Source organism: Nostoc sp. (assembly GCF_036917655.1).
Taxonomy (GTDB): domain Bacteria; phylum Cyanobacteriota; class Cyanobacteriia; order Cyanobacteriales; family Nostocaceae; genus Nostoc.
The window spans coordinates 1-57,671 of record NZ_JBALCY010000002.1 but is presented as its reverse complement, the minus strand read 5'-3'; the positions used below and the strand labels follow the sequence as shown (position 1 = coordinate 57,671).

52 protein-coding genes and 1 pseudogene (1 of these 53 running past the window's edge) are annotated in these 57,671 nt (G+C 41.2%); 43 read left to right on the top strand and 10 right to left on the bottom strand.

Annotated elements, in window-relative coordinates; genetic code table 11:
• The 27 genes from V7K30_RS00950 to V7K30_RS00820 form a co-directional block, all read left to right on the top strand.
• Positions 1-3,026, top strand: partial view of an amino acid adenylation domain-containing protein gene (locus V7K30_RS00950; RefSeq protein ID WP_334996231.1) — the final stretch only. It extends 5,803 nt beyond the left edge of the window; only the last 3,026 of its 8,829 coding nucleotides appear in the window; its start codon lies beyond the left edge, outside the window; its stop codon occupies positions 3,024-3,026.
• Between the two features lie 219 nt (positions 3,027-3,245).
• On the top strand, positions 3,246-3,941 hold the full coding sequence (locus V7K30_RS00945) for a hypothetical protein (protein WP_334867601.1): 696 nt from the start codon (positions 3,246-3,248) through the stop codon (positions 3,939-3,941).
• Between the two features lie 180 nt (positions 3,942-4,121).
• Positions 4,122-4,703 carry an adenylyl-sulfate kinase gene (gene cysC / locus V7K30_RS00940; RefSeq protein ID WP_334996229.1) on the top strand — a complete coding sequence of 194 codons (582 nt, stop codon included), beginning with the start codon at positions 4,122-4,124 and terminating at the stop codon, positions 4,701-4,703.
• Positions 4,704-4,721: 18 nt separating this feature from the next.
• Positions 4,722-6,887, top strand: coding sequence for a Rieske 2Fe-2S domain-containing protein (locus V7K30_RS00935; RefSeq protein ID WP_334996227.1), 2,166 nt, complete (start codon positions 4,722-4,724; stop codon positions 6,885-6,887).
• Between the two features lie 264 nt (positions 6,888-7,151).
• A complete protein-coding gene (fni, locus tag V7K30_RS00930; protein ID WP_334996225.1) occupies positions 7,152-8,207 on the top strand; it encodes a type 2 isopentenyl-diphosphate Delta-isomerase in 1,056 nt (351 codons plus the stop codon).
• A gap of 18 nt (positions 8,208-8,225) precedes the next feature.
• Positions 8,226-9,131, top strand: coding sequence for a DMT family transporter (locus V7K30_RS00925; RefSeq protein ID WP_334996223.1), 906 nt, complete (start codon positions 8,226-8,228; stop codon positions 9,129-9,131).
• 51 nt (positions 9,132-9,182) lie between these two features.
• Complete coding sequence (locus V7K30_RS00920) at positions 9,183-9,791, top strand: LysR family transcriptional regulator (protein WP_334996222.1); 609 nt, start codon at positions 9,183-9,185, stop codon at positions 9,789-9,791.
• On the top strand, positions 9,784-10,491 hold the full coding sequence (locus V7K30_RS00915; RefSeq protein ID WP_334996220.1) for a cupin domain-containing protein: 708 nt from the start codon (positions 9,784-9,786) through the stop codon (positions 10,489-10,491). Before V7K30_RS00920 ends, V7K30_RS00915 begins: the two co-directional genes overlap by 8 nt.
• 13 nt (positions 10,492-10,504) lie before the next feature.
• The gene (locus V7K30_RS00910) at positions 10,505-11,299 is read left to right on the top strand and encodes an SDR family oxidoreductase (protein ID WP_334996218.1); all 795 of its coding nucleotides are present in this window, start codon (positions 10,505-10,507) and stop codon (positions 11,297-11,299) included.
• Positions 11,300-11,356: 57 nt separating this feature from the next.
• Positions 11,357-16,258: an amino acid adenylation domain-containing protein gene (locus V7K30_RS00905; RefSeq protein ID WP_334996216.1), complete on the top strand. Its 4,902-nt coding sequence runs from the start codon at positions 11,357-11,359 to the stop codon at positions 16,256-16,258.
• A gap of 295 nt (positions 16,259-16,553) precedes the next feature.
• Positions 16,554-17,330 carry an SDR family NAD(P)-dependent oxidoreductase gene (locus V7K30_RS00900; RefSeq protein WP_334996214.1) on the top strand — a complete coding sequence of 259 codons (777 nt, stop codon included), beginning with the start codon at positions 16,554-16,556 and terminating at the stop codon, positions 17,328-17,330.
• A gap of 32 nt (positions 17,331-17,362) precedes the next feature.
• Positions 17,363-19,150 (top strand): ABC transporter substrate-binding protein, encoded by a 1,788-nt coding sequence (locus tag V7K30_RS00895; RefSeq protein ID WP_334996212.1) that lies wholly within the window; start codon positions 17,363-17,365, stop codon positions 19,148-19,150.
• A 13-nt stretch (positions 19,151-19,163) separates the two neighbouring features.
• On the top strand, positions 19,164-20,129 hold the full coding sequence (locus tag V7K30_RS00890) for an isopenicillin N synthase family dioxygenase (protein ID WP_334996210.1): 966 nt from the start codon (positions 19,164-19,166) through the stop codon (positions 20,127-20,129).
• Between the two features lie 39 nt (positions 20,130-20,168).
• Positions 20,169-21,164, top strand: a complete 996-nt coding sequence (locus tag V7K30_RS00885; RefSeq protein WP_334996208.1) for an isopenicillin N synthase family dioxygenase — start codon at positions 20,169-20,171, stop codon at positions 21,162-21,164.
• Positions 21,165-21,221: 57 nt separating this feature from the next.
• A complete protein-coding gene (locus V7K30_RS00880) occupies positions 21,222-22,373 on the top strand; it encodes a hypothetical protein (RefSeq protein ID WP_334996206.1) in 1,152 nt (383 codons plus the stop codon).
• A 34-nt stretch (positions 22,374-22,407) separates the two neighbouring features.
• A complete protein-coding gene (locus V7K30_RS00875) occupies positions 22,408-24,015 on the top strand; it encodes an MBOAT family O-acyltransferase (protein WP_334996204.1) in 1,608 nt (535 codons plus the stop codon).
• Positions 24,016-24,053: 38 nt separating this feature from the next.
• Complete coding sequence (locus V7K30_RS00870) at positions 24,054-24,770, top strand: class I SAM-dependent methyltransferase (protein WP_334996202.1); 717 nt, start codon at positions 24,054-24,056, stop codon at positions 24,768-24,770.
• Between the two features lie 54 nt (positions 24,771-24,824).
• Positions 24,825-26,663, top strand: coding sequence for a carbamoyltransferase family protein (locus V7K30_RS00865; RefSeq protein ID WP_334996201.1), 1,839 nt, complete (start codon positions 24,825-24,827; stop codon positions 26,661-26,663).
• A 5-nt stretch (positions 26,664-26,668) separates the two neighbouring features.
• Positions 26,669-27,076, top strand: coding sequence for an SxtJ family membrane protein (locus tag V7K30_RS00860; RefSeq protein ID WP_334996200.1), 408 nt, complete (start codon positions 26,669-26,671; stop codon positions 27,074-27,076).
• Positions 27,076-27,240: a DUF5989 family protein gene (locus tag V7K30_RS00855; protein ID WP_096564133.1), complete on the top strand. Its 165-nt coding sequence runs from the start codon at positions 27,076-27,078 to the stop codon at positions 27,238-27,240. The genes V7K30_RS00860 and V7K30_RS00855 overlap by 1 nt, the downstream gene beginning before the upstream one ends.
• A gap of 10 nt (positions 27,241-27,250) precedes the next feature.
• The gene (locus tag V7K30_RS00850; protein WP_334996199.1) at positions 27,251-28,540 is read left to right on the top strand and encodes an SGNH/GDSL hydrolase family protein; all 1,290 of its coding nucleotides are present in this window, start codon (positions 27,251-27,253) and stop codon (positions 28,538-28,540) included.
• Between the two features lie 13 nt (positions 28,541-28,553).
• A complete protein-coding gene (locus V7K30_RS00845; protein ID WP_334996198.1) occupies positions 28,554-29,642 on the top strand; it encodes an SGNH/GDSL hydrolase family protein in 1,089 nt (362 codons plus the stop codon).
• Between the two features lie 17 nt (positions 29,643-29,659).
• Positions 29,660-30,625 (top strand): hypothetical protein, encoded by a 966-nt coding sequence (locus V7K30_RS00840; protein WP_334996197.1) that lies wholly within the window; start codon positions 29,660-29,662, stop codon positions 30,623-30,625.
• A gap of 98 nt (positions 30,626-30,723) precedes the next feature.
• On the top strand, positions 30,724-31,629 hold the full coding sequence (locus V7K30_RS00835) for a hypothetical protein (RefSeq protein WP_334996196.1): 906 nt from the start codon (positions 30,724-30,726) through the stop codon (positions 31,627-31,629).
• 102 nt (positions 31,630-31,731) lie between these two features.
• The gene (locus tag V7K30_RS00830; RefSeq protein WP_334996195.1) at positions 31,732-32,415 is read left to right on the top strand and encodes a radical SAM protein; all 684 of its coding nucleotides are present in this window, start codon (positions 31,732-31,734) and stop codon (positions 32,413-32,415) included.
• Between the two features lie 81 nt (positions 32,416-32,496).
• Positions 32,497-33,504 (top strand): isopenicillin N synthase family dioxygenase, encoded by a 1,008-nt coding sequence (locus V7K30_RS00825; RefSeq protein WP_334996194.1) that lies wholly within the window; start codon positions 32,497-32,499, stop codon positions 33,502-33,504.
• Positions 33,505-33,574: 70 nt separating this feature from the next.
• Positions 33,575-34,528, top strand: coding sequence for an isopenicillin N synthase family dioxygenase (locus V7K30_RS00820; RefSeq protein WP_334996193.1), 954 nt, complete (start codon positions 33,575-33,577; stop codon positions 34,526-34,528).
• 64 nt (positions 34,529-34,592) lie between these two features.
• On the opposite strand, the gene V7K30_RS00815 is transcribed toward V7K30_RS00820, so the two are convergent.
• Complete coding sequence (locus V7K30_RS00815; RefSeq protein ID WP_334996192.1) at positions 34,593-35,426, bottom strand: aldo/keto reductase; 834 nt, start codon at positions 35,424-35,426, stop codon at positions 34,593-34,595.
• Positions 35,427-35,858: 432 nt separating this feature from the next.
• Here V7K30_RS00815 and V7K30_RS00810 point away from each other — a divergent pair, with 432 nt between their 5' ends.
• From V7K30_RS00810 to V7K30_RS00800, 3 genes are all read left to right on the top strand, one after another.
• Positions 35,859-37,133 (top strand): glycosyltransferase family 4 protein, encoded by a 1,275-nt coding sequence (locus V7K30_RS00810; protein ID WP_334996191.1) that lies wholly within the window; start codon positions 35,859-35,861, stop codon positions 37,131-37,133.
• A 2-nt stretch (positions 37,134-37,135) separates the two neighbouring features.
• Entirely contained in the window at positions 37,136-38,506 is a 1,371-nt protein-coding gene (locus tag V7K30_RS00805; RefSeq protein WP_334996190.1) for an MFS transporter, read from the top strand.
• 194 nt (positions 38,507-38,700) lie between these two features.
• Complete coding sequence (locus V7K30_RS00800; protein WP_334996189.1) at positions 38,701-40,599, top strand: ABC transporter ATP-binding protein/permease; 1,899 nt, start codon at positions 38,701-38,703, stop codon at positions 40,597-40,599.
• Positions 40,600-40,998: 399 nt separating this feature from the next.
• Here V7K30_RS00800 and V7K30_RS00790 read toward each other — a convergent pair.
• Positions 40,999-41,715 (bottom strand): annotated as a pseudogene (locus V7K30_RS00790) (glutathione S-transferase family protein); the annotation flags it as partial.
• A gap of 169 nt (positions 41,716-41,884) precedes the next feature.
• Here V7K30_RS00790 and V7K30_RS00785 point away from each other — a divergent pair.
• The 3 genes from V7K30_RS00785 to V7K30_RS00775 all read left to right on the top strand — a co-directional run bounded on the left by V7K30_RS00785 (position 41,885) and on the right by V7K30_RS00775 (position 42,827).
• Positions 41,885-42,082 (top strand): hypothetical protein, encoded by a 198-nt coding sequence (locus V7K30_RS00785; protein ID WP_334996187.1) that lies wholly within the window; start codon positions 41,885-41,887, stop codon positions 42,080-42,082.
• A gap of 191 nt (positions 42,083-42,273) precedes the next feature.
• Positions 42,274-42,534 carry a hypothetical protein gene (locus tag V7K30_RS00780; RefSeq protein WP_334996185.1) on the top strand — a complete coding sequence of 87 codons (261 nt, stop codon included), beginning with the start codon at positions 42,274-42,276 and terminating at the stop codon, positions 42,532-42,534.
• Positions 42,535-42,623: 89 nt separating this feature from the next.
• Positions 42,624-42,827 (top strand): hypothetical protein, encoded by a 204-nt coding sequence (locus V7K30_RS00775; RefSeq protein WP_334996183.1) that lies wholly within the window; start codon positions 42,624-42,626, stop codon positions 42,825-42,827.
• 107 nt (positions 42,828-42,934) lie between these two features.
• On the opposite strand, the gene V7K30_RS00770 is transcribed toward V7K30_RS00775, so the two are convergent.
• On the bottom strand, positions 42,935-43,069 hold the full coding sequence (locus tag V7K30_RS00770) for a hypothetical protein (protein ID WP_334996181.1): 135 nt from the start codon (positions 43,067-43,069) through the stop codon (positions 42,935-42,937).
• Positions 43,070-43,188: 119 nt separating this feature from the next.
• On the opposite strand from V7K30_RS00770, the gene V7K30_RS00765 reads away from it, so the two are divergent.
• Positions 43,189-43,353, top strand: coding sequence for a hypothetical protein (locus tag V7K30_RS00765; RefSeq protein ID WP_334996179.1), 165 nt, complete (start codon positions 43,189-43,191; stop codon positions 43,351-43,353).
• Between the two features lie 289 nt (positions 43,354-43,642).
• Positions 43,643-44,305, top strand: a complete 663-nt coding sequence (locus tag V7K30_RS00760; protein ID WP_334996177.1) for a Nif11-like leader peptide family natural product precursor — start codon at positions 43,643-43,645, stop codon at positions 44,303-44,305.
• Positions 44,306-44,970: 665 nt separating this feature from the next.
• Here V7K30_RS00760 and V7K30_RS00755 read toward each other — a convergent pair.
• The 3 genes from V7K30_RS00755 to V7K30_RS00745 all read right to left on the bottom strand — a co-directional run bounded on the left by V7K30_RS00755 (position 44,971) and on the right by V7K30_RS00745 (position 47,188).
• Complete coding sequence (locus tag V7K30_RS00755; protein ID WP_334996175.1) at positions 44,971-46,557, bottom strand: glucose-6-phosphate isomerase; 1,587 nt, start codon at positions 46,555-46,557, stop codon at positions 44,971-44,973.
• 113 nt (positions 46,558-46,670) lie between these two features.
• Positions 46,671-46,928: a cytotoxic translational repressor of toxin-antitoxin stability system gene (locus V7K30_RS00750; RefSeq protein ID WP_334996173.1), complete on the bottom strand. Its 258-nt coding sequence runs from the start codon at positions 46,926-46,928 to the stop codon at positions 46,671-46,673.
• 62 nt (positions 46,929-46,990) lie between these two features.
• Positions 46,991-47,188 (bottom strand): hypothetical protein, encoded by a 198-nt coding sequence (locus V7K30_RS00745; RefSeq protein WP_334996171.1) that lies wholly within the window; start codon positions 47,186-47,188, stop codon positions 46,991-46,993.
• Between the two features lie 227 nt (positions 47,189-47,415).
• Here V7K30_RS00745 and V7K30_RS00740 point away from each other — a divergent pair, with 227 nt between their 5' ends.
• The 4 genes from V7K30_RS00740 to V7K30_RS00725 all read left to right on the top strand — a co-directional run bounded on the left by V7K30_RS00740 (position 47,416) and on the right by V7K30_RS00725 (position 50,843).
• Positions 47,416-48,549, top strand: coding sequence for a branched-chain amino acid ABC transporter permease (locus tag V7K30_RS00740; protein ID WP_334996169.1), 1,134 nt, complete (start codon positions 47,416-47,418; stop codon positions 48,547-48,549).
• Complete coding sequence (locus V7K30_RS00735; protein ID WP_334996167.1) at positions 48,539-49,321, top strand: ABC transporter ATP-binding protein; 783 nt, start codon at positions 48,539-48,541, stop codon at positions 49,319-49,321. Before V7K30_RS00740 ends, V7K30_RS00735 begins: the two co-directional genes overlap by 11 nt.
• Before the next feature lie 184 nt (positions 49,322-49,505).
• Positions 49,506-50,084, top strand: coding sequence for a Uma2 family endonuclease (locus V7K30_RS00730; RefSeq protein ID WP_334996165.1), 579 nt, complete (start codon positions 49,506-49,508; stop codon positions 50,082-50,084).
• Between the two features lie 195 nt (positions 50,085-50,279).
• Positions 50,280-50,843, top strand: a complete 564-nt coding sequence (locus V7K30_RS00725; protein WP_334996163.1) for a YfbM family protein — start codon at positions 50,280-50,282, stop codon at positions 50,841-50,843.
• Positions 50,844-50,938: 95 nt separating this feature from the next.
• Here V7K30_RS00725 and V7K30_RS00720 read toward each other — a convergent pair whose 3' ends face one another.
• Positions 50,939-51,529 carry a Uma2 family endonuclease gene (locus V7K30_RS00720; protein ID WP_334996161.1) on the bottom strand — a complete coding sequence of 197 codons (591 nt, stop codon included), beginning with the start codon at positions 51,527-51,529 and terminating at the stop codon, positions 50,939-50,941.
• Between the two features lie 287 nt (positions 51,530-51,816).
• Between V7K30_RS00720 and V7K30_RS00715 the strand changes: the two genes are divergently transcribed.
• Positions 51,817-52,509: a Uma2 family endonuclease gene (locus V7K30_RS00715; RefSeq protein WP_334996159.1), complete on the top strand. Its 693-nt coding sequence runs from the start codon at positions 51,817-51,819 to the stop codon at positions 52,507-52,509.
• A 14-nt stretch (positions 52,510-52,523) separates the two neighbouring features.
• Here the strand turns inward: V7K30_RS00715 and V7K30_RS00710 are convergent, their stop codons facing one another.
• The 3 genes from V7K30_RS00710 to glpX all read right to left on the bottom strand — a co-directional run bounded on the left by V7K30_RS00710 (position 52,524) and on the right by glpX (position 55,742).
• Positions 52,524-53,084, bottom strand: coding sequence for a DUF2087 domain-containing protein (locus V7K30_RS00710; RefSeq protein ID WP_334996157.1), 561 nt, complete (start codon positions 53,082-53,084; stop codon positions 52,524-52,526).
• 100 nt (positions 53,085-53,184) lie between these two features.
• A complete protein-coding gene (locus V7K30_RS00705; RefSeq protein ID WP_334996155.1) occupies positions 53,185-54,471 on the bottom strand; it encodes a glutamyl-tRNA reductase in 1,287 nt (428 codons plus the stop codon).
• Positions 54,472-54,704: 233 nt separating this feature from the next.
• A complete protein-coding gene (gene glpX, locus V7K30_RS00700; RefSeq protein ID WP_334996153.1) occupies positions 54,705-55,742 on the bottom strand; it encodes a class II fructose-bisphosphatase in 1,038 nt (345 codons plus the stop codon).
• Between the two features lie 354 nt (positions 55,743-56,096).
• On the opposite strand from glpX, the gene V7K30_RS00695 reads away from it, so the two are divergent.
• The 3 genes from V7K30_RS00695 (at position 56,097) to V7K30_RS00685 (ending at position 57,632) form a co-directional block, all read left to right on the top strand.
• Entirely contained in the window at positions 56,097-56,669 is a 573-nt protein-coding gene (locus V7K30_RS00695; RefSeq protein WP_334996151.1) for a DUF981 family protein, read from the top strand.
• A gap of 170 nt (positions 56,670-56,839) precedes the next feature.
• A complete protein-coding gene (grxC, locus tag V7K30_RS00690) occupies positions 56,840-57,154 on the top strand; it encodes a glutaredoxin 3 (protein ID WP_099102680.1) in 315 nt (104 codons plus the stop codon).
• 271 nt (positions 57,155-57,425) lie between these two features.
• Positions 57,426-57,632, top strand: coding sequence for a hypothetical protein (locus V7K30_RS00685; RefSeq protein WP_334996149.1), 207 nt, complete (start codon positions 57,426-57,428; stop codon positions 57,630-57,632).
• Positions 57,633-57,671 lie beyond the last annotated feature (39 nt).

Genomic DNA, 57,671 nt, shown 5'->3' with positions numbered 1-57,671 from the left:
CGCCACAGATGATTATCGCAATGCTGGCAATTCTCAAAGCAGGTGGTGCTTACCTTCCTTTAGACTCTAGCTATCCTGAAGAGCGCTTGGCTTATATGCTGAATGATTCTCAGGTATCAATACTACTGACTCAAGAACAGTTAAAAGTGCAGATACCGGAAACTAGCGCTAAAGTTGTATTTTTAGATACTTGCTGGCAAGAGCTAATTAGCAAATATAGTCAGGAAAACCTCACCAATGAGGCATCAAGTCAAAATCTAGCTTATGTAATCTATACCTCTGGCTCTACAGGAAAACCGAAAGGTATAACTGTTACTCATCAAGCTGTGAATCGGTTAGTTTGTAACACTAACTACGTAGAGTTAACAGATCATCACCGAATTGCTCAAGCCTCTAATGCAGCTTTTGACGCTGCTACCTTTGAAATTTGGGGAGCTTTGCTGCATGGAGCTAGGCTAGTAAGTATTACTAAAGAAGTCTTGCTATCGCCGCCACTACTAGCTACACAACTGCAAGAGCAGCAGATTGACTTTTTGTTTGTCACAACAGCGTTATTCAACCAGTTGGTAAGTCAAGTACCGGGAATCTTTAAAAATCTCCAAACTGTTCTATTTGGTGGAGAAGCGGTAGAACCAAACTGGGTGAGAACATTACTACAAAATCAACCTCCAAAGCGACTGCTTCACGTTTATGGGCCAACAGAAAATACTACTTTCTCTTCCTGGTATTTAGTGCAGGAAGTTCCAGAAGGCGCAACAAACTTGCCAATTGGGCAACCAATTGGTAATACACAAATCTATATTCTGGATCGTCATCTCCAACCTGTACCGATTGGTGTTCCTGGCGAACTATGTATTGGTGGTGATGGTTTAGCCAGAGGTTATCTTAACCGCCCAGATTTAACTGAGGCCAAGTTTATTCCAAATCCGTTTGAGGAGGCACAATTAACTTCTAACAAAAAGTTGTACAAAACAGGAGACTTAGCACGTTACCTACCTGACGGAAATATTGAGTTTATTGGTCGCATTGATAACCAAGTGAAAATCCGTGGCTTCCGCATCGAACTTGCAGAAATTGAGGTTGTTTTAACTCAACATTCTCAGGTAGGAGATGCCATTGTGATTGCTAGGGAAGACAAGCCTGGTGTTAAGAGTTTGGCGGCTTACGTTGTTTCAGAAGGAAAACAGCCCACTAGTACCGAGTTGCGCCTGTTCCTCAAGCAAAAGCTTCCCGACTATATGATACCTGCATCCTTCACAGTTCTAGAGGCTTTTCCCATTACGTCCAATGGTAAAGTAGACCGCCGTGCTTTACCAGTACCAGAGTTCGAGTTTAATGACTCAATCGGCTTTGTCTCCCCCCGCACTCATACTGAAAAAATCTTGCTAAAAATTTGGCAGGATGTTTTATTATTAAAACAAGTTTGTATTCATGACAACTTTTTTGAATTGGGCGGGGATTCCATTATTGGAATCCAAATTGTCGCCAGAGCTAATCAAGCTGGATTAAAACTAACTCCAAAACAGCTATTTCAGCATCAAACCATCGCTGAGTTAGCTGCTGTAGCCGTGAAAACTACCTCCAATGAGGCAGAACAGGGCTTAGTTAAGGGCATTGTTCCCCTAACACCGATTCAGCATTGGTTCTTTGAGCGGAATTTACCCGAACCCGATCACTTTAATCAATCTTTCCTGCTAGAAGTTCCGCCAAATATCCAAGCGGAATTACTAGAGCAGGCATTACAAAAGCTGGTGTACCATCATGACGCTTTACGGCTGCGGTTTGTGCAGCAAGAAGCGCAATGGCAACAGTACAACAGTGATGTGTGCGATGCAGTATCGTTGGTGATAGCTGATTTATCCAACCTGACTCAAGTAGAACAATCAAAAGCAATTGAGTTAAAGGCAGATGAAATACAGCGATCGCTAAATATAGCAGATGGGCCGCTACTACGGGTCGTTCTATTTAACTTAGGCAAATCTTCCCCTGGACGCTTGCTCATCGTCATCCATCACTTAGCTGTCGATGGGATTTCCTGGCGGATTTTGCTGGAAGATTTATCTGGAGCATACAAACAATTAGATAGTGGGAACAACATCCAACTTCCTGCAAAAACAACTTCCTTCAAAGATTGGGCAATTCGATTACAGGATTATGCAGGTACTCAAGAACTGCACTCAGAGCTAGACTACTGGCTGCACTCAAGGTCGTTCGCAGTTGCTCCTTTACCGTTGGATTCTCCTGCTATTGCGTCAGAAAACACTGTCGGTTCAAGTCAGATTGTCTCTATATCCCTGAATGCAGAACAGACTCGCACTCTGTTGCAGGATGTCCCAGTCGCCTATAACACCCAAATTAACGATGTACTCTTGACTGCATTAGTGCAAAGTTTTGCTGGATGGACAGGCTATGACTCTCTACTAATTGAATTAGAAGGTCACGGGCGGGAGGACTTGTTTGAGGATGTAGACTTGTCCCGCACAGTAGGCTGGTTTACCAGTTTATTCCCCGTTTGCTTAAAACTTGGAGGTCTTCACCATCCTGGCGAGGCTCTCAAGTCGGTCAAAGAGCAACTGCGACGCATCCCCAACCGAGGTATTGGCTATGGCATCCTGCGGTATCTGAGCATGGATGCAACCATAAACAAGCAACTTGAGCTACTCCCTCAAGCTCAGGTGAGTTTTAATTACTTGGGTCAATTCGACCAAACGCACCTAGCACCCCTTGGTTGGAAATATGCTCAAGAGTCTAGCGGTTCTATTCACAGCCTCAAAGGACAGCGCCACCATTTGTTGAATGTGAATGGATTAGTCATTGAAGGCAGATTGCAACTGGAGTGGAAATATAGCGCAGCTTTCCATTACCAAGCTACTGTAGAAAACTTGGCTAAAAACTATCTGAAAGTCTTAGAAGCTATTATCGACCACTGTATATCAAAAGAAGCAGGAGGCTATACTCCTTCAGATTTCCCTGAAGTTGGTTTAAGCCAAGAAGCGTTGGACGAACTGCTAGCAGAAATTGAATGAAGTCGTTCACAAGTCATCTCTATCAAGATAAAACTTGCCCTCACTTTGTCCATTGTTTTAAGTTTTCCACACCAAACTTATTTATTGTTTATGACAATCTCGAAAGCGACACTCACAACCACGCGTAATCCAGGGATTTTGGTTAATAAATTTGCTTCCAAAATCTCTTGCATTTCTTATCAGAGTATGCGTCGGTCTAGCAGAGTATTGAGAGAGTTTATGCTTTATTATTTTCCAATTTATAATCTCTCAATGAATGACTTTTTTCGCTTTTATCCCATCTTAGGTTTTATTGAAGCTCTGGTTTATCAAACCGATGATGAAGTTGAAAAAATTCAAGGTGAAGGCTATGCGACACTCCAACATTCTCCTTGGCAATCCAAACAAGAAATTATCTTGGCTGTTTTAGAAGAGTACGATATCAAACATTCTAAAGTTGAATTTTATATGGAGAAACTGGGAGAGTACTTTGAATTAGAAACCCAGATTTTAGCCAGTTCTCATGTTACTCACGAAATGATTAAAAAAGCGGCTGAATTACGCTCTTCTGACTATCGAGTATTGCATTGTACTTTACTCAAAATGTTAGGTCTAAATTACCAACAAGAAGAGTTAAATGAAGAATTGAAATTGATGTGGCCTCTCGAAGTTGTCAATGACATTGAAGACGATTTGATGTTTTACTCAGACGATGTAGCCGCTAAACATTATAATACATACAGAATGTTTGTAAAAGTTTACGGAGAGAAAGCTCCTTATTATATAAAAAAAGAGTTAGAATTTTATGAAAGTCTGTTTTATAAACAGTTAAGAAGATTTTCAGAAATTAAACGAGAATCTTTCAGCAAACCTTGGAATGCTTATCGTCTAGACCATCCAGTACCAGTTATTCCCGAACCGATTTTAGAAGATTAATATTTTAAGTATTGCTAATAACCAATTGTTAGTTATTAATTGACATCTGCCATTGGTTATTAGCAGCTTATTAACTAAGCGAAACTAAATACATAAAAGGAATCAAGTTATGTATTCAAATAGCAATTCGCAAATCCTGGCAACCTACAGTACATTGTTTAGTAAAAGCGTAAGGGTAGGATGGTGGAAGAACAGCGTGGTGTAACAATATGGTTAACTGGTTTGAGTGGTGCTGGCAAAACCACCATCTGCCAATTTTTGGAGACAGAACTGCGATCGCAAGGTTATAAAATTGAGGTACTAGACGGTGATGTAGTTCGCCAAAACTTAAGTCAGGGGTTAACTTTCAGCAAACAGGATCGAGACGAAAATATTCGGCGAATTGGTTTTGTAGCTCACCTGCTAACTAGAAATAATGTTATTGTACTGGTTTCAGTCATATCGCCATATCGGGCAATCCGACAAGAAGTTAAAGAGCGTATTGGAGATTTTATTGAAGTATACGTCAATGCACCATTAGAAGTTTGTGAACAGCGAGATGTCAAAGGTTTATATAAAAAAGCTAGAGCTGGTGAAATCAAAAATTTCACTGGAATTGATGATTTATATGAAGTACCTCTGAAACCTGATGTTGAATGTAAAACTAATGAAGAAACTATTGCCCAAAGCGCAAATAAAATTTTAAATAAGCTAAAAAAGTTAGGATACACCAATTATCTATCGATGCCACAATTTCAAAATAATTACTCGCAGATATCATGAAAAGTAGGAAAAATTGAAATGACTTTAATAAAAGAAAAGGAACTATGTAAACTTTTTGTTGAAGTAGGAGGACAGCAATACTTCCTTGCTGCTACAGGTACTAACTTTGCTAAAAAGGATGAAGTAGCATGGAATAATTTTGTCAGGATTTTATTGTCAGCAAAGGGCGACCATGCTGTTGAAACAGCTTATAAATATCTTGTACATGCAGTTTTTGAATATAATAAACGTAATAATACAGAAGTCAATATCAAAACTGTTTATAATTATTTTGCCGCTAAAATTATTCGTTCAATCTTTGTTGAACCATCGGAACTAGAGAAGAACTGGTATTTCATTTGTCGCGCGGCAGAAATTCCCCAGGCTGGAGATTTTGTTACTGTTCAAATTTTTCAGGAACCTTTGGTAGCTGTGCGCCAAGCAGACGGAACGGTTCGCGTTTTTCTCAATGTCTGCACTCATCGCCAAGCACCAGTGTTTCAAGGTCACGGTTGTGTTGTAGGCGTAGATAAACCGACTCTTTGCCCTTATCATGGATGGGCTTATAGCATAGGTGGTGATTGCAAGAATGCACCAGGGGCAAATAGAGGCGAGTTTGGTGCTGATTTTAACCTGGAAAATTACAGTTTGCAGCAGTTTGAGGTCAAGATTGATGAGAATCAAGGGGTTTTTGCCAAGCTCTCAGAAAATAATCAACATCAGCTAGAATCACAACTTGAAAACCAGCAAAATATCGGGGTAGAAATTACCAATCTACTTAATTCTGTGAGTCCAGGCTATGCAGAGGGGGAAACCGCCACACTTCCAGAACAAATCCGCCTTTGGTTGAGAATTGGTTATTTAGAAGAAAATATAAAACAACTCATTGTAGAGATTACCTCAGAAGGAAGAAGCGATAGTTGCCAATTAATATTGCAATCATTGATTGCGGAACTCAAACACGTTATCCTGACTGTTGATAGTGATGGGTCAACCCCAGAACTGGATGAAGTGCTGCAACGAGTTTACAGCAGTGACGAGCAAGGGCAGTTGATTGAAAAGTCTATTGAGTATCCTAAAATTGATACTGATGGCATAAAATATTCCGAATCATCTGAAAGAAGACAAGCATTGCCAATCTGGATTTATGGCGATGCAGCATTGTTTGCTCTCGAAGTTGAGCATTTAATTAAACCAACCTGGCAATTTGTTTGCCATATCAATGAAGTTCCGCAACCGGGTAACTTCACTTGGCTGGATATTGTCGGTGAACGAGCCTACGTCATTCGCACTGCTAGCGGTGAATTGTTCGCTGGCAAACTTCAGGATGTTACACAACGAGGGAATTATCCGAAATTTGGTTTACCAAACTACGGTTTAGAACCTATTGATATTGACAGTTTTTATGGATTTATTTTCATTCGCTTTACTTGGGAAGGTTCAAGATTAGCTGATACTTGGTATTTACCTGGATTATTGGAACCATACCAACTTGAAGATATGCAACCCATTGGTGGAGTCGGTCGGTATGACATTAGTGTGGAGGTAGATTACAAACTGCTGTGGGAAAATTTCTTAGAAGATTACCACTTTCCCATGATGCACAAAGGTTTAACCCGTCGGTTTGGAGTTTCGAGTGATTGTGAAGGCATCAACGGCATGATTATTCCCATGCGCGATCCGGCTTCACCCAGCTTAACCCCAATGGAGCGACAATATTATGATTGCGCCAAAGCGATCGCTCGACATTCTTGGGAGCGTGAACAAGAATTACAAGATTTTGCTGCTGAAAACGATTCTTTGCCCGAAACGCTGTGTTACTCAGCTTTCTGCTCAATGTCAGCGCAAGAAGAAATCCCAATGCCTTTTTCTTTGAGCGTATTTCCCGAACACGTCCAAACTTTTTCGTTAGTTCCCGCAGGGCCAAGAGAGTGCCGTTTTCACGTTCGCAGTTACGGACATACCCTCAACCCAGATGACACCAACAGTAAAACCATTGAAGAAGCGCGAAGAGTGAATATCCTGCTTCTTTTGGAATCGTTACACGAAGATATTCGCGTTAACTACATCTGTCAAGATAGCGTTTCATCGCGGCTGTTCGACAAAATCGGAGTCTTTAGTATTGCCGAGTTTGATGTTGCTAAATTTCAGGAGGCTATTTACACAAAACTACCAATAACCCGTCGTCAACGAAAACCATTATGACCAAAAACTAAAAGGATACAAGCCCGAATGGCACTAAGATAAGCCCAAAGCCTTGTGTTGCCTCGTTCCCAGCCTCCAGGCTGGGAATGTATTCCAAGAGGCTCTGCCTCTCGTCAAGAAAGAGGAGGCAGCCCTCCCAGGATGGGTTCCCAGCCTTCAGGCTAGGAACCAGTCAGGGCAAGGGTTATATCTTAACTTAGTGCCATTCGATACAAGCCCCATTATTTATGGGAATCATTAATTTTGAATTCGGAGCAAAGCGACGTGACTACCACTGTCCCATCAGTCAATACTGTAACTGAAATTGAGACTCGTAAAGCTGACCATCTACGTGTTTGTTTAGAAGAAGATGTCCAGTTTCAGGACGTAACTACTGGATTTGAGCGCTATCGCTTTACTCATGATTGTCTACCTGAAATCAACCGCAGTGATATCAATCTGCAAACAACCTTTTTAGGCAAAAATCTCGGCGCTCCCCTGCTGATTTCTTCTATGACAGGGGGAACTAAATTAGCGCAGCTAGTCAATACTCGTTTAGCAATTGTTGCTCAACGCTACCGATTAGCAATGGGAGTAGGTTCGCAACGCATTATCATTGAACAACCTCGTTTAGCTCCTACCTTTGCTGTGCGCTCTTTTGCTCCTGACATTCTGTTGTTAGCGAACTTAGGAGCTGTGCAACTAAATTATGGATGTGGGCTTGATGATTGCTTGCGTCTTGTAAATTCCCTGGAAGCGGATGCACTAATTTTGCATCTTAACCCCCTGCAAGAATGCGTGCAATCAAAAGGAGATACAAATTTTCGGGGGCTGTTAACTAAAATTGCCCAACTTTGTCAGCAACTACCCGTTCCGGTTGTTGTCAAAGAAGTAGGAAATGGAATTTCTGGAGCGATCGCCCAAAAGTTAATCGATGCGGGAGTTGCAGCCATTGATGTCGCTGGAGCAGGTGGAACTTCCTGGGCAAAAGTAGAAAGCCAACGCGCCGCACACAACAAGCAGCGCCGTTTGGGACAAACTTTTGCTGATTGGGGTTTACCAACCGCAGAGTGTCTTAACTCCATCCGAGTCATCGCGCCGACAATTCCCTTGATTGCTTCTGGTGGGTTACTTAACGGATTGGATGTCGCCAAAGCGATCGCTTTAGGAGCCGATATAGGAGGTTTAGCCCGACCTTTTTTAGAAGCAGCCGTCAAATCAGAAGCTGCCGTTGATGAGTTAGTCGAAGTTCTGATTGCTGAACTCGAAACAGCTTTATTTTGTACTGGCAATGCCACCTTAGCAGAACTAAGAAGTTCTGGGGCATTGCAACGGATCTAAATGAGTAGCAAACATAACATGAAACTAGATGACTGCAATCAACCCACGCCAAACGCCCTCCACATTCGGGGCATAATTGCGATCGCGATCGTCAGTCTAATATGGGCGACAACCTTCCCACTGACTAAAGATGCAGTCACTAGCTTTTCGCCATCTGTACTTACCGCCAGCCGTTTCACCGTTGCAGCCGCGATATTTACCCCGTGCTTACGCTCATTAAACACTCAGATATTACGCGATGGCACAGTTTTAGGACTTCTCCTCTTTGCTTGTTTTGCCTTCCAAGCGATCGGGCTAGAAACTGCCAATGCTAACCGGGGAGGCTTCATTTTCAGCCTTAATGCGATCATCATACCTCTCTTGGCAGCGTTATTCGGTCAGCCCTTGCTGATTAAAACTATACTCGCTGCTGGAGTTGCTCTTACAGGCATCGGTATTATGTGCTGGGAAAATGGCTCTTTAGGCATAGGTGATTTGTTGTTGTTTGCTGAAACCTTCATTTACGGAGTTTATATGTTGGTACTTCAGGAAACTGCACAACGCCACTCAACCCTATCCCTGACTGCCATCCAACTGTGGATTGTAGCAGTGTTAAGTGCAGTCTGGGCAGCGCCAGAGATGGTTGGGCAATTTGAGACTTTAAGGAATAACTATGTTATTATCCTCTACCTCGGTCTGGTAGGGACTGCTGGTACTATCTGGTTAGAAACAATAGGCCAGCAATGGATTTCAGCAACTGAAGCTGCGCTATTGTGTACCATCGATCCGGTACTCACATCCGTTTTTTCTTTTTGGCTACTCGGTGAAAAGTTTGGAGTACGCGGTTTTATTGGCACAGTTCTGGTACTAATTGCATTGATTTTGAGTCAAATTAAGTCTGAGTATATAGATAAAAAATTAATATTTGGCACAGAAGATATTTAAAAATTAGTAATTTTAACTTTCTTTTTTATCCTATCCAACTTTGTTAAAACTATGCTAACGTTTTCGATTGAATTTAGACCTCCTATTCCTCCTGCAAAAAATTTGATTATAGGCACATTAGGGCCTAGTGGTACTAGTAGTGACTATGCTTCTAGCTATATAGTCAAACAATTAGAGTCAGAAGAAGTGACTGGAAAAATTCAGTTATTTGATGGCTTTCCAGATGTCAAAGAAGCTTTGCTGCAAGACAAGATTGATCTAGCTCTAGTTCCTCATGCTTACCAAATGATTAATGAGTTTTATATGGAGCCAAGTTTTGATTTAGGTTTCATTTTTATCTATCCAACTCCAGTTTATGGATTGGCTAAGAAAAAAAATACAGAGGTAGTTTTTAAAGGAGCGAGACTTGTTACTCATCCCGCACCCTTACCTTTGTTATCGAGACTCTTACCAGACTCCCAAGACCTATCAGAAATTCAGGTTGATTTGTCTCCTTCTACTAGCGATGCAGCAATTCAAGTTCAACAGGGTTTAGCTACTCTGGCTATTACTAATAAAAATGCTGTTGACGCTTATGATTTGGAGTTTATTTCTACTTATGGGAAAATTCCTATGAGCTGGTCAATTTTTTATAAAAAATTAGCAGAAAGTCATGTCTAGATTTTTTCCAACTCCCAAAACTACAAAAATTAATTCAGATGTAGAATTAATAGCTTATGAATGCCAAGATACGCTCGTTCAATTAGTATATCTTGCTCCTGGAGCTACTTTTGCACTACACGAACATCTAGAAAGTCAGATGGGGATGATAATTTCTGGTCGTTTAGAAATGAACGTCAACGGAACCAAAGAAATTATTGAACCAATGCAACAAGCTTACATTGCCAATGCTTATGTTCCTCACGGTTCTGTAAATATTTTTCCAGAAACAGCAATAGTATTCGATGTAAAACGAATCATAACTTCCTTACCATCAGAAAAAACTGACGAAGTGTTTCTCAAGGTATCGCCTAAAAAAGATGAAATTACTGGTTTCTCATGCCAATCTATTGTTGCTTCTTGGTTTGAGATTGTGATTATCGAAATTCCGCCAAGAGGAATTATCCCAATGCAACAATCTGCTAGCGAACAAATGGGAATAATCCTGAATGGTCAGTTGATGATGTCTGTGGAAGATGAACACCAGGAACTAGAATATGGTAGTATTTATTATGCTCCATCTGATGTCTTTTATGGAGGATATAATTCCTCTGATGAAGCAGTTTCTTTGGTTGAAATTTTGATTCCACCTCGCTCTCATTTATCTTACCAAAAAGCTTCTTTTAATGAAATAACTGCGCGATCGCTCACTGCTTCCTAAAGGAATATTCATCATGGATTTAGGATTAACACAGAAAGTAGCTTTAGTGACAGGAGCAAGTGCTGGCATTGGTTATAGCGTTGCTCAAAAGCTGGCAGCAGAAGGTTGTCAGTTAATAATTTGTGGGAGAAATTCTGAGCGTTTAGAACAAGCTTATCAAGGTTTGGTTAGTTCCCAAGCAAAAGTTATCCCCATTCTTGCTGATGTTCAAAACCCAAGTGATTCTCAAAAATTAGTACAAGAAGCTCTCACCCAATTTGGCAAAATTGATATCTTGGTCAATAATTCTCAGGGGGCTACATTTTCTAATGAAGCAGTAGAAAATCTATCTGATGAAGATTGGTTAACTGTCTTTGAAGGCAAGTTAATGGGCTATATTCGCATGACGAATCTGGTACTACCGACAATGAAAAATCAGCAATGGGGGCGCATTATCAATATTGTTGGCACATCAGGAAAAGAACCTTCTAGTCGTCTTGTTAAATCGGGAGTAGGCAATGCTGCATTAATCAACTTTACTAAAACTGTTGCCACAGAAGTTGCTAAGTGGAATGTTTTAGTTAACTGCGTCAATCCTGGTCTGATTGATACTCCAAGGCATAGAGAATATTTAGAAGTATTCGCCCAAAAGGAAGACCGAAATATTGAGGCGATTATAGAAGGAATAGATAACACCATTCCTATCGGTCGTCGTGGTCTTTCTAGTGAAGTTGCCAATTTAGTGGCTTTTTTAAGTTCAGAATGCGCTAGTTATATAACAGGTGTAACTATTTCAGTAGATGGCGGTTTGTCTACGGCAGCTTTTTAAGTAATTTAGCGAAATTGCATTTTTCTGTCTGTGGTTAATTTTAAAAAAAATATAACAATGATAGCTATACAAAATCAAAATAAAGCTAAAGATATTGAAGCCATCTACCCCCTTTCGCCAATGCAGCAGGGGATGTTATTTCATACGCTCTATCAGCCAGAATCAAGAATATACTTTGAGCAGTTTCGCTTTACTCTTTATGGCGATTTAAACAAGAATGCGTTTGAGCAAGCTTGGCAACAAGTGGTTCAAAGACACTCGGCTTTACGCACACTCTTTGTTTGGAAGAACCGCAAACAGCCAGTCCAAGTAGTACGTAAACAAGTTAATTTACCTTGGCTTAACAAAGACTTGCGTTTGCTCTCATTTGAGGAACAGCAAACACAAATTATTTCTTTCTTAAACACAGATAAAGAGCAAAGCTTTGAACTTGACAAAGCTCCCTTGATGCGGTTTATTTTATTTCGGTTAGCAGATGAGACTTATCATTTTATTTGGAGCTTTCATCATATATTGCTTGATGGTTGGAGCTGGCCGATTATCTTCAAAGAAATCTTTGCTTTTTACGATTCTATAAATAACAATCAACAATTATATTTAACTCCAACTCGCCCTTACCGAGACTACATTAATTGGTTGCAGCAGCAAGACTTATCTAGTGCTGAGGAATTTTGGCGGCGAACTCTTGAGGGTTTTACTGTTTCTACCCCTTTGGTTGTGGAACAAGCAGTAGGGCAGATTGCTCACCAGCAAACTAGTTATATTCGACACCAACATCTATCAGCCGAAGCAACTGCTACCTTAAAATCTTTTGCTCAACAACATCACCTCACCGTTTCTACCTTAGTTCAGGCAGCTTGGGCGTTGTTACTGAGTCGCTACAGTGGTGAGTCTGATGTGGTGTTTGGGGCTACAGTGTCCGGTCGTCCTCATAACTTATCTGGTGTAGAGTCGATAGTGGGGTTGTTTATTAATACCCTACCTGTACGGATAAAAATCCCTGAAACAGCTAATTTATTGCCTTGGCTAGTGCAATTGCAACAAGAGCATATAGAACGAGAGCAGTATTCATACACCTCACTGGTAGATATTCAAGGTGTGAGTGAGATTCCGAGGAATCAACCTTTGTTTGAAAGCATTGTTGTGTTTGAAAATTACCCTGTCAACGCAACACTGCAAGCGCTTCCAGGAAATTTGAGAATAGGCGATCGCCAAGCCCTCGGAGAAACAAATTATCCTTTAACGGTGGTGGCTATTCCCGGTGATGAACTGGTAATCAAAATCAACTACGATCGCGATGCCTTTGATGCAGATACCATTGACCGAATGATTGGTCATTTGCTCATGCTGTTACAGGGTATTACTACTAATTCTCATCGCAGTGTAGGCGAACTTCCGCTACTTACACAAGCAGAACAAGATTTACAGTTAGTCGAATGGAATGCTACTCAAGCCGCTAATCCCATCCATGATTGCATCCATCAATTATTTGAGCAGCACGTTGAAAAAACACCCGAATCTGTGGCGGTGGTGTATGACAATCAACAATTGACCTACCGACAGTTAAATCAACGTGCCAATAAATTAGCTCATCATCTGCAAAGCTTGGGTATCAAACCAGATGCACCTGTGGGGATTTGTCTGGAACGTTCTTTAGAAGCAGCAGTTGCTATATTAGCAACCCTGAAAGCTGGCGGTGCTTGCGTTCCCCTTGACCCCACTTATCCCCCGGAGCGTTTAGCATTTATGCTAGCGGATACTGGTGCAAGCATTGTCTTAACTCAAGCTAGTTTAAAGCCATTACTGGAGAAGGATTTCCACCACCATCTAATTTTGGTGGATGAGAGATGGGATGCGATCGCCAAAGAATCTGATATCAATCTTCAGACAGATACAGAAGCAGATAATTTAGCGTATGTAATTTATACTTCTGGGTCTACAGGAACTCCTAAAGGTACGCTTGTCCCTCATAGATCGCTCACCAATTTAATCGAACATCATCAAGCAAAGATGGCTACAGGCGTGGGTGTGCTTCAGTTTGCTTCCCTTAGTTTTGATGTCAGCTATCACGAAATTTTTGCTGCATGGGGTTTGGGTGGCACACTATATATGATTGGCGAAAGCGATCGCAAGGATTTAGATAAATTAATTCAGTTACTTGCTCAAGAACCAATTGCCAAGGTTTTCCTTCCTGTTACCCTCTGGCAACAATTAGCAGAAATATACGGAGACGAAGAACATTTATTTCAGAACATTAGAGAAGCGATCGCCTGTGGCGAACAACTCCAGATTACTCAACCAATGATTAAGCTGTTTCAACGTTTGGAGAATTGTAGACTCTATAATTTCTATGGGCCCACAGAAGCCGATTTAGTTACAGCTTATACCTTTAGTAACCAGCCAGAAGAATGGCCAATTTATCCACCAATTGGGAAGTCTGCCGTCAACGTGCAAGTTTATCTATTAGACCGCAATCTCCAGCCCGTGCCAATTGGTGTTCCTGGGGAACTCTACGTTAGTGGTGATGGTTTGGCTCGTGGCTACCTCAACCGCCCAGATTTGACAGAGCAAAAATTTGTCCCAAATCCGTTTTACAATTCAAAATTCAAAATTCAAAATTCAAAATTATATAAGACTGGAGATTTGGCACGTTACCTCAGTGATGGCAACATTGAATTTTTAGGACGCATCGACGATTTAGTAAAAGTTCGGGGCTTTCGGGTTGAACTTGGTGAAGTTGAAGCGGTTTTGAGCAAACATCCCCAAATCAACCAAGCAGTGGCTAAAGTGTTTGGGCAAAGTGCTAGGGAAAAATATTTAGTCGCTTACTTCGTACTAATTCAAGGACAAACTGTTACCGTCGAACAGTTGCGTACTTTTCTCCAAGACCAGTTGCCAGACTACATGATTCCATCGGCTTTTGTACAGATGGAATCGTTTCCCCTGACTTCCAACGGTAAAGTCAACCGTCGCATTTTACCAGAACCGACGACCAGCAGACCAGAATTAGCTCAAACTTTTGTTGCACCGCGCACACCAACCGAAGAAATTTTGGCAGGTATCTGGAGGGATGTTTTAGGGTTAGAACAAGTTGGAATTTACGACAACTTCTTTAATTTGGGAGGACATTCATTACTTGCTACTCAGGTTATCTCTTTGACACGTAAAGCATTTAAGGTAGAATTGCCTCTGCGAAGTTTATTTGAATCTCCAGCGATCGCAACATTAGCTAGAACAGTTGAGACAGCAACTAAGCAAGAACTTGCGCCAGATATTATACCATTTAAAGTCGGGCGATCGCCGGATGTAGTACTGCCAATCTCCTTAACTCAGCTAGAGTTTTGGTTTTTCGAGCAATTCTATCCCGGCAATCCTGTTTACAACCTGCCGCTAGTTTATCGCGTGACAGGTTCGCTGGATGTGAAAGCGTTAGAGCAGAGTTTAAGAGAAATTGTACGACGACATGAAACCTTCCGAAGTACCTTTAAGGTGGAAAACGGACAAGTAGTTTATACAATTTCCCCTGAACCTGTATTTGACTTCGCAGTAGTAGACTCACAAAACATCCCTGAAACAGAAGCGAAACGACAAGCTGAGAAGGAGATTAAACAGCCTTTTGATTTGGCGCGGGGGCCGTTATTACGGAGTAAACTTTGGCGTTTGAGTGAAACTGAGCATTTGCTTGTAGTCACAACGCACCATATTGTCGCCGATGGTTGGTCTTTTAGCGTGTTGACTCAAGAAATGGCAACCCTTTACGAAGCTTTTTCTCAGAGTAAGCGATTCTCCCTGAACGAGTTACCCATCCAATATGCAGACTTTGCACATTGGCAAAGACAATTATTGCAGGGACAAACCTTAGAATCACAGATGCAATTCTGGAAACAACATTTAGGTGTTAATCCTCCAGTCTTAAAACTACCAACCGATTATCCACGCCCAGCCGTGCGAACCTTCACAGGTGCGCGTCATCCGTTGGTGATTTCTTCAGACTTAACCAAAGCACTCAAAACCTTGAGTCAGCAGGAAGGCGTAACCTTATTTATGACCTTGTTAGCAGCACTCAAAACATTACTTTTCTGCTACACAGGACAACCAGACATTATTGTGAGTACAACAGTTGCCAATCGTACCCGTCCCGAAACAGAAGGACTGATTGGTTTCTTTGTCCATTTACTGCCATTCTGCACCAACTTAGAAGGCAATCCCAGCTTCCGGGAACTATTGCGGCGGGTGCGAGAAGTGGCTTTAGGAGTGTATGCACATCAGGAAATGCCTTTCATCAAACTACTAGAAGAACTGCAACCAGTTCGAGACTCTAGTTACACACTGTTAGCTCAGGTGATGTTTGTTTTCCAAAACACTCCAGAAGATGATTTAAAACTAGCAAATTTGACTTTAAAGGAGGAATTTATTGCCACAGATACCAAAGACACAGCCGAATTTGATTTAAATCTCACACTCCAAGAAACAACAGAGGGAATTGAAGGCGCTTTAGTCTACAGAACCGATTTGTTTACACCTGCTAGCATCGCCAGAATGGTAACAGTCTTTCAAAATTTACTTGAATATCTAGTTACTAATCCTGAGCAACGTCTTAGTGAACTTCCCTTTTTAAATGAAGGGGAAAATTTACCAATTCAAAATAACAAATTACCAATAGCGAATAACTTTCAGAATGAATTTACTGAACCCAGTAACTCTATTGAAGAAACCATATTAGCTATTTGGCAAGAAGTTTTAGGGTTAGAACATATCAGTACACAAGATAACTTCTTTGACCTTGGAGGACATTCTGCACTAGTTCTACAACTTACATGCAAATTACAGAAAGCTTGGCAAATAGAGCTACCCTTAGTTTCCCTATTTGAAAAATCTACCATTGTCCAGCAGGCAGAAACTATCCAAAATTTAATAAAACGAACCGCCCAGACACAGAGAAAAGGAGTAACTACATAACCCAATACTGCTCGGTTAAGAAAATTTGTAGGTTGGGTTGAACGAAGTGAAACCCAACAAAACCCTGGAAATGTTGGGTTTCGTTCCTCAACCCAACCTACTAAATTTAAGCTTTTTGAGCTTAACCGAGCAGTATTGCTACATAACTCAACAGAATATTGATAATTAATCCTCTCTCAATCTCTTTCCTCAGTGTCGCGCCAGTTGCTATAACGGGGGGAACCCCCGCAACGCACTGGCTTCTCTGCGCCTCTGTGGTTCGTTTTATTCCATTTCAACACTCCAACAAAAAACCGTGAAACCCTCCCTTTTTGACCTAACAGGAAAAGTCGCCATTATCACCGGATCTGCACGAGGTATCGGCAAATCCATAGCTCAAGGATTAGCAGCTGTAGGCACAAAGGTTGTAGTTGCTGATATTAAAGGAACCGAAGGAGAAAAAACCGCACAAATAATTCAGGAGGCTGGAGGCGAAGCGATCGCAATTCCTACCGATGTCAGAAATCGCCAAGATTGTTTACACCTAATTGAGCAAACCGTAGCCTACTATCACAGGCTTGACATTATGGTGTGTAATGCCGGCATTGACATCATCAAATCGGCGGCTGACTTAGAAGAATTAGAGTGGGATAACATCATTAACGTCAATCTCAAAGGATACTTTCACTGCGCTCAACTGGCGGCTCGACAAATGATCGAACAAGGGACAGGCGGCTCAATTATTATGAACTCTTCTATCGGCGGTGTAGTGGGAATCAGTGGTTCGGCGGCTTATACAGCATCGAAAGGAGGGGTAAATTTACTGGTGCGATCGCTTGCACTGGAATGGGCAAATCACCAGATTCGCGTCAATGCTTTTGCTCCTGGCTATATAGACAACATTATGGAAGGTACTGAAACATTTCGGCGATCGCCACAGGAAGATCGGCAACATCTGAGTGCTGTGATTCCCATGCAGCGACGCGGAAAACCAGAGGAACTCATCGGCCCAGTGATATTTCTCGCGTCTGAGGCAGCTTCTTATGTGACGGGGGCAATTTTGATGGTAGATGGGGGATACAGCGCCATGTAGGGTAGGTAAAAGAAGTTTCTGAGAGTACAACTATGCGAAGATTGATCGCACTTACTACTATTTGCCGTCGGCGATTGCCAGCTATCATCGGATTTATCCTGGCAATTGTCCTAGTTAGTTGCGTCCAAACTAACTTGCTTCGCAAAACAGTAACCGGATCTCAAATCATCGTTAGTAGTTCTGCCGAACCCAACACCTTTAATCCTCAGTTGATGGAACAGGGAGTAGGAATTTTGACTTTCCTCTACGAAGGACTAATTCGTGAAAATGATCGAGGAGAAATTAAACCAGCGTTAGCGCGATCGTGGGAGATTTCTGAAGACCAAAAGCGAATTATTTTTAAATTAAGGAAAGGACTGAAATGGTCAGATGGTAAACCACTAACTGCTGATGATGTGGTGTTTACTTATAAAGATATTTATACGAATCCTGCCATTCCTTCCTATGCCAAAGATTTTTTACAAATAGGTAAAACACGCAGTTTTCCTACAGTGGAAAAATTGGATAACTTGAGTGTTAAATTTACTCTTCCAGAACCTTTTGCGCCCTTTATTCGCACGACAAAACTAGAAATTTTACCTGCTCACATTCTGCGATCCAGCATCACCACAAAAGACTCCGCAGGTAGACCGCTATTTCTCTCAATTTGGGGTACAGATACTCCACCGAACCAAATTATTAGCAACGGTGCTTACAAATTAGAATCTTACATTCCAAGTGAGCGGATAACCTTTCGCAAAAATCCCTATTACTGGCGTAAAGATCCTCAAAGTCATCTTCAACCCTATATCGATCGTATTGTTATAAATACGGTGAGTAATAGTGATACAGCGTTAATTCAATTTCGTTCTGGAGGACTTGATTTTATTGACGTAAATCCTAACTATTTTTCATTATTGAAACGAGAAGAAAAAAGGGGGAAATTCACAATTTATAACGGTGGTTCTCAAACAGGAACCACAGCGATGATGTTTAATTTAAATACAGGGCTTAGAAATGGTCAGCCTTTAGTTAATCCGATTAAATCTCGCTGGTTCAATACAGTAGCATTCCGCCAAGCCGTTGCTTATAGCATCAATCGGCCGCGGATGGTCAACAACCTATTTGCAGGGGTAGGAGCGTTGCAAAATTCGTCCATCGCAGTGCAAAGTCCTTACTATCTCTCTCAGCAAGCAGGTTTACCAGTCTACAACTATAACCAAGAGAACGCAAAAACATTACTTCTCAAGGCAGGATTTCGATACAACAATCAAGGTGAGTTATTCGATAGCGATGGGAATCGAGTCCGGTTTACGCTCACCGCTAATGTTGGTAATAAGGTGTTGCAGAACATGGCTCCTTTAATTCAAGACGATTTGAGCCAGATAGGAATTCAGGTAGATTTGAATTTGATTGCAGTGGGATTGGTTGTAGACAAGTTAACAAATCGTCTAGATTGGGATTGCCAGATTATGGATGGTTTTCCGATGACAATAGAACCCAACGAAGCAGTAAATATTTGGTCTACTAAAGGAAACTGGCATTTTTTTAATCGCCAACCCCAAGCCGGACAAATACCAATTACTGGACAGCAGGTAGCAGATTGGGAACAAAAGATAGCCGATCTCTACATTCAAGGTGCAGCAGCAAATGAAGTACGCCGACAACAAATTTATGCAGAAACTCAAAGGCTGAATCAGGAATATTTACCGTTTATTTATCTAGTGAACTCCTTATCGATGGTATCTGTACGAAATCGTATTCACGGCATAAAACACTCTGCTTTACAAGGAACATTTTGGAATGTTTATGAATTGAAAACCAATCCTGTTAATAATTAATACCAGTTTTCTTATGAAAATTAGCGAACCGCCAAGCCGCCAAGAGCGCCAAGTTTCCACACCGATTCCGGTCATTGATTTCCATCCATTTATAGTCGGTGATATTGTTGCCAAACAAGCAGTTGCCGATCGCATTTCGTGCGCTATTCAAGAAATTGGATGTTTTTACCTGGAAAATTGTGTACCTCAGACCTTAGTTGATCAAGTGTTTGCTCAAGCGCAGAGTTTTTTCGCATTACCACAAGAGGAGAAAAATCAAGTAAAACTTGCTCCCGGAACGAGTCGAGGCTATGTTGCTCGTGGTAAAGAGCGGGTATTACTAGAAGCATTCAATTTTGGTTTAGACGTTACAATCAATGAAGCGGGTGTAACTCCCCAAGGATTTGGTGAACCTAATCGATGGCCTGAAAACCAAAAAGAGTTTCGCCAACTGCTACTAGAATTTTTTACAACTTGTCGTGATGCGTCCTTTAGTATTTTACAAGCGATGGCGATCGCTTTAAAATTACCAGAGTCTTACTTTACCGATTTCCATATTGAGCGCAACTTCAACACCTCCATAAATCACTATCCATCTCTACAACAAACTCCCTCCCCCGGAGAGATGCGGTTTGCTGAACATACAGATTACGGCAGTATTACCTTAATATTTCAAGATGAGATCGCAGGGCTAGAAGTTTGCAACGATGCTGAAGAATGGATTGCAGCCCCCTTCCTCCCTGGTAAAGTTCTGGTCATCCTTGCAGATTTAATGCAACGCTGGACAAACGATAAGTTTCCCGCCACCAAACATCGAGTTCCCCTCCCCTCCAAATTTCCTAGTAATCCCAGGTACTCGATTATCTATTTTGAGTCTCCAGATTACGATGCCGAAATTACTTGCTTAGAGTCAAACGCAACACCCAACTATCCACCAATTCGCACCCATGAATATATCAATCAAATTGCGACAGGAAGCTATGCATCTGAAAAAAAATAGATTTTTCTATTTTTACTTATAACCCTACTCATTTTAACGATGAATTCAACTAAAGAACTTTCAAAAGAATCTATTATTTCAATACCGATTCCAGTCATTGACTTCGAGATATTCTTAGCAGGTGACACGATTTCTAAAGAATTAATTGCTCATCAAATCGCTAGTGCTTTACAGGAAATAGGATGTTTCTACCTAAAAAATCACGATGTTTCCACAACTTTAATAGCTCAAGCATTTGCTCAAGCTAAGAGTTTTTTTGCACTACCGTTAGAAGATAAACGACAGATAGCTTTAACAGAAAAGTGTCACCGAGGATATATTCCTATGGGGATGTCAAGCATACTCAGCGAACAATTTTACTTTGGTAGAGAAATGAACCCAGAGGAATTGAATAAACTAGATCATCCTTTTCACCAAGCGAACCAATGGCTACAAAATCAGCCAGAGTTTCGGGAAACGATGTTGCAATTTTTCGCAGCTTGCCACACAAGTATGCTGAAAGTTATTGAAGCTCTAGCCATTGCTTTGAAACTGCCAGAATCCTATTTTGTCGATTTACATTCTGAACAAAATCATGCTATGGGATTACATCACTATCCTGGTGCATCTGAACCTCCCCAAACCCAAAATATTCGCCTGGGAGAACATACAGATGGCAATACTATCACATACGTATTTCAGCATGAGGTAGAAGGGTTAGAAATTTATACTAAAACTGGAGAGCGAGTTCCAGTTCCTCCAATTCCTAATACAGTTGTCGTGATGGCAGGAGAAATTTTGCAACGATGGACTAACGATAAAGTGTATGCCACAAAACACCAAGTTGCCATCCCATCTGCATCTCAACAAATCCAACCAAGATACTCCTTTGCATTTTTTGCATCTCCTAATAATGATGCTGAAATTGTCTGTCCTGAAAGTTTTTTAAGGACAAATGAAACTGCAAAATATCCACCCATTTTGACAAGCGAGTTTTACACTCAAAGAAATAACAATAATACATCAATTCTAATTTCATCAAAAAATCAGACTTAATTTTCTCTGCGCTCTGCCTGAGTAAAAAATAAAGACTTTACCTCAAAATAACCGATAATGAATGTAAATACTTGGGAAAAAACCATACCAAAACCAATAATTATGTTTTTTTATAGCATAATTTTTATCCTTGCCTTGATTTCCAGTGCTGGTTTACTAAATACGGTTTCACCTGCTTCTAATATTCCTGAAAATCTTGGTGACATTACTACTAAATTTGAATATTTTGCTAAACACAAAGATGACTATGATGCTATTTTTTTAGGGCCAAGTACCACATACCAAGGAGTTATCCCTAAAATATTTGATGAAACAATGGCAGAAAACGGTAACAGTATCAAGTCTTTCAACTTTGGAATCATGGCGGCCAATGTCGCTGAAATTGATTTCTATTTGCAAAAGATTTTAGCTTTAAAACCAGCCAACTTAAAATGGATATTTTTAGACTGCTTAGTAGACTTTTTCATGGAGGAAGCACCGACTTCGACTAAAAATGTTTACTGGCATACTCCTCTAAAAACAATAGAGAATTTTCAATTAATCATTGAATCAACATCTACTTTGAAAGATAAATTCAGTGGTTTTTATGCAAACTCAGTAAGTTTTTTGTATCGATGGCTAGGAATTGGTTATTTTTCTAATTTGTGGCAGCAAAAATCTGAAGTATTACCAAAAGGAATCTCTGCTGAAAAATTAATACAGGAAGCTGGATATTATGCAATGGATTGGTTGGAAAATAGTGAAAAATGGAGAGGAATTTTTATGTCAAATTATTTAGATAATTATCAACAGCAACTAAAACAATCAAAATCAGGAGCTTTTCTTAGAGGTAAATATACATATCCTCTTAATTCCTATGCAATTAAAATACTTACAAATATAGACAATAGAATTAAGAGCCAAGAAGAAATAAGTAAAAATAAAGTTGAACCAATTTTCTTTATTACTCCAGTATTAAATACTGATTTTGATAATTCTGCTATCACAAAAGCTTATAAAGAAGGGTATATCTCTAATCTATTTGCTTTCAATAATCCTAATACTTTCACTAATTTATATGAAGTTGATCGCCGCTCTGATGGTAGGCATTTAAATCACCAAGGCGCTCAAGAATTTACCCGCGCTTTAGCTGTAGAATTTTCTGAGCATCTTAAGTTATCTCAAAAGGAAATATATCATCAATCGCCTATATCTATAAGTCAGAAGTGATTTGGTAGAAGTTAATTTATCCATTAGAATAAACATGGTTTTTACAGAATTTCGTTTCCTATTTTTCTTTATTATTATTTTCTGCGTCTACTGGGCTTTACAGAAACACAATCATCGTAAAACCTGGTTGCTAGTCTGTAGTTATATTTTTTATGGTGCTTGGGATTGGCGCTTTCTTTCTTTGCTTTTGCTCTCGACAGTCGTTGATTACTTTGTTGGTTTGATGCTATCTAGACCACAGGTTAATTATTCACCGACAGTCGCTCATGGGGGAAACCCCCATCGCCCTTGGCGTCTCCCCTTGGGAGAAGACCGCGCTGCCTCAACAGTAGGACAAGAAATTCAAACAAGCGAAGCAGTACAGAAAGAAGAAACTAACAACGGATGGATAAACTTATTTTCTTGGGATGCGCTGTTAAGTAAACCACTCAATCAGCAGCAGCGCCAAGCATGGTTGGTACTCAGTTTAGTTGTAAATCTAGGATTATTAGGATTTTTTAAGTACTATAACTTCTTCGCTGACTCTGCCTCAAACTTATTAACTTTTCTAGGTCTACCTGTTAGCATTACAACCCTAGAAATTATTCTGCCAGCAGGCATTAGTTTTTACACTTTTCAAACTCTGAGTTATTCAATTGATGCGTATCTGAGTAAACTCAAACCTATTAGAAATTTTTGGGATTTTGCTCTATTTGTAACTTTTTTCCCTCAACTGGTTGCAGGCCCAATTGTCCGCGCATCTACTTTTTTGCCTCAACTGCTAACCCCAAAAAGTTTAAACAAGGTTGATTTTCGAGGATGTTTAACGCTTTTTTTGGTGGGGTATTTTAAGAAAGCTTGTATTTCGGATAATCTTTCTCCTTTGGTAGACCAGTATTTCACGCATCCAGAGATTTATACCGCCTTAAGTTGTTGGATTGCTGTTATTGCTTTCGTTATCCAAATATACTGCGACTTTTCTGGCTATTCAGATATGGCGATCGCCTGTGCAGGTTTACTTGGATACAAGCTACCTCTCAACTTTAATTTCCCCTACCTTTCCAGTAATATTACTGAGTTGTGGCAACGTTGGCACATTACCCTCTTCACGTGGCTACGAGACTATATTTATAGCCCTTTAATGAAAATGCGACCAAGAGAACAACGCACAGAAATCTTTAGGTCTAGAAATCTTCTCATTTTGATGCTTACGTCTGGATTCTGGCATGGTGCTGCTTGGCATTTTGTAGTTTGGGGGGGATTGAATGGAATCGCTTTAATTGTTCACAAGCAATGGTCATCCTGGCTTGCTCCCTATAAGCGATTCTTGCCACTAAGAAATATCGTCGGTCTTCCTATGACATTTTACTGGTTTTGTGCCTCTGCAATCTTCTTTCGGAGCAATGATATTGCCAGTGCTATGCAAGTAGAGAAAAGCTTTCTATTCTTTAATTCTCTTGGCTCTCAAAACATAAACATCGAAATTGGATGGATTTTTATACCTTTAATTATTATGCACTGGGCAGCCTATAAGGGTTGGTTTGCGGACTGGTGGCAAAAAATTCCTAAATGGAGTTTTGCTGTTTTCTATGGGGTGTTAGTTTCAACAATACTTCGGTTTGCAGCAATCAATCCTCAACCCTTTGTCTACTTTCAATTTTAGTATCTCTTAGCAAGAAACCTTTTTTGAAATTAAAAACTATGAGCAAGAATACCATTTTACATCCAATAAAATCTTTCTTTGACTATGTTTCATTTAATTTGCAATATGAATTGATGCTTTTATCGTTTCGGGGTAAAAACAGAAAAGAAGTTTTTAATGATATATATTATCGGAATAGGTGGGGCGATCGCGACTCTATTTCTGGCAGAGGATCTAATCTTCAACAAACTTCGGTCATCATTAAAGAAATACCAGTTTTGTTGGAAAAGCTTAATGTCAAAAGAATGCTCGATGCTCCTTGTGGAGATTTTTATTGGCTAAAAGAAGCAGAATTAAATCTAGATAGATACATTGGCTCTGATATTGTTGCCGAATTAGTTACCAAAAATCAACGTCTTTATGGCAATGAGTCCAGAGGATTTATCAATCTTGACTTAGCAGCAGATGCACTCCCTCAAGTCGATTTGATTTTTTGTAGAGATTGTCTAGTACATCTTTCATTTAAAGATGCTCTTGCTGTAATTAAAAACTTTAAAAAAAGCAATTCTAAATATCTTTTAACTACAACTTATCCGGGGATACTTGAAAATAAAGATATTGTTACAGGTGATTGGCGAGCAATCGATTTAAAATTACCTCCGTACAACTTTCCCGATATGCTCGAAATTATTGATGAAAAAACGACTGAAAGAAAAGACTATCCACAAAAAAGTTTGGGTCTATGGAAATTGAACGATATAGGGAATAGGGAATAGGGAATGGGGAATAGGGAATAGGGAACAAATAAAAATGGGGGTTTTATATAAAAAATGCGTATTTTAGGAATTTCAGCTTATTACCACGATAGTGCCGCCGCCTTAGTTGTGGATGGTGATATTGTTGCTGCCGCTCAAGAAGAGCGTTTTTCCCGCAAAAAACATGATGCGAGATTTCCTAAAGGTGCGATCGCTTATTGTCTCAAACAAGCAGGGATTGGATTATCAGAAGTAGACCAAATCGTTTTCTACGATAAGCCATTGGTCAAATTTGAGCGACTACTAGAAACTTATCTCGCCTACGCGCCCAAGGGATTAGGTTCCTTTATTGCAGCAATGCCAGTTTGGTTAAAAGAAAAACTTTACCTTAAAACGCTGTTAAAAAAGGAACTGGCAACCCTCGGAGATTGCAAAAAAGCACAATTGCCCCAACTTTTATTTACTGAACATCACCAAGCGCACGCCGCTTCTGCTTTTTTCCCCAGCCCCTTTGAACGGGCGGCGGTGCTGTGCCTCGATGGAGTCGGAGAATGGGCAACTACCTCGGTTTGGTTAGGAGAAGACCATCAACTCACTCCCCAATGGGAAATTGATTTTCCCCATTCTTTAGGGTTGCTTTATTCTGCCTTCACCTACTACACGGGCTTCAAGGTCAACTCTGGGGAATACAAACTCATGGGTTTAGCGCCCTATGGTGAACCCAAATATGTAGACCATATCCTCAACCATCTTTTGGATCTCAAAGAAGATGGGACATTTCGGTTGAATATGGACTACTTCAACTACACCACGGGGTTGACCATGACTACCCCAAAATTTCATCAATTGTTTGGTGGTTCACCACGCCAAAGCGAGGGAAAACTCACCCAGCGAGAAATGGATATAGCTTGTTCTATCCAATACGTTACCGAGGAAGTCGTTTTGCGTTTGGCAAGAACAGTTAAAAAGGAACTGGACACAGACTATCTTTGTTTAGCCGGTGGAGTCGCCCTGAATTGCGTCGCCAATGGACGCATTTTGCGAGAAACAGATTTTCGGGATATTTGGATTCAACCCGCCGCCGGAGACGCAGGGGGAGCAGTTGGGGCAGCATTAGCTATTTGGCATCAATATCATGAAAAGCCGCGCATTCCTCACGATGGGGATGCCATGCGGGGCGGCTATCTAGGCCCTTGCTTTGGGAAAACAGAGATTCAAGAATATCTCCAGTCTGTGAATGCGCCCTACCAATACTTAGAAGATGACAAACTCATGCCCGAACTTGCCGAAATTTTGGAGCAAGGGAATGTTGTGGGTTGGTTCTCTGGCAGGATGGAGTTTGGCCCGCGAGCTTTGGGAGGTCGTTCGATCGTTGGCGATCCTCGTAATCCCAAGATGCAATCGGTGATGAACCTGAAAATTAAATACCGCGAATCCTTCCGTCCCTTTGCCCCTTCTGTCTTAGCAGAACAGGTTTCTAACTACTTTGAGCTTGACCGTCCCAGCCCTTATATGCTTTTGGTTGCACCAATCAAAGCCGAGTTGCGGATTCCCATGACAACAGAACAGGAGGAGTTGTTTGGCATAGATAAGTTAAACGTGAAGCGATCGCAAATTCCCGCCATCACTCATGTAGATTATTCGGCGCGGATTCAAACGGTTCATCAACAAACCAATCCTCGGTACTATGAACTGCTGCGACATTTTCAGGCAAAAACGGGCTGTGCAGTTTTGGTAAACACATCATTTAATGTGCGGGGTGAACCAATTGTGTGTACCCCAGAAGATGCCTATCGCTGTTTTATGAGAACGGAGATGGATTACTTGGTATTGGAGAATTTTCTCCTCGCTAAATCGAACCAACCCCAGGTACAGAAAGATGAATCTTGGAAAACAGAATTTGAATTAGATTAATGCTGATGAACGAAATACAACAACTCGATCGGAAAGGACTACGGGATTTTGGACTGCTTGGTGGTGCGATCGCTGCTGGCTTATTCGGTAGTCTACTACCCTTGATACACCATGAGTCTTTACCCATTTTACCTTGGGTAATTGCTAGCATTCTTTGGGTTTGGGCGCTGATTGCCCCCGCCACACTCAATGGTGTCTACCAAATTTGGATGAGGATTGGCCTAGTTTTAGGTTGGATTAATACACGGATAATTCTCAGTGTTATTTTCTATATCTTAATCACGCCAATTGGTCTAATAATGCGGGGCGTGTTCCATCATGATGCTATGGCCAGAAAGCTAGATGGTGACGTAAAAACTTATCGCATTATCAATCAAGTAAAACCTATAAACAAAATGGAGAAACCGTTCTAATGTTTGAAACAACACAAGACTTGCTGAAAGATTTATGGGGATTACTGAAAGAACGCCGCAAATTCTTTCTACTACCACTTATCGTCACACTATTGCTCTTAGGTATCTTAATTGTGTTTGCACAGTCATCCGTGCTTGCACCCTTTATTTACACACTATTTTGAGGAATGTCAGGTGGTAACATCGTCATTATCATTCAAGCGGTGGGTAGCAGTGACGCTGACCCTAGCTTTATTGCTAGGTGGTATTGTCTTGGGGCTGGCGATCGTGGAAATTGGCTTACGCATTGCTGGCGTTGAATACAAGACATTCTATACCTTTGATCGACAGAGAGGTTGGGCAGGACGACCTTATGCGGCTGGGTGGGTGCATGACGAAGGAGAAGCCTATATCCAATACAACAGTGAGGGCTTTCACGATCGAGAACATTCCCAAGTTAAACCACAGAATACCATCCGTATAGCCTTGCTCGGAGATTCTTTTACAGAAGCACGCCAAGTACCACAAACACAAGGAATCGCCGCCGTTATTGAACGTGAACTGAAAAATTGTCCCACCCTAGCAAGTCGTGACGTAGAAGTGATGAACTTTGGAGTAAATGGTTATGGAACCGATCAAGAACTGATCGCTTTGCAAGAAAAAGTCTGGAAATATTCACCTGATTTCGTACTCCTGAATTTTTATCCTGGCAACGATGTGATCAACAACTCTCGCACTCTCACCGAGAAAATGGTGAGTCAGACTGCTATGGATAATAGCGCCCTCATGAAACCCTATTTTGTTGAGCGAGATGGTGATTGGGTAGTTGATGATTCGTTTATGAATATGGATATTTATCGCTCACAAAAGTCATCGTGGCATCAGGTTTATCTGCAAGTTCAAGACCGTTTACGGATTTTACAGCTTTTAAAACAAGCCAAATATGCTTTACCACTTCCTCATCAAGATAATAAAAAACAAGACCTCCAGTTGGGAACCAAATCTGCAACACTGTCACCCTATACTGACCCTGAATGGCAGAATTTATTAAAGCAAACAGAACAGCTTGTCTATAACACCACAACTGATCCGGAATGGCAACAAGCATGGCAACAAACAGAAGAACTAATTCGCTTAATCCATAATAAAACAATTGCCAAAAAAGCAAATTTTGCTGTGGTGATGCTAACAACTCCGCTCCAAGTTAATCCTGATGCTATCGTGCGTCATAATCAGGAAATATCAGGAGTTACAGATTGGTTTTATCCAGAAAAGCGGATCACAGCATTAGGAGAAAGGGAAGGTTTTACCACCATCAATTTAGGACAATCTTTTCAGGCTTATGCCGAGCAGAATAATGTTTGCTTACATGGGTTTGATAATACTTTTCGCTGCGACGGACATTGGAATGCTTTGGGACATCAGTTAGCAGGGGAAATTGTTGCTAAAACACTCTGTCAACAATTTGTAATTCGTAATTCGTAATTAATAAGACTTTATGCAAAAAATAAAGCCTTGGCTACAAAATTTATTGCTCATGCTGGCTGGAGTTATAGTTGGGCTGTTAATCGTCGAAACTTTTGCCATTACTACCGGAGTTGCTGCCCCGCAGAAGTCCAAGGCGCAAATTTTTTATCAGTTTATTCAACCTGATGCCCAATTAGGCTACAAGCCAAAATCAAATCTGAAGGATTTTAAAACTGTTTGGCAAGAAGCAAAAGTTACAGAAGTTGCTAATACAGATAGTTATGGATTTCGCAATATAGGGAGAGATTACACAAAATCTAACTTGTATTTTATTGGAGATTCCTTTACATGGGGTCAATGGATCAGTGAGGAAAAAATATTTCCCAGACTTGTAGAATCAGAATTGCAGCAACCAGTAATTAATTTAGGTGTTCCGGGTTATTCTTTTGCCCAATATGAAACATTATTTAATGAATGGATCGCCAAATATAAACCTCACAATGTCATCTTATCCATAGTTGCTAATGATTTAACTAATTATTCTTCAGATATTGGTCAAAAGATATATAATACACTGAAAGAAAGAAGTTTTTCACCTTGGTATGAAAAAACCTTTTTGTACCAGCTTGTCTGGAAAAATAACAAAAAAAACTTGCCAATAAGAACTGGAACTTCTATCTCTAAAGAAGCCAAAAATGGTTTAACTTTATTTAATTTATCGCTGGCAGCACCTGAATCAGGAGTAGGTGTAGATAGCGATTATTTGATATCTGATGGGGTTGTCAAAGTAGAAGCGGCATTATCACGAATCATTCGTTTGACTAAAGATAATCAAGTTAAGCTGTTTGTTTTTCTTGTACCTTCAAAAGAATCAACTTATATCAAAGATTACGTCCAGTTATTTCCTGAGAATGTAGATTTGCTCAAAAATGAAGAGATTGGCTATCAGCGTTTATGTGACGTTGCTAAATCACAAGATGTAACTTGTGTCAATCTAACTGATGATTTTAGAAAAAATAGCACACCAGAAAAGCTTTACTTTGATATCGATGGTCATTGGAATCCTGCGGGACATCAATTAGCTGCCAAGGTAATTTTAGATACTTTAAATAATTCGTAATTCGTAATCAAATGACAATGAGCCAAACAACCGCCGAGGAAATATCTAACCAGATGCCACCGTTGGAAATGGAACTTCAAGACGCTTCTGTACGTATGCCCTATCCTCCACCAACCCCATACCCGATGATGGGGGCTGCTTCGTTAGGAGATATGCCATCTTTTGCGATGGATGGCGAAAATCTTGGCGGGTATTCTCAGTACGGTATAGCTGCCATTTCTGGAGGAGAAAATCGCCTGGATGTCTTTAGCATTGGCAAAGATAGCGCTATGTACCACAAAAAGTGGAATGGCTCACTCTGGAGTGATTGGGAAAGGCTGGGGGGCTACTGTATTTCTGCACCAGCTGCCGTTGCCAGAGGAGAGAACCGGATTGATACCTTTGTGATTGGAGGCGATCGCTCCGTCTACTACAAATACTGGGATGGCTCAACCTGGAGTGATTGGCTAAATCTTGGCGGCTACTCTCAATATGGTGTCGCGGCTGCTTCTGGAACTGAAAATCGCCTGGATCTTTTTATCGTCAACTGGGATGGAGCTATATACCAAAAGTCTTGGGATCGCTCAATCTGGGGTGATTGGGAAAGACTGGGGGGCTACTGTATTTCAACACCAGCTGCGGTTTCTTGGGGATTAAACCGGATTGACACCTTTGCTTTGGGTAGCGATCGCGCCATCTATCAAAAGTATTGGGATGGTTCAAGCTGGAGTGGTTGGGAAAAACTCGGTGGCTATTCCCAGTATGGTGTTGCGGCTGCTTCTGGAATGGAAAATCGCCTAGATATTTACATCATTGCTCGTAACGGTGCAGTGTACCAGAAATACTGGGATGGCTCAAACTGGGTCGGTTGGAATAATCTGGGTGGCTACTCTATTGCTGCACCAGCTGCGGTTGCTTCGGCTCCAAACCGTGTTGATACTTTTGTGTTGGGTAGCGATCGCGCAGTTTACCACAAGTGGTATAGCGTAGGTGGAAAATTCTAATTCAAAAACGTTTTAGTTAACGAACCGCCAAGGACGCATACTCCTACGGAGAAGCAAGCTACGCGCAGCGTCTCGTAGAGAAGGAAGAAAAGAGTCCAATGACAACAAGCATAAATAAAGCAGAAATTTCTCACGATCAACCTACTGGGGGTATGCCATTTCCAGCAATGAGTCCCGCCTCAACAACAGATATGCCAATATTTTCCACTGATGGGGAATATTTAGACGGATACTGTCAGTATGGTGTAACAGCCACTTCTTGGTCAGAAAATCGCTTAGATATCTTGCTCACCGCGAGTATTGGCCCTCTATGGCATAAGTGGTGGGATGGCTCAACTTGGAGCGATTGGCAAAGACTTGGAGGATACTGCATTTCCTCGCCAGCTGCGGTTTCTTGGGGAAAGAACCGCATTGACACCTTCGTTTTGGGTAGCGATCGCGCTACATATCGCACATGGTGGGATGGTTCAAAGTGGAGTACTTGGGAAAACCTTGGCGGGTACTCCCACTATGGTGTTGCCGCCGCTTCCGTTGGTGATAATCGGCTGGATATTTTTGCCGTCGGTATTGATGGCGCGATGTGCTACAAGCGTTGGAATGGTTCAGCCTGGGATGAGTGGAACAATCTCGGAGGTTACTGTCTTGCTGCACCGGCTGCGGTTTCTCGCGGCACAGACTGCATTGATACTTTTGTTTTAGGGGGGGATGGTGCGATTTATCATAAGGCGTGGGATGGCTCAACTTGGAGTGATTGGAAAAACCTGGGAGGGTATTGCCAGTATGGTGTCGCCGCCACTTCTGTTGCTGAAAATCGGCTAGATATTTTTACTGTTGGCTGTGATGGTGCGATGTACCGTAAGGCATGGGATGGTTCAGTCTGGAGCGATTGGCAGCATCTCGGTGGTTACTCTGCTTCCGCACCGGCTGCGGTTTCTCGGAGTCCAAACTGTATTGACACCTTTGTTGTGGGTGGCGATCGCGCTGTATACCACAAATGTTACTAGCCTTCTCAATAGGCAGCATGAATCATACTCAAAAACTCATTTACTCCGCGCCCAAATCAACGATCATCTTGAGTAATTGTTGATATTTTAAGAGTTAAAAAAATGTATATTTATCAAGTCGAAATTTCCAATTTTTGTAATCTTACTTGCTCTTACTGTCCTCATCCATCTCAAAGTAGAGCAAAAGGAAATATGTCATTTTCTACATTTGTAGATGTCGTTGAATTAGCAATTGAATGTGGACAAAAAAATTTATATCTCAATAATTTTGGAGAACCCCTACTTCACCCTGAACTATTAGAGTTTATCTCCTATGCTAAAGCTAAGGGAATTGAGTGCAATTTTATCACAAACGGGATACTCTTTGATGAGGCAATAGCATGGCGCTTGTCTGAATTAGGTATGCGTGACATTTATTTATCGGAACATCTTGTCGGGCAGAAAGAGCGTATTCAAGAAATGCTGAAGGAAAATTCTATTCCTTTGTCTATCGTCTATACCTATAATCCTCATCAGCAGGAAAAGCATGACTGGGCGGGACAAGTCGCTACTAAAACTAGATCAACTCGAACTTTGACTAGTTCTATACAAGAGTATAAGCCCTGTATTTTTGAAACAAAAAAGCGAGTTGTAGTTTTGTGGGATGGAAGTATCAATACTTGTTGTATAGATGTTAATGGAACAGGTATTGTTGGTTCTGTTAAAGATTACCTTGGCAGAACGAATGAGTATGAGTTTAACTCAATTCCGCTATGTAGCACTTGTGATTTAATGCGTGAAGAATAATTATTAATTTTGCTAAAAAAGCTTTTCTACTCGGAGAGAAATGCTATCAATTTTCCAGAAAACATCACCAAATTTTTAACTATGACTTCAATTAATGAATTGACAAAGCAAGCAACTGTTACATCGCAGATACCAATTATTGATTTTCACCCCTTTCTTGTGGGTGACAGCAATACCAAAGAAGTAGTTGCCAAGCAAATTGCTTGTGCTATTCAAGAAATGGGCTGCTTCTATTTAAAAAATGGTATCTCTCAAATTTTAATTGATCAAGCCTTTGCTCAAGCCGAGAGATTTTTTACACTGCCATTAGCAGAAAAAGAGAAAGTAGCCTCAGCAGTGACTGGGCGTAGTCGGGGTTACATACCCTTTGAGAAAATGTTCATTGGCGATCAACCAGGGCAATTACACGAGTCCTTTAGTTTTGCTAATGAATTTGACCCAAACAAATCCGGGGCTGACGATTATACAGAGTCCTTGGATGTCCCTAATCAATGGCCAGAAAATCCGCCAGAATTTCGTCAAATTTTGCAACAATTCTTTCAAGCTAGCCAGGAATGTGCTTTGAATGTGTTGGAAGCATTTGCGATCGCATTGCAACTACCAAATTCCTACTTTACCGATTTACATTCTCAGCAAAACCACGCCGGAGTTTTCAATTACTATCCCAATATCTCCCAGGCTCCCAAAACAGGACAAACTCGCTTTTTTGAACACACTGATTTAGGCAGCATCACCTTGCTATTTCAGGATCAAGGCGGAGGACTAGAAGTATACACACCTCCAGGAGAGTGGATCACCACCTCTTCAGTTCCTAATACAGTTTTGGTAATGGCCGCAGATATGATGTCACGATGGACAAACGATAAATTTTGCGCCACACCTCACCGAGTTTCCGTACCGACTAATTTTCAGAAAGTAAAAGAAAGGTACTCATTTAGCTTTTTTGTGATTCCTAATTATGATGTGGAAGTCACTTGTTTAGAAAGTTGCTTAAAGGCAGATGAATCTCCCAAATATCCCCCAACTTTTGTAGGCGATCATCTCTTGAATAGAACCAAAGATCGAGCCACAAAATACGGACGTAGTTGAGTATAACTCTGCATACCTTTGCGCTTCCCTCTGCGCCCCTTTGCGTTTATAATCCACCGACTTTTGACTTATGAACTCAATTCAAGAACTCGAACAACAAACTACCACTTTCACGCAGATTCCCATCCTTGATTTACATCAGTTTACTGCTGACCAACTCTTACAAGCTATTCAAGAAGTTGGCTGCTTTTATCTGAAAAATTGTGTACCTCAAAATGCAATTGACCAAGCCTTTACCAATGCTAATGGCTTCTTTGCGCTACCAGAGGCAGAAAAAAGACAACTAGCTTGGAAAGACGGCGCAGCTCTTGGATACTTTTACACTAAATATAACGGTGACTTTCGGGAAGCATTCGTCTTCGGCGAAGCTGTTTTAACAGAACAGATCGAAACAGATTCCCCTGTGGCGCATCAGGTTCATCATCACCTGGGACAGCATCCCGCTTTTCGTGATGCTGTTCAGCAATTATTCACAGCTTGTCATGACGCTGGTAATCGTATTCTCAAAGCGATCGCCATTGCCCTAAACTTACCAGAATCATACTTTAGCGATCGCCATCCTCAACAAGCCGACTATGGGCTTTTACATCGCTACTATGAAGTATCTGAACCTCCCCAACCCGGAGAAGCCCGCTTCGAGGAACATACAGATTGGGGCAGTCTATCCTTACTTTTTCAGGATGAAAATGGCGGACTAGAGGTTTGCACCAATGCCGGAGAATGGATTGCTGCGCCCCCACTCCCTAACACAGCGATAGTTTTTATTGCAGATGTCATGCAGCGATGGACAAACGATAAATTCCCTGCTACCAAACATCGGGTACTGATGCCAGCCGATGCCCGTAGTCTTCCAGAAAGATACTCTTTAGCTTTCTTTCTCTCTCCTGGTGATGATACAGAAATCGCCTGTATTGAAAATTGCTTAGATACAGACGAATCTCCTAAATACCCGCCGATCCTGACAAAGGAATATTACAAACATAAAACTGAAGATTTAGCAAAAAGATTTAATAATCCTCAATGAAAAGGAACAGGCAAAAGTAAATCACCTGTTCTCCCCAGAAACTTCTTAATTACGAATTATTCCGTTACCAATTCTCAAGCAGGGCAATAGGTGCAGATGGTGGGGGAAAAGCAACGTCCAAAGCACTCAGTTCTTCTTTTGTTAACTGCAAATCAAGGGCAGCGCGATTCTGTTCAACGTGGGTGATACTGCTGGCTTTGGGAAATACTATCACCTCTTGATGCAACAACCAAGCGATCGCCACTTCTGCAACTGTTACCCCGCGCTGTTGGGCAATTGATTGCAATTTGGGATGTTTGAGTAGTTCGCCTTGTAGCAAAGGTGAATGCGCCATTATCGGGATTCCTCTTTGCTGACACCAAGATAATAGCTTCCATTCACTATTGCGATGCTGTAAATTATAGGGGATTTGATTTGTAGCAATGGCTTCACCTCCAGGTAAAGCACTGGCTTCTTCCATGTCCTCAACATCAAAATTACCAACGCCATAATCTCGAATCTTGCCAGATTGTTTCAGCTTCTCAAATGCTGCCAACGTTTCTGATAACGTTACAGGCCCCCGCCAATGCAGCAAATAAAGGTCGAGATAATCCGTCTGCAACCGTCGTAAACTATTCTCACAAGCTGCGATCGCCCCTTGCCCAGTTGCATTGCGAGGCGCAACCTTACTAACGAGAAAGACTGATGAACGACAATTAGCGATCGCTTCGCCAATTAACGTTTCCGCCCTACCCTCACCGTAAATCTCTGCCGTATCAATCAACGTCATCCCTAAATCGATTCCGCGACGCAAAGCAACAATCTCACTTTCATGCTGGGCGATCGCTTCACCCAATCCCGCAGTTCCCATTCCCAATACTGGCATCAATCGACCGGATGGTAAACAAATAGTTTTCATCAGCAATTTCTTAACTTAAAACTTCCAAACTAGCTCCACTTATTTTCAAATATTTTTGCACAATAAAACACAATTATTTAACTTGTAAGTAAGTCGGCGTGAAAATTTCAATGTATGTCATTGCGAATGTAACGAAGTGGAATGAAGCAATCGCAAAGGTCTTGTGGTTTTTATATTCTGTTACATGATTAGGTTTATTTGTACCGAATTACTTATATTAACTAGACAAAAAACCTTGCTCTCTTTTTTGCGCCTTTTCTGATAAAAATCTTAATTTCAAACACCCAACTTATAGCGTTTCCTAAATGAGGTACGTCATACCCCCCTCCTCGCTTGCGGGGAGGGGGTTGGGGGTGGGGTTCTTGTATCTCACTCAACTGAGAACCGCTATATTATATTTAGCTTTTACCTAAAAGAAACATCTAATTCATTATGAAAATTGCCTTCTTCGATTATCCTGTCACCCTAGCCGAACCCCCTAAAAATGGAGGAATTCGCTTAGTATCTTATGCCTTGGCGCGACGTTTAGCTCGTGCTGGTCATGAAGTTTTATTCTATGGCTCAAAAGGTCACTATCAAGAATTTGAATATCACGAAGATGGCATTACCTATCGCCGCATTCCCGAATCATGGCTCGATAAAATATTAGAACCATTAAACTTTCTTGATAGCTGGAATATATCCCACCCTCAACGACCTTTCTATGCGTCTAAATTATTTTATTGTGAATTTTACCGACGAGTTGCCAAGGATATTCAAGCACAACAATGTGATGTGATTCACATGAACATTGTTTTTCAATTCGTTCCCCTTATGCGTGCCTATAACCCACAAGCGAAAATTGTCTTACATATACATAGTGATTTTCTCCCATTGTTCGATCCAGCAATGGTTGAACAGCACCTTAAGTCCGTCAATTTAGTAATTGGATGCAGCGATTATCTAAAAAATCAGGTTCGTAAATACTTGCCTCATCTTAACAGCCAAACTTTATATAATGGTGCAGATACTCGTCACTTCGCTGTCCCTAATCATCACAATCAAGAAGCCAAGAAAAAAGATATTAAACAAATTCTTTTTGTGGGTAGAATTTCACCAGAGAAGGGTATACACGTTTTAATTGATGCCTTTAATAAAGTAGTGTCTCGTTATCCCCAAGTACAGCTAAAACTTGTCGGTTCAGAAACCGCATTAGTCCCGTGGTACACACTTGATAGAGAAGACCCGCAAATTCAGAATATTCTTCCTTATTACCAAGGTAGCTATCGGGAGCAATTGCAAAAGCGAATTGCTTCTAACGCAATCAGTTCGGTGTTTTTTCTGGGCAAAGTTCCCCATTTTGAGCTATTTGAGTATTATCAGCAAGCAGATATATTTATTTTTCCATCTGTTTGGAATGAGGCATTTGGAATGCCGATTATCGAAGCAATGTCAATGGGATTGCCTGTTATTGCTACCCGTGGGGGTGCTTTCCCCGAACTGATAGAGGATGGGAAAACAGGGTTATTGGTCGAACGCGGAAATGCGGATGCTTTAGCCGACGCAATGCTGCGGCTGCTTTTAGATGACAATCTCAGAATTGCAATGGGAGAACTTGGAAACCGTCAAGCAGTTGAAAAGTTTGATTGGGATCATCAGGCGCAAAAGCTATTGCACCAATATCAAGTAATGATGAAAAGTTTGAATATGCATACACTTAGGAGTTGATCGTGTTAGCAAGTATAGAAAAAACCCCACTGACTATTTTCCGTGAGATGAAACTGTTTATCATTGTTTGGCTGGGACAGCTGATTGCATCTATTGGTAGCAGCATCACCGCATTTGCTTTGGATGTTTGGGTTTACGAACAGACAGGTTCTGTCACCCAATTTGCTCTTATTACGCTTTCCAATACTTTACCTCTGATCTTACTTGCACCTGTAGCTGGGTTATTAGTGGATCGGTGGGATCGGAGATGGACAATGATTCTCAGCGATTTATTTGCAACTTTAGCAACAGTGGCGATCGGTGCTTTATTTATCATCGGTCGATTGGAAGTATGGCATATTTACTTAGCCAATACTTTCGGTGCTATCTTCATGGCTTTTCAGATACCCGCTTTCATCGCTTCCATAAGCTTACTAGTACCAAAACAACACCTTGGTCGTGCGAATGGAATGCTGAGTTTCATGAACGGTACGGCGCGGCTTGTCGCACCACCTTTAGGAGGTATCTTGTTAGGGATGATTTCTCTGCAAGGAATTATCGTGCTGCATTTAACTACCGTATTTTTGAGTATTATTCTTTTATTGCTGCTTCAGTTTCCTAAATCCAGCACTCCTGTTGTTGCAATTGAGGAAAGTTCTTTTCTTAAAGAAACAACTTATGGATTAACCTATTTATTGGCTCGCCCAGGACTACTAGGAGTGTTAATCATTTCAGCTTATAGCCTTTTTCTTGTAGGATGTGTTCAGGTTATCACTATACCTCTGGTGTTATCTTTTGCTCCCGTAACAGTTTTAGGCACTATTCTTTCGCTTTTTGGCGTTGCTATTTTAGCAGGGGGTTTACTGATTGGTATCTGGGGAGGTCTAGAGCGTAACATGAATACGATATATAGCTGTATGCTGCTCACGGGTGTGTTTCTTCTCGTTGCCGGTTTGCAAGCTTCTATTTTTGTTTTCATTGTCGGCATCTTCTTATTCTTTTTGATCCGACCAATAATTGCTAGTTCAACACAAGCTATTTTTCAGTCGAAAGTAGAACCATTAGTGCAGGGTAGAGTATTTTCTATTAAAGGAGCGATCGAAGCCGTAGGTTTACCTCTAGGCTATATTACGATAGGGCCTTTGGCAGAAAAGGTGTTTGAACCCTTAATGGCTACTGATGGTTTGTTGGCAGGTAGTATCGGACAAATTATTGGTGTCGGTACAGGTCGTGGTATGGGGCTTCTGTGCATCATCATGGGAGTTTTGACCATCTCAGCAACTTGTATTGCCTACTTCTACCCTCGCCTACGACTTGTGGAAGATGAACTACCTGATGTGATTGATGAAGTTGCCATCGCAGCTATATCGACTTCTGCTTTGCCGAATATCTGAGAGGATGTCTTACTCAAACCCTTATTCTTTAGTTCCAGTTGTCGCCACCTTTGTCTAACTCAAAGCAAACTAGGCAAGGATGATTTCTAAAAAAGCAATAGCTAAAAAGCTTATCCAATAATATTTTCAGGCTATATTTGCCTTGACTTCAGTGATACAGTAATAGAAAATTTTCGACGCACTTATTATAAAATATGCAAGCCCAAGTTCTTCGCAATCAAGCCTTAAAAGATACTACTTCGCCATTTTCGGCTTTTAATCAATTTTGGGAGAATGTTAGAGCGATCGCCGGGCCTTATTGGTATCCAACAGAGCCAGGAGACAGAGCATTTTCAGACGTGATTCGCGCATGGGGAATGCTCATTCTCTTGATCTTATTAATAATCGCACTCGTGGCCGTAGCTGCCTTCAATACCTTCATTAGTAACTATTTAGTCAATGTGATCATTGAAGAGAAAGATATTACTAAGTTTACTGAAATATTGTCAATTTACGGCGTTAGCCTGATCTGCGTAACCTTCTTGGTAGGATTTTCTAAATTTATCAGAAAAAAAGTTGCTCTTGATTGGTACAAATGGCTAAATAATCGCACACTATCAACATATTTGAGTAATCGTGCTTATTATAGAATTAACTTTCAATCTGATATTGATAACCCAGATCAACGTATATCTCAAGAAATTGAACCCATTACCAGTAATGCTCTAACTTTTTCAGCTACTTTCTTAGAAAAAGTGCTTGAAATGACGGCTTTTTTAGTAATTGTTTGGTCAATTTCCCGACAGATCGCTATAGTTATGCTTGTTTATACGGTTATAGGAAATTTGATTGCTATTTACTTAACTCAAGAATTGAATAAGATTAATCAAGAGGAACTTGAACTTAAAGCTGAATATAATTATTCCCTAACTCATGTTCGTAATCACGCTGAATCGATAGCTTTTTTTCAAGGAGAAAACCAAGAATCAAATATAATTCAGCGCCGATTTAGTAATCTCCTGAAAAATATTGAACGCAAGATTAATTGGGAGAGAGGTAAGGAAATTTTTAACAGAGGATATCAGGCTATTATCCAAATATTTCCGTTTCTAGTACTTGGGCCATTATATATTAATGGTGAAATTGATTTCGGACAAGTTGGCCAAGCCAGTTTAGCTACTGGTTTGTTTGCTAACGCTATGGCAGAATTAATCAATGAATTTGGAACTTCTGGGCGATTTTCGAGTTACGTTGAGCGTTTAGCTGAGTTTTCAGATGCGTTAGAAGCTGTTACCAAAGAGCCAGAGAATGTTAGTACGATTAAAACTATAGAAGAGAATCGTCTTGCTTTTGAGAATGTGACTTTACAAACGCCCAACTATGAACAGGTAATCGTTGAAGATTTATCGTTGTCTGTTCAATCGGGAGAAGGTTTATTGATTGTTGGGCCTAGTGGTCGAGGTAAAAGTTCTCTACTGAGAGCGATCGCTGGTTTGTGGAATGCAGGGACTGGCCGTCTGGTACGGCCTCCTTTAGAAGAAGTCTTATTTTTGCCCCAACGCCCATATATAATTTTGGGAACTTTGCGCGAACAGTTACTCTACCCTAATACAAATCGTCAAATGACCGACGCAGAACTCAAAGAAGTTTTGCAACAAGTCAACCTGCAAAACTTACTTAGTCGAGTCGATGGCTTTGATACAGAAGTTCCCTGGGAGAATATATTATCGATAGGAGAACAACAACGCCTAGCTTTTGCGCGACTGTTAGTTACTCATCCTAGCTTTACTATATTAGATGAAGCAACGAGTGCTTTAGATTTGGAAAATGAAGGAAGGTTATATCAACAGTTACAAGAGACGAAAACAACATTTATCAGTGTTGGGCATCGAGAAAGCCTGTTTAATTATCATCAATGGGTTCTGGAACTTTCACAAGATTCTAGTTGGCGACTTGTGACCGTGCAGGATTATCGGACTCAAAAAGCAATTGTTACTATTCCTTCCACAAATCCTCAAATAAAAATAGATGATTCGTCTCAAGATAAATCTCTAATTCAATCAGAAACAAGCATAGTCGAAGGGTTGTCTCATAACCCACATTCAGCAGGTTAAATTATAAAATATTTATTTAAACCTAAAATTTGAGTGTATTGAAAGTAACTAAGATGAAAACGGACATAGAAGTAGAAGTTCAAGATATAGATCATTGAGGGCTAATAGCAGGAATTATAGATGATATAGGAATTGTGGAGATAATTGATCAAGAATTAGGAATTCATGAACAAGAGAAAATGTAAACCCTGTAACCCACAGCGTACATCCGATCTAAGCCCCAGCGATAGGCGTTTCTATGTCTTTTGATACAACTTTATTTAATTTTGGGAGATTAATCAGAGATTAATGAGATATTAAGTTAAAAAACGGTTCTTCAGATAGAAACTTATGACAACCGAGCAAGAGCTTCAATCTCTTTTTAAAGAAGCGCTCTATGCCAGGATGGATACCTGAATCCTACTTGATGACAAAGTTAGACGGGTCTTGATCTCGTCGATGCTTAGTGGGAATGGGATCTGGCTGCCCATCACCTGCAAGGGCTGCGGTTTTCTCCAGGGATTCCCTCAATCGCTTGGCTGCGTAGATGGACATATCTCGCGGTACATTAATGCGATCGCGCAAATATCGTAGAGCGACATCAGATCCCAATGGAGGTACACAGTGTTCATCGCTCATCATGTGTGTTAAAGCACAACGTAGGGCTTGATCAAACAATTTATCATCTAAGGGATTGACTCGGATAATATTGATGCGATGCTCGATAGTTCGTTGAAGAGCTTCCATACGCGAGTTTTCGGGTTCTGGATAAGTAACATCTGGTAGCCCGAACCAGGGTCCGTAATCTACCCGCGCTTTATTGAGAAGCATTTGGGTTTCGCCGTTTTCCCAACAGCCTCCCATCTGGGGTGGCAAATCATGTACATGGGTGTGAAAGTCGCTCTGGGTACCTCTGTAGGTCGGTCGGCTTTCCATTGCCGCAAACCATGCGCTCAAGCGAGGGTTTTCCGAAAGCAGGGAGTAACCCTTGTAGTAGTAAAGACTCGCATTCATCCGTTCGAGATAGGGCGTAAAAATCACATCGACGATACCGAAGCCCGATAGAAAGTAAGGACTTGGGGTGCAACCCAGAGCCGACTCGACCTTAGCCACCACTCCAATAAATTTTTCTCGGTTGGGTACACCGGCTCTTGAGAATTCGGTTTGCAAACCCGACTTTAACAAAGGGCAGCTGTTACCTGCTGTGTTGTTACTAGAAAATCTGAATCTGTTGCAGTTTCTCACGCCAGGGGTTCAGTTGCGGGGGTCTGATGACAAGATGCTGGAGTTTAAGGCACTAAAACTTATGTCATTAACTCTTGCTTATTGCGAAAACTTTAGGCGATCGCTTTGGGGCTTAAAAAATAATCAAACGCGAAAGGAAAGATTTTTTCGTTGGTTCTTAACCTTCGTTGTGATCAAGAGTAATTTAGATGTGTTTGCCCTGGCCAGCAGCGCTCATCAGACTCCAGTAGCGTCCAAGATAACCCAGGCGGAATTCTAATAGCCACTCTTGTACTGGAAACAAAGTGATGTAAAACGCGATTCCTGCACTGACGTAATCAAGCATTGGCAGAAGTTTTACCCGTGTATTTAGCGTATTTTACACAGTTTCTGTGCGATGTCGTAACCGCCCACTTCATAAGCGATCGCTTTGCGGGAAGAGAGTGAAAATTATTGAACTGATACATCTAAATGAATCCGAAACAATTAGAAGACTCGATTTTTGAAGCTGTTTCTGACGCGATTGAAAGAGTTTGGACAACTGAAGAAAAAGAGTTAATTGCGAATAATTTTGAACTAAAAAGTTACCTAAAAGAATGGCTAAATAATTATTTTAGTGATACTTGTTGGCATCAAACCAACTACAAAATAGTCCGAAACTTAAGTACCCCTTCAAACTTTAGTCAACCCATGAATTTGTTTAAAGGTGAAGAAATTCATATTCCTTTTTAAAACCTCTTGTATTCGGATCGTACTTGATTACGAGGCTGTTAGCGCTTCGCGTAACTTTTGTGAACATTACAAAAATTTCGGGAAATACAATGGATATTCAATCTACACTCACCCAAGCTATTGAATTTATTGTTATGAGCTTTGTTGCTCTGATGATTTTCGATTTTATCGACGGACTTTACGTTGTGCCATTACCACCTATTACAGTTGCACAATCAAATACCAATTCCGAATCAACAGTAACAGCACCTCAATTTCAAGCACTATCTAACACTGAACAGCTAGAAGTCTAACTTTAACAAATCCCCTTCGTTACATCACGTTTTGAGGAAATTTTAGATCCCTGGACATTAGAATTAGAGCCTCACAACAATTCTATCGAAACTCAACCAGTTGTACTTCAATTCCCCTCACTAAGACTGCTAACACCAGCCGCAAAAGTACAACCGAAAGCCTCCAAAACTACCAAGCCCAAAACCACCAAACCAACTAAGAACTCTTTGAATACAGCACTTCCGTCTGTAATGAGGTACACTAGACTAAAATATAAATACTTTTAAATGAAGTCATCCTCTGTCGAGCTTCGAGAAAAAATAGTTGCAGCACATATAAGAGAAAAACATCTCAATCAGGAAAGTAGCTAACATATTTTCCGTGTCAAAGAGTTTAGTACAAAAGCTTGTAAAACAACAAAAACTTGAAGGTAATTTACAGCCCAAGCCGCGAGGAAAACCACAATTTAGTCATCTGACAAATGCTGATATAGAGTTAAGAGAATTAATTGATGCTGCCTTAAGTTTATTTTATGAGAAGCAATAAGGAGCGATCGCACAGCCCGCACTTCTCTACGAGACGCTGCGCGTAGCTTGCTTCCCGAAGGGTACGGCAAAACTCAGTGACCACCGCAGGTATCGCCATCTTCCTTTTTTGCTCAGTATATTTTATTTATAGTGACAAACTTTACGCAAATTTTATACTTAGCCACTGTGTACCTTCATTTACATGAGATAAGAGATTTAGTACTGTCGAAGAAACACATTATACTCACTACACTGGTGTTCATTAATAACCTGCCTGTACCAAGTTCAAAACTTAGGTGAGATGACCCATGTATTATCAAATTTGGAATTTCTTTCTTAAAGAAGATAAATACATTTATTGGAAAGCAAAAACAAAAGTTAACAAAAGTTTTGACAAAGTTACATGGCAAAAGATTATTGATTTTTTGTCGTTAGTAGAGCAAACTTTCCAATTGAAAAGTCAACTAGCAGAAACCGATAGCCTTGAGCCATTTCTAAAGTTAGCAATAGAAAATGGTTATAGCCTGAACGCAGAAGAACTTGGCTGGTTTCTAGTTACGAGAAGACAGATTTGGGATCTTTTTGATTTTGCACAAAAAACGCCATCTCTCAAAGAAGAATTGCTAATAGCTAAAGATCCGCAGCAGTTCGTAAACATAGCGGCCGAAAATGGCTATCACTTTTCTGTAGAAGAGTTAGCTTGGCTGTTAATTGAAATCAAATCATCGTCAGAAATAGTATCTATCAACAACAGTGTTGGCGAGATTCTCACCGGTTCAAACTACGGCAGAATTGAAATAGGGTACTGGATTTGGCTGGCAGAAGACTGGGGAATTGTGCCACCATTCTGTCATCGGGATAAGCCGGGTACTTCATTATCTGGAAATACCAACAATCCTTTTTTACTTGATCGCTGTTTCTTACCCAAGAGCTATTTTAATCAACGCCTCTTGATAAGTAGTAATTCGTAATGACGCTCTCTACGAGACGCTGCGCGTAGCTTGCTTCTTTGCAGGAGTACGCGGACTCGCTACCGCTACGCTAACGTAATTCGTAATTAAGAGGATGTTTTAAAACTCCTATTCTCGGTAGCAAAAGGTTTTAGATCCTCCTAAATCCCCCGATAAATTGGGGGACTTTGATTCCAGTTCACCCTTTAAAAAGCTACAGTGTACACACAAATCGAAAAATGCTCTACCCACATTTTTGTCAGAGTGAAACTGTTACATTCAACAACATCCCGCCCAGAACTGAAGTTCAGGGCTGATAGCGAAAGTCCACTAAGCGTGGACTAAATGATCAATTCAGTCCACGCTTAGTGGACTTCAGCTATGAGACTTGGAATTCATTCCGAGGCGGGATAGAAACGCAGTGCGAGATTTGATTATGGCTGCTGTAATACTTGTGTGTACACTGTAGCCTTTTTAAGGGGGGTTAGGGGGGGATCAATAAGCCTAAAATCACAGCTAAACACTTTTAAAAGTCCTCTTAATTACGAATTACGAATTACGAATTACGAATTATACGGTGAAGCATCCTAGACGGAAGATAAAACTTCTATCTAGGATGCTTCACAATAAAAAATTGTTGCTGATACAACAATTATGGACAAAATGTGATTTTTAGACTAGAGCTATCAGCTAGCAGAAACGGTTAAACTGCCGGGTTTCTGAAGATCACCTTGTAAAACCACACCTCGCTGATTGGCATGGATATGACGCAAAATCTTGTAAATTGCCTCAACTTGCTCTGATGCGCCTGCCTTCTCGGCAAGTTCGTCAAGAGAAAGGGGAGTTTTTTCTTTTTGCAACACTGCTACCACTCGTGTTTGCAAATCGAGAATGGAGGCGGCAGCTTTTTTACCAGCTTCTACCCCTGGCTGATGGTAAGCGTTGACGTTAACCAAGCTAGCGTATAAACCAACAGCACGTTCATACAAAGCAATTAATGCCCCTACAGTTCGGGGGTTAACTTGGGGAATGGTGACTGTAATGGAATCGCGGTGATTTTCATAAAGCGCTTGTCGGGTTCCTTGGAGAAAACCAGAAAGATAATCGCCTGATGTAACTCCCGGATCTATTTCAGTGGATGGGCCCTGACGATCTTCCAACACTTCGATGAAGGTAGCAAAGAAATTCGCTACACCCTCACGCAACTGCTGGACGTAAGCGTGTTGATCTGTTGAGCCTTTGTTGCCATAAACGGCGATGCCTTGATGGACAATGTTGCCGTCTAAGTCTTTTTCCTTACCCAAGGATTCCATCACCAGTTGTTGCAAATAGCGACTGAATAAAAATAAGCTGTCCTTGTAAGGTAGGACAACCATATCTTTTTCGCCCTTTCCATTGCCAGCAAAGTACCAAGACAAAGCAAGCAAGGCTGCTGGGTTATTTTTGATATCTGGGACGCGGGTAGCGTCATCCATTTCTTTTGCACCATCTAGGATGGCGTGAACATCAATGCCCTGTAATGCGGCTGGTACTAGCCCCACAGCAGACATTTCTGAGGTGCGTCCTCCTACCCAGTCATACATGGGAAATCTGGCTAGCCAACCTTCGTCTTTGGCTAGTTTATCGAGGTTGCTATCAACGCTGGTAATTGCTACCGCATATTGAGCAAATTCCAAATTGTGTCCGGCGTAAGCTTTTTTAACTTCAATCATGCCGTTGCGAGGTTCCGGCGTTCCCCCAGATTTGGAGATCACCAATACCAAAGTGCTGGCGAGGCTGTTTCGCAGATGATTGATAACGCGATCGATACCTGCCGGATCGTTGTTATCGATAAAGTGAAGTTTCAGGGGCGGAAAATCAGGAGCGAGAGCTTCCGCGACGAATTGGGGGCCGAGGGCGGAACCACCAATGCCAATGGAGATAATATCTGTGAAGCGGCTTGCTCTGGGAGGATGAATAGCACCTGTTTGGACTTTTTCCGCAAAGGCTTCGATTTGTTCTAGGGTTTGGACAATTTCTTGTGTAAGTTCTGGAGTTGGCGCTAAATCAGGATTTCGCAGCCAGTAGTGTCCAACCATGCGATTCTCGTCGGGATTTGCGATCGCACCCTTCTCCAGTTGAGCCATATCCGCAAACGCCTTGTCAAACTTCGGCTGCAACGATTCCACGAAGGCATCATCGAACCGTATCCGACTCACGTCTAAGTACAGTCCCAATTCCTCATGGAAATATAACCAGTTTTGGTATCGTTGCCAAAGTGCCCTAGCATCCATAGGGAAATCTCAAATAAAGTGTTATTTCAAAAACCAGTTTAATGTAAGGTTATAGCGATCCCTGCCTAGCCTTATACAGTTTACAGTTTTAAGTGTTCGCTTGACTCCTCACTTCACACATCTGGCATAGGGATGACACGCAGAAATTTCACAATTTCACCCCTGATTTCTATACCAATCAGGTAATTATCTAGGGTGAAGCGGTGAAAAATGCCTTCACCATCAAGCTGTCGCAGTTCTTTTAAATCACTCAATTGCCACTTTTGGGCTAACTCAATAAAGACAAAATCATGCACCCGCTCGTAGGCGGCAGGTTCTAAATTTTTCAGGTCTAGCAAAAAAGACCTTGCATAGCGCATTTCCAGACTCACTAGGCGTTACCTTAACCAAAACTTGAGGGGCCACTGGCACTAGAAAAGAAAGCGCTGCTGAATTAGAAAAACATCAACAGTCGTACCGCTTCTTCATGGGTTAAGATATCCCACGGTTGCTGCGATCGCTTGACTTGTTGTATGGCTTTGAGCATATAAAAGTCACAATGTAAAGCTTCGAGAACGTCCCAAATGCTTTGCAAATCATCATCGGCTAACTGCTCGATTAAGTGATGCATTCTAAGTCGCAGCAAATTCATACGTCAATTATTCCCTACAAGCAAACACCAACAATAAATAGTATTCCCACAAAATTAGCAAGGCTTAACGGCAATGTAGCACTATGCTCAAGCTACGCTAAGATTTATTCGCCAAGCGTTGGGGGCAGAGGGGCAGGGAGCAGGGAGCAAAGAGGAAATAACCAATGCCCAATGCCCCATTCCCAATGCCCAATCCCCAATGCCCAATCCCCAAATAACTATTTAATATGGTTGACTATCTGATTTTCTTAGCAATTTCTACAGCACTTTTCGCTCTATTTGCACTAGGACTCAATTTACAGTGGGGCTTTACGGGGTTAATTAACTTTGGTCATATTGCTTTCATGACCCTTGGAGCATATACAACCGTATTGTTAAGCTTAAAGGGCGTACCCCTACTGATATCGGCAGTAGCTGGGGCAATTGTCGCCGCCTTGTTGGGTTTGGTAATTGGTTTTGCGACTCTACGCTTGCGGGAAGATTACCTGGCAATTGTTACCATCGGTACGGGCGAACTAATTCGTTTGGTGGTGAATAACCAGGAATTACCTGTGGGTGACACCTGGATTTCTGGGGCGTTTGGTGTGCAAAGTTATCCCATACCTCTATCCACAGAGCCGAATTTGTTGGTCAGATTTGTGATGATTGGGCTGTTAACGCTGCTAGCTGCTGTAACTTTCTTTACGTTATGGCGGTGGATTCGCATCACCCAGATATCTCGGACTACTGATTTAGGCCAAAGGACAACTAGCAAGCAAGAATTTGCATCGCGCTTGGGAGTGGGAATTGTGTTAGCAGTTTTGGCGGCAGCGATTTATATTTCTGGGGTGATCGGACTGTATAATTACAACCCAAAAGCGGGTCTAATGCTGGTGTTGCTGTTGGTTTTAGCATTTGTATACTGGCGCTTAGAAATTTTGGTGCGATCGCCTTGGGGTAGAATTCTCAAAGCCATCCGTGAAGATGAAGAAATTCCCAAGGCGCTGGGAAAAAATGTCTTTTGGTATAAATTACAATCTCTCATGCTTGGAGGTGCGATCGCCGGGATTGCTGGTGCTTTTTTCGCTTGGCAACTGAGCGCCATTTACCCTGATAATTTTCAACCGCAGATCACCTTTGACACTTGGATAATGGTGATTTTAGGTGGTTCGGGGAATAATGTTGGCACAATCTTAGGTGCGGTAATTTTCTTTGCTTACGATGCACTCACGCGGGAAGTCTTACCCAGATTCGTCCCCCTTGATGAAGCACGTTTGGGTGCATTTCGCATCATGATAATCGGACTAATTCTGATGGTACTGATGATTTGGCGTCCTCAAGGTATTTTAGGGAAAAAGGAGGAACTCACTCTTGCTAAATAACCAGTCATCGCCACTTCCCCTTTTGGTAGCCACTGGACTTTCTAAAAGCTTTGGTGGTGTCAAAGCAGTTAATGAGGCGAAAATCGAAGTTGCTAAAGGCAGCATTACGGGCTTGATTGGCCCCAATGGTGCTGGTAAAACTACTTTGTTTAACTTACTCTCAAACTTCATCCGCCCAGATAAGGGACGAGTGATTTTTGACGGCGAACCGATTCACAACTTACAACCATATCAAATCGCCCAGCAGGGAGTAATCCGCACTTTTCAGGTTGCACGGACTCTCTCGCGGTTGTCGGTGTTAGAAAATATGCTGCTGGCGGCGCAAAAACAAACGGGTGAAAATTTTTGGCAGGTGCAGTTGCAACCGCACTTGATAGCTAAAGAAGAAAAGCAACTGCAAGAGCGGGCAATGTTTCTATTAGAATCAGTGGGTTTGGCAAAAAAAGCCCACGATTATGCTGGTTGCTTATCTGGTGGACAACGGAAGCTGCTGGAAATGGGACGGGCGCTGATGACTAATCCCAAGTTAATTTTGTTGGATGAACCAGCGGCTGGGGTGAATCCGAAATTAATTGATGATATTTGCGATCGCATTATCACTTGGAACCGTCAAGATGGGATGACCTTTTTGATTATTGAACACAATATGGATGTAATTATGTCCTTGTGCGATCGCGTTTGGGTACTTGCCGAAGGACAGAATTTAGCTGACGGTACACCCGCAGAAATTCAAAGTAATGCCAAAGTTTTAGAGGCGTATTTGGGAAAATAGAGTGTGATTGGGTTTCTGTTCCAAAGCTCTCCCACACGGGGAGAGGCTTTTCTTGTTGCTGTGATTCGCTGGTAGGGAAAGGTTTAAGGCTTAGGTTTGAGAGAAAGTCGCACACGGTGTCAAATTTTCGGAAATTTGGCTCTTGTTAAAATCGAGTTGTATATCTCAGTGGAAAAAGCTTTTTATGTCAATGATGACAGTCAAAGATTTAGAGCAAGTTCAAACCGTTTTTACCGAAGCAGGTTTAGATTACCAACTGGAACTCGAAAATGGGAAAATTTCAATAATGGGTCCGTCAGATATTGTATCCAGCGAAATCAGTAGTCGTCTCATCGCCTTTCTCTTTGCTTGGATAAATCCTCGTCGCTGGGGAAGAGTGTTTGATTCTGCTGGCGGTTTCATTATGCCAGATACAAACCTCAAAGCACCCGATGTTTCGTTTGTTCGCGCTTCCCGACTTCTCCAAAGTCCTCGTTACTTTGGCGAACTTGTCCCTGACTTGGTGGTAGAAATTAAATCTCAGAGCGATAAAATTAAACTTATAGCAGCTAAAATTCTAAAATTTATAGAACTAGGAGCGCTCGTCGGGATTCTGATTGATCCTGATGAAGAAACAGTGACAATTTATCGCTCTACAGGCGAACCGACAGTTTTAGAAAATGGTGATATTTTAACCATACCAGAACTTTTTCCCGGTTGGGAATTGCCCGTTACTGAATTGTGGCCTCCTATCTTTACCGAGGAAGAAACACAAATTTTGTGAAGGACTACACCCGCAGAAATTCAAACTAATCCCAAAATTTTAGAAGCTTATTTGGGACAATAGAGTGTGATTGACTTTCTATTTATGCAATGTATTTAGTGATTGGACTTGGGACAAATAAAAGTATATAAATACTGTTACTTGTCCCAAGTCAAAGGGAACACTATTAATAGTGTTTACATCGGAGTAAATATTATGGGTATTACAGCTAGTTATAAACGCATTACGCCACAAAATTTCGCAGAAATTCAGAATAATACTGAAGCAGCAGCATCTTTATTTAAGCTTAATTTAGATGATTTAGATTTTGATTTTAGTAATCCACAGGCAATGATTGCCAAACTACAAGAGCGACGAAGCAATGAACATTACTTCAGGCTTGAAGATTGGCACGCACTACATTTTCTTCTCACTGGAGAGTCAAGTTTGGAAGATGACACCCAAACATCACCACCTCTTTGTAATGTAGTCATGGGAGGTAAGCCGACGCAGTTTGAAGCGACTTACGGATTTGTACGCTATCTCACACTTGAAGAGGTTCGAGATGTTGCCGATGCTTTAAGTCAAATTTCTGTTGAAGAATTGAAGAGCCGATTTAATTCTACTGTATTTAATGCAGCAGAAATTTACCCAAATCCTAGCCCTGGAGGATGGGATAAAGAGGAGATAGAGCCATTGTTTGAACTATATCCACAATTGGTAGAGTTTTTTCAGAATACTGCTAAAGAAGGTGATATTGTTTTGTTATCATCTGATTAATTTTTGTCTAAAGTCATACCAGAACTTTTTCTCAGTTGGGAATTATCCTGAATCCCCTACTCATTGATTCTGATTCCTGAATTCTGAATTATTCTTCAATCTTCGTTATTTTCTGCAAAATTCACTTGCTCGTAAAGATCCCGCAATTGAATTTGAAAATCAACCGTTTGCAATGATAAAGTTGCAGATTCATGTTCAAGTTCAGTAAATGACCATTGACTTTCCGCCGTTTTTACATACTGCATCACATGATACTGATATTGGTCAATTAAAATATATTCCTTGAATTCTGGAATAGAGCGATAATAAAGAAACTTATCGCCTTGGTCATAATTTTTAGTCGATTTAGATAAAACTTCAGCAATTAACATCGGGTTCATAACCGTTGTTGTGCTGGTTTCTGTATAAATAGGTTGTCCCTCAATCACCATCACATCGGGATACGTATGCTGCCGATAACGGGGTATCCACAAACGCACATCACCAATATAAATATCATAATTATTGCCTCTCAAACCAAACTTCAAATAAGCATAGAAGTTGCCTGCAATTTTATTATGATTTGTAGTGCCACCCGTCATTGTTATAATTTCTCCATCACGGTATTCGCTTTTATATTCTGCCTTTTCTTCAATTTCTAAATACTCTTCAGGTGTGTAATAGACTTTTTGTGTTTCTACCTGCATAAAGATACTACCTATGATTGTGCGGTTATTGTGCGGCTAAAATTTTTTGATGATATTACCATTTTAAAGTGCTGTCTGAAGTTAGTCGGCTACAAGTTTTATGTTTGGTGGGGAACGGCTTGGGGCTTAGGTTTGAGAGACAGTCGCACACAGCGTCAAATCTTCGGAAATTTGGCTGGTGTTAAAATCGGATTTAATATTGTACTTGATTGATGATATTTGCGATCGCATTATCACTTAGAATCGTCCTAAACTATAAGAAAGCCCAAGAGTGGAGGCATAGCATTATGGTAATCACTCCTAATACCGCATCTGAGGTCATCTACCCCGAAAGCGACGGACAACCAATGGCGGATAATACCAAGCAATTTCGCTGGATAGTAACTATTAAAGAAAATTTAGAAATTTTATTTGCATCGCAATCAGATGTATTCATCGCTGGAGATTTACTTTGGTATCCAGTTGAAGGCAATCCTAACATCAAAAAAGCACCTGATGCTTTGGTAGTGTTTGGTAGACCCAAGGGAGATAGAGGTTCTTACAAGCAATGGAAAGAAGAAAACATTCCGCCACAGGTGGTATTTGAAATATTATCTCCTGGTAATACAACTAAAGAAATGGCAAATAAACTCCTGTTTTATCAACGCTATGGAGTTGAAGAATATTATATTTACGACCCAGACCGAAATGAACTAACAGGCTTTGTGCGCTCAGAAGATTGGTTGCAAGAAATTAACCAGATTCATGGGTGGATAAGTCCCCGTTTGCAAATCCGCTTTGAACTTACCCCACAAACTTTAGAAATATATCGCCTTGATGGATACAAGTTTCTTACACCCGTTGAGCTTGACCAAGTACGTACACAAGAACGTCAAGCCAAAGAAATAGCTCTCCAACAACTGGAGGAAGAACGCCAACGATATCAAGATTTATTGGCACGACTACAAGAACGGGGAATTGACCCAGAACAACTTTTGTGAAACATCTTTTATATCTATGTTGTACGCCAATAAACCCCATTCTCTCGCTGCATTAACTGGGAAGCAATAAACTCTCGTCGTAGGGTGGCGCAATCAGCATGGTAGCGCTTGAGAATGTCATTTACTAGGTGTTCAGGGTAGTTAACTCCTACCTCAAACTGGTTTGCTAACCACTTGAGAATAACTAAACGCTTTTTGCGACTAGCAGGAATTTCTTTGAGACATTCGCCCTCGAAATAATTTTTTAATACTTTGCTTTCCCAGGCTTCAGTATCCACATCCTCTATCAAAGACGCTATTTTCTCAGGTGTGAAAATTTCCTTACTAATGCTTTGCAAAGCTTCGCTATCCAATTGATATAGACGGCTATTCCCATCAGGGCGCATCGTCACCAAATTTAGCTCCTTAAGTTTCGCTAAATGATGGGATACCGTCGGTTCTTTGAGTTGCAGTAGCACCGCCAATTCTTCGACGCTGCACTCTTGATTCGCCAGGATACCTACAATCTTCAATCGGCTATCATCCGCTAATGCCTTGAAAAAGCGCAGTAAGATGTTAAATTGCTCTGCTTGCATAATTAATTTCTAATTAGACATCTATCTAATTAGAAGTATATCTAATTGAAAAGCTCAAATCCCCGACTTCTGTGAGAAGTTGGGGATTTTGTTGTTCCGTTTAACTAAACTGCTCCCCTGCATCCAGGTTGAACAGCATTTGCAGAGTTTGCATACAGCGCCGTCGGGCTTCAACATCTTGCTGCGATCGCAATTGCACCATCGGGTCATGTAAAATTTTATTGACAATTCCCCGCGTTAATGCTTCAATCACCTCTTGATGTTTTTCTGCAAATTCCGAACCCAATCTCGACAAAGCTTTTTCTAACTCTTGTTCGCGGATGGTTTCGACTTTATTTCGCAGACAGCTGATAGTGGTAACAGTTTCAAGAGAGCGCCACCAAATATCAAAGGCTTCCACTTCTTCCTCTAAAAGTCGCTCGGCTTCTTGTGCAATCTTCCGACGGCTTTCGTAGTTTTGCGCCACTACAGCCTTCAAATCATCCACATTAAACGCCTGCACATTTTCCAATTCATTCACATCCGCATGAACATTACGCGGCACAGAAATATCAAATAACATTAAAGAGCGCTGAACTTCTAAAACCATTTCCAATTTGGCACGGTCAAGTATTGGCTCTGTTGCCGAAGTACTTGTAAACACCAAATCACTATCAGCAATTACGCTCATCATTTCCGAAAGCGGGTGAATTTGGATCGGTTGTTGAGGGAACTGCTTTGCTAATTCTTGGGCGCGATCGCGAGAGCGATTTACAATACTAATTTGCACAGCACCTTTAGAAAGCAGGTGTTGCACCAGCAACCGCGACATCTTACCAGCACCCAAAATTACCACTCGGCAAGCAGCTAAATTTGCCACTTTTATTTGTGCTAACTCCACAGCTGCCGAACTAATAGAGACAGCGCCAGTACCAATACTAGTTTCAGTGCGAACCCGCTTCCCAGCTGTCAGCGCTTGTTTAAATAATCGATTCAAAATGGTTTTTATACCGCTATATTGCTGCCCCAGTTTGTGAGTAGTCTTCACCTGAGCCAGAATTTGACCTTCTCCGAGTACGAGGCTATCTAAACCACCTGCTACCCGCATGACATGCATCACTGCATCATCATGTAGCAGCATAAACAAGTGTTGTCGCAGAGAAAGCACAGGCAATTTACTGTATTCCGCAAGAAACTGAGTTATTTCTCGAATACCTTGGTCTGCTTCATTGGTAACAATGTAGATTTCCAGGCGGTTACAAGTGCTAAGAATTGCAACTTCGTCAATATGAGGATAGCTGGCCAGTTGAGCGATCGCACTTTCAATTTGTGGTTCTGGAATGCTCAGTTTTTCCCGGACTTCTACTGGGGCTGTTTTATGGCTTAACCCCACCACGGCTATATTCATTTGCTAAATCGTAGTTACTAGTTGGTAGTTGAAAATAGGGCATTGAGTAAAAATAGGGAATGGGGAATTTTTATTTATTGGTTGGTAGTTTTTCCAACCAACAATTAATCACTAACTAATAACTACTAACTACTGTAAGGATGAAGCATTTGGGTGACTATTTTTCAGTTTTATAGAAATATTTCTTTCCAAATGCTTCGCCCCTACTTTTAGCATTCCCCATTCCCTAAAAATTAGTTCAGTTGGAGAGTCTTGGGTTCACCAAACATGTGAATTGTATCAACAAATCGAGCAGTTTTCGACTGGTTGGAAATTACTAAGCTTTGAGTTCTTGCCCCACCCTTAAAGAAACGCACACCTTGCATGAGATTACCGCTGGTAATGCCGCTAGCAGCGAACAGAACAGTTTTACCAGATGCCAGTTCATGAGCATCATAGACCTTATCGGGGTCATTGATATTCATAGACGTTAAACGTTCAATATTGGCTTCTCTGCTTTCTCCAATCAGACCTGTTTTTACTACTGCTGGATCGTAAATCAGTTGACCTTGGAAGTGTCCACCCAAAGCACGCATTGCTGCTGCCGAGATTACACCTTCAGGAGCAGCACCAATACCCATCAGCGCGTGGATATTAGTTCCAGCAAAACCACAGCTTATAGCTGCACCCACATCACCATCTGAAATTAGGGCGACTCTCGCTCCAGCCTCACGGATTTCTTTAATTAAATCATTGTGACGTTCACGCTTCATGACCACGATCACAAGTTCTTCAATAGAACGTTCTAAACACTCAGCGAGAATTTTGAGGTTTTCCGTTGCTGACTTGTTGATGTCTACCTTACCCTTAGCTGCGGGAGGTGCTGCTAACTTCTTCATGTAAAAGTCAGGAGCAGCAAATAATCCCCCCTTTTCAGAAATTGCCAAGACAGCCATCGAACCAGGTTGTCCATAAGCTACCAAGTTCGTACCTTCACAGGGGTCAACGGCGATATCAATTTCAATTAGTTCATCAGGGTTACAGAAACTTGCGGCATCTGGTTGGGTACAGATCCCAACTTCTTCCCCGATGTATAACATTGGCGCGTCGTCGCGTTCGCCTTCTCCAATCACAATGCGACCGCGCATATGGATTTTATTCATCCGCTCCCGCATCGCTTCCACTGCTACCTGGTCAGCGATGTTTTTTTCGCCTTTACCCATCCATTTCGAGGAAGCGATCGCAGCTTGCTCTACTACTTCAATAATCTCTAACCCAAGTGTATTTTCCACAGAGTCCGCCCTCTCAACTGCTTGAATTTCCGTCGTTTTTTCTGGCTATTTCAGTCTTCAAGTCTACCAAAGGGCGGATACACGTGGAAGAAAGTTAAGTTTTACTGCTAACTGGTTATAAAAGTGCCATTTAGCACATGCTGATTTTTCACTTATCCTACTCCAGTATAAAGCGTGTTCAAAAGTAACTAAGTTAAGAACTGGTACAAATGTGTAGCAGTGCATATCTAAAACATTGCTTTTCTTCAGTGTTTATCTTTATGTATAAAATAATAAATAAAAAAGCTGGTAAATTCACTAAAAACTGAAAAACGAGGCGCAGAGTAAATAGCTTGTCAAATTAAGAGGTTAATCGTGTTTATCGACTACATCACATTAATGTTAATTAATATGGTAGCTGGGCTATTTTTACTAGCTGACTATGTATATCGTGGTATAGATAGCTCTAACCAAAGACCGTGGATTCCGGGATTTGGGATTACAGGCGCGATCGCACTAACAACTGGTTTACACATGAGTTTCACCTGGCCAATCGCTGGTAGCTTTAACATTGCCTTCGGTGAGACAAGTGTCTTATTTGGAATCTTGTTTATTGCGACGGCGGTTTCTCTTGCTCAAGGTTGGGATTTATTCACAATAGCAGTTTACGGTTTCTTTGCTGGTGTAGTTGCGATCGTAGTGGGTATCCGCATCATCAACTTGAATTTGACAAAGCAACCGCTTTTATCGGGAATCGGCTTTATTTTAACTGGCTTAGGTGGTATTTTTGCAGCCCCAACTCTCTATTGGAAAACTAACCGAACTTGGCGGCTAATTGGCGTAGCTGTGCTGATAGTAGCCGCTCTAATTTGGGCATTGACTGGATATTTGTCTTACTGGAATCATTTAGAGAGTTTTCAAAAGTGGGTTCCAGCGCCGATGCGGTAAGTAATGATCTAGGCTAGAGACACAAGACCTCTTGCAAAAGTCCCAAACACCCCAGCCTTAATCCCCTCCCCGCAAGCGAGGAGGGGAGACAAAGCGTAGCTTTGGCGGGGTGGGGTTCTTATTTTTGATTTATGCAAGAAGTCTATAGTTAAAACCTTGCTTAAGAAAATATGCTGGACTTTCTTAATCCCCTCTTAAATCGCCATCCAGAGCGAGTCAAAGCCAACGTCGAACTTTACACATGGCAAACTTGTCCTTACTGCATCCGTGCCAAAATACTGCTGTGGTGGAAAGGTGTAAATTTTACTGAATATAAAATCGACGGCGACGAAGCAGCCAGAGCTAAAATGGCAGAACGCGCTAACGGACGCCGTACAGTACCGCAAATATTTATCAATAACCAGCACATAGGCGGCTGCGATGACCTCTATCAGCTAGACACACAAAGTCAACTCGATCCCCTTTTAGCCCAAGCCGCTATTTAGAAATCAAATTAACCCCCAACGGTTGGCTTGTTAATAGGACTTACGCAAAATTGTCTCAAATACCTGATTTGTCGTAGCGGTAATTCATGAATTACCGCTACTTCAGAACTTTTTTGCGTAAGTCCTGGTTAAATTGTTTAGCCTCAGACTTCTAGTCCTTGTCATTACCCGCATTTTTGTAACAGTTAAAGTATTGCACTGACTCACATCCCACCCACAACATAAGTATCAGCGGCTCATCGCTACTGTCCACTCAAGTGGGCTGAAATTCTTGTTTAGTCCTCTTGAGAGGACTTTAGCTGTTAGCCTTGGAATTCTATTCCGAGGCGGGATAGCAACGAAACAGGGATTGTCAGATGTCGCTAATGACAAGACTTATAGTCTCCGGGCTATATACTTTTTCTTTGTTGTCGGATGGGCGTCTAGTAAACTCAACGAGGTTGTCACCAACCCCGTTGGTCTTCAAAACCGTGCATGAAACTTTCGCTTCACACGGCTCCTCAATGATTCGGCACAT

Bases quoted from the DNA above. Each gene is read 5' to 3' on its own strand.
- V7K30_RS00945 (WP_334867601.1), top strand. From the start codon at position 3,246: ATGCTTTATTATTTTCCAATTTATAATCTCTCAATGAATGACTTTTTT.
- cysC (WP_334996229.1), top strand. From the start codon at position 4,122: ATGGTGGAAGAACAGCGTGGTGTAACAATATGGTTAACTGGTTTGAGT.
- V7K30_RS00935 (WP_334996227.1), top strand. From the start codon at position 4,722: ATGACTTTAATAAAAGAAAAGGAACTATGTAAACTTTTTGTTGAAGTA.
- V7K30_RS00925 (WP_334996223.1), top strand. From the start codon at position 8,226: ATGAAACTAGATGACTGCAATCAACCCACGCCAAACGCCCTCCACATT.
- V7K30_RS00920 (WP_334996222.1), top strand. From the start codon at position 9,183: ATGCTAACGTTTTCGATTGAATTTAGACCTCCTATTCCTCCTGCAAAA.
- V7K30_RS00915 (WP_334996220.1), top strand. From the start codon at position 9,784: ATGTCTAGATTTTTTCCAACTCCCAAAACTACAAAAATTAATTCAGAT.
- V7K30_RS00910 (WP_334996218.1), top strand. From the start codon at position 10,505: ATGGATTTAGGATTAACACAGAAAGTAGCTTTAGTGACAGGAGCAAGT.
- V7K30_RS00905 (WP_334996216.1), top strand. From the start codon at position 11,357: ATGATAGCTATACAAAATCAAAATAAAGCTAAAGATATTGAAGCCATC.
- V7K30_RS00895 (WP_334996212.1), top strand. From the start codon at position 17,363: ATGCGAAGATTGATCGCACTTACTACTATTTGCCGTCGGCGATTGCCA.
- V7K30_RS00890 (WP_334996210.1), top strand. From the start codon at position 19,164: ATGAAAATTAGCGAACCGCCAAGCCGCCAAGAGCGCCAAGTTTCCACA.
- V7K30_RS00885 (WP_334996208.1), top strand. From the start codon at position 20,169: ATGAATTCAACTAAAGAACTTTCAAAAGAATCTATTATTTCAATACCG.
- V7K30_RS00880 (WP_334996206.1), top strand. From the start codon at position 21,222: ATGAATGTAAATACTTGGGAAAAAACCATACCAAAACCAATAATTATG.
- V7K30_RS00875 (WP_334996204.1), top strand. From the start codon at position 22,408: ATGGTTTTTACAGAATTTCGTTTCCTATTTTTCTTTATTATTATTTTC.
- V7K30_RS00870 (WP_334996202.1), top strand. From the start codon at position 24,054: ATGAGCAAGAATACCATTTTACATCCAATAAAATCTTTCTTTGACTAT.
- V7K30_RS00865 (WP_334996201.1), top strand. From the start codon at position 24,825: ATGCGTATTTTAGGAATTTCAGCTTATTACCACGATAGTGCCGCCGCC.
- V7K30_RS00860 (WP_334996200.1), top strand. From the start codon at position 26,669: ATGAACGAAATACAACAACTCGATCGGAAAGGACTACGGGATTTTGGA.
- V7K30_RS00855 (WP_096564133.1), top strand. From the start codon at position 27,076: ATGTTTGAAACAACACAAGACTTGCTGAAAGATTTATGGGGATTACTG.
- V7K30_RS00845 (WP_334996198.1), top strand. From the start codon at position 28,554: ATGCAAAAAATAAAGCCTTGGCTACAAAATTTATTGCTCATGCTGGCT.
- V7K30_RS00840 (WP_334996197.1), top strand. From the start codon at position 29,660: ATGAGCCAAACAACCGCCGAGGAAATATCTAACCAGATGCCACCGTTG.
- V7K30_RS00835 (WP_334996196.1), top strand. From the start codon at position 30,724: ATGACAACAAGCATAAATAAAGCAGAAATTTCTCACGATCAACCTACT.
- V7K30_RS00830 (WP_334996195.1), top strand. From the start codon at position 31,732: ATGTATATTTATCAAGTCGAAATTTCCAATTTTTGTAATCTTACTTGC.
- V7K30_RS00825 (WP_334996194.1), top strand. From the start codon at position 32,497: ATGACTTCAATTAATGAATTGACAAAGCAAGCAACTGTTACATCGCAG.
- V7K30_RS00820 (WP_334996193.1), top strand. From the start codon at position 33,575: ATGAACTCAATTCAAGAACTCGAACAACAAACTACCACTTTCACGCAG.
- V7K30_RS00815 (WP_334996192.1), bottom strand. From the start codon at position 35,426: ATGAAAACTATTTGTTTACCATCCGGTCGATTGATGCCAGTATTGGGA.
- V7K30_RS00810 (WP_334996191.1), top strand. From the start codon at position 35,859: ATGAAAATTGCCTTCTTCGATTATCCTGTCACCCTAGCCGAACCCCCT.
- V7K30_RS00800 (WP_334996189.1), top strand. From the start codon at position 38,701: ATGCAAGCCCAAGTTCTTCGCAATCAAGCCTTAAAAGATACTACTTCG.
- V7K30_RS00785 (WP_334996187.1), top strand. From the start codon at position 41,885: ATGTCATTAACTCTTGCTTATTGCGAAAACTTTAGGCGATCGCTTTGG.
- V7K30_RS00780 (WP_334996185.1), top strand. From the start codon at position 42,274: ATGAATCCGAAACAATTAGAAGACTCGATTTTTGAAGCTGTTTCTGAC.
- V7K30_RS00775 (WP_334996183.1), top strand. From the start codon at position 42,624: ATGGATATTCAATCTACACTCACCCAAGCTATTGAATTTATTGTTATG.
- V7K30_RS00760 (WP_334996177.1), top strand. From the start codon at position 43,643: ATGTATTATCAAATTTGGAATTTCTTTCTTAAAGAAGATAAATACATT.
- V7K30_RS00755 (WP_334996175.1), bottom strand. From the start codon at position 46,557: ATGGATGCTAGGGCACTTTGGCAACGATACCAAAACTGGTTATATTTC.
- V7K30_RS00745 (WP_334996171.1), bottom strand. From the start codon at position 47,188: ATGAATTTGCTGCGACTTAGAATGCATCACTTAATCGAGCAGTTAGCC.
- V7K30_RS00740 (WP_334996169.1), top strand. From the start codon at position 47,416: ATGGTTGACTATCTGATTTTCTTAGCAATTTCTACAGCACTTTTCGCT.
- V7K30_RS00730 (WP_334996165.1), top strand. From the start codon at position 49,506: ATGTCAATGATGACAGTCAAAGATTTAGAGCAAGTTCAAACCGTTTTT.
- V7K30_RS00725 (WP_334996163.1), top strand. From the start codon at position 50,280: ATGGGTATTACAGCTAGTTATAAACGCATTACGCCACAAAATTTCGCA.
- V7K30_RS00720 (WP_334996161.1), bottom strand. From the start codon at position 51,529: ATGCAGGTAGAAACACAAAAAGTCTATTACACACCTGAAGAGTATTTA.
- V7K30_RS00715 (WP_334996159.1), top strand. From the start codon at position 51,817: ATGGTAATCACTCCTAATACCGCATCTGAGGTCATCTACCCCGAAAGC.
- V7K30_RS00710 (WP_334996157.1), bottom strand. From the start codon at position 53,084: ATGCAAGCAGAGCAATTTAACATCTTACTGCGCTTTTTCAAGGCATTA.
- V7K30_RS00705 (WP_334996155.1), bottom strand. From the start codon at position 54,471: ATGAATATAGCCGTGGTGGGGTTAAGCCATAAAACAGCCCCAGTAGAA.
- grxC (WP_099102680.1), top strand. From the start codon at position 56,840: ATGCTGGACTTTCTTAATCCCCTCTTAAATCGCCATCCAGAGCGAGTC.